We start from the raw sequence: 57,106 nt of genomic DNA, 5'->3' as shown, positions 1-57,106 counted from the left end.
CATCCGGTCACCCTTGCCCCGACTCGCCGGACCCGCTCCAGACTTTCGACGGATCGATGCCGGATGATTGGTGGACCCCGTTCCGGTGTCTCACGCCGTACCGTCCGCCGTAGGATCACCCGCGTCGCCAGGATCTTCCGACGGGGGTCGCTGGTCCGGCGCCGCGGGCGTCCCCGTCGCGGTGGACTGTGGATCGGCCGAGTTGAGCGCGGCCCGGGCGCCGGCGACCACAAGTTCGACGCTTCTCGCGGCCCGGGAGAGTCCTCGGAGGAAGCGTCCCGCTTCCGGGTAGGTGCTCCAGAACGATCCGACGACGAGAACCAGAGCGCAGAAGGTCGCCAGGACTCCCACCACCGCGCTCGGCATCGGAAATTCGAAGTGGAGAAGGGTCAGCAGGATCACGGTCGGCCCGATCAGACCGGCGATCTTGCGCCCTTCACGGAGAAAACGGTTTCCGCCGAGCCGCTTCTCGCGTTTCTTGGCTTCGGCCTTCACCAAGGGAGGCAACGCGTCACCAAGCTGGTCCTGGCACACTCCGACCAGGCAGGCTCCGGTCAGAGCGGCCAGTTCCTGATCCTCCTTGGCCTTCCCCAGCCGAGCGTTGAACTTGCGCAGTCGTCCAACGAGCTCCTTCTGCTGCTTGCTGAGTTCGCGGCCATGGGGGCTGAACCACTCGCGCAGGGATCGGCCACGTCCCATCACCTTCAGCGTGAACGCGGCCTTGCGCACACTACCGGCGATCTTGGAACGGCGGTCCTCCTCGATCGGACCGTCAGTCTGGTGCAGCAGCTCGATCACCCTCATGAGCTGGTCGAAGGCACGAACACGCAGCGAACCTCCGCCGGCGCGAGACCTGACGATCAACGCCAGCCCCACCCGGCTGAGCAGTGCGAAAATGATCAGTACGACGGTGAGTGCCGAACCGAGCGCGACGCCGGTCGCCAGTTGCTCGCCGCTTCCCGTGGGGAGGTGCAGCATCCATCGGGGGTCCCACCACGGAGCGCCGGCGCTGCCCCGCCACACCGCTCCGCACACCACCGCGGCGAACGCGGTCATCAGGGACGGCAAGACCAACCGGCCGCCACGCAGGGAATACGCGGCAGGCAGGGTGAGAGTGGCGACCGCCATGCCATAGCCGACCAAGGCGGCCGGGCGAGACCAGACGGTCGTGGCCACCAGCCATGCGCTCAAGGTGGCGACCAGCGCGCCTACGACGATCTGGACGATCCAGAAGATCCACCGTTCGCGCACCCGCCGCCTCGCCGCTGCTTCGCAGAAGCCGTCGAATTGCCGCCGGTCGTCGGGCTTCATCGGAGGCAGCTTGGCGTCCAGCGCACGCAGCCGTTCACACTCGTTCTCCCGCGCGTGCCTGATCGCGTCGATCGTCGACAGGGGTTTGCGGACCATCGCACGGCCGAGGCGGGTGATGAGCACCCGCAGGCGGACGCCGGCCGAGGGGTTCTCAGCCGGGCGCGCGTCCGCTGCCTCCTTGATCGCCGGCTTCATCGGACTCCGATCGTCGCTGCTCGCCGTCGTGGCGGTACTGACGGACGGAAGACGGCCAGAAGCTGTCCGTCAGGACTGGGCATGACCCTTCAAGAGGAGCCGAGCGAGGCGGCCGCGGCGGACGACGGCGACGTCCCGGGGCCCGACCTCGACGGTCGGCTGACTGAGCTCACCGAGGCCGTCGACGCGCTGCGACGGGAACTCAAGGCGGCCGACGAGCGGTCGGCCGGGCGGGATCGGATGATCGAGCGGCTGCACGACGACAACCAGAAGTTGCGGGCCGGGGAGCGCCGGCTCGTCCTCATGCCCGTGCTGACCGATCTGCAAAGGCTGCGCAACGACCTGATCCGGCAGGCCGCGGTGGGCGGGCAGGAGGTGGCCGGCCTGCTGACCTCGTACGCCCACTCGGTGGAACTGACCCTGGAGCGCGGGGGCGTCGCCGTGATCCGGCCCGCGCCCGGTGACGAGTTCGACGGCGGGCGGCACCGGCCGGACGGGGTGCTCGACGCCGAACGACCCGAGGACGACGGCCGGGTCGCGGTGGCGCTGAGCGACGGCTACCTCGACACGATCTCGGGCCGGGTGCTCACGCCGGCCACCGTCCGCGTCCACCGATGGACCGCACCTCTGAAGGAGGAAGAGCATGTCTGACTCGTTCTTCGGGATCGACCTCGGCACCACCTACTCGGTGATCTCCTACATCGACGAGTACGGCAAGCCGTCGGTGATCCGCAACGCGTCCACCGGCAAGGAGACGCTGGCCTCGGTCGTCTACTTCGAGGCGCCGGGCAATGTCGTGGTCGGCGAGCAGGCGAAGAACCTGGCCGTCGTCTACCCGGACAAGGTGGTGGCCCGGGTCAAGCGCAACATGGGCAAGGAAAGCAACTGGGAGTTCGACGGCGTCGCGTACACCCCGGAGTCGATCTCCGCCTTGATCCTCAAGCGGCTGGCCGAGGACGCCGCCGAGGAGACCGGCCGTACGGTCAAGGATGTCGTGATCACGGTGCCGGCCTACTTCGGCATGCTGGAGCGGGAGGCGACCAAGCAGGCGGGCACGATCGCCGGGCTCAACGTCATCGGCATCGTCCCCGAGCCGGTCGCCGCGGCCATGCAGTACGACGTCGCGGCCGGCGACTCGGAGCGGACGATCCTGGTGTACGACCTGGGCGGCGGCACCTTCGACACCACCGTCATCCGGGTTTCGGCCGACCGGATCGACGTGTTGTGCACCGACGGCGATCAGGAGCTGGGCGGCGTCGACTGGGACGACCGGCTGGTCGGCCACCTGGTCGACGAGTTCGTCGCGCAGACCTCGATCGAGGAGGATCCGGCCGACGACCGGGAGTTCATGCAGGAGCTGCGGGAGAAGGCCGAGGACGTCAAGCGGCAGCTGTCCAGCGTGAACTCGCGCAGTGTGCCGCTGCGTTTCGGCGGCAAGCAGGCCACCATCGAGATCACCCGGGACATGTTCGAGCAGATGACCGGCGACCTGCTGGACCGGACGATGGGCTACACGGACCGTACGCTCGAGAAGCTCGCCGCCAAGATCGGCGCCGACGACCCGGCCGGGCGGATCGACGAGGTGCTGCTGGTCGGCGGGTCGAGCCGGATGCCCGCGGTGAAGGCCGCGCTGGAGAAGAAGTTCCCGGGCTGGAAGCCACGCCTGCACGACCCGGACCTGGCCGTGGCCAAGGGCGCCGCCCGGTACGCGCTGAGCAGCGCCATCTGGGACTGGGGCACCGCCGACGGCGACTCGCCGAGCGCGCAGGAGCGCAAGGAGCGCGTCGCCGCGATCGCCCAGTCGGCCAACCTCGACCCGGAGAAGCTGGCCGCCTTCGCCCGCAAGCAGATCACCACCGTCCTGCCCAAGGCGTTCGGGGTGCGCCTGGTCAACACCGAGGTGCCGGGCTGGGAGCACGACGTCGACGGCAGCAGCTACATCCAGCACCTGGTGCACGCCGACCAGACGTTGCCGAGCCGGCAGGAGCTGACCGCCGGCACCGTGGTCGCCGATCAGCGCGAGGTGAAGGTCGAGATCTACGAGCAGGCCGGCGGCGAGGAGAGCAGCGACATGTCGGCCAACAAGGCGGTCGACCACGGCAGCGGCCTGATCACCGGGTTGCCGGCCGGGTTGCCGGCCGACTCGCCGATCGAGGTGCTGATGACGGTCAGCCGGGAGGGCCTGCTCCGGGTCGAGGCCCACGAGCCCCGCAGCGGGCGCGACCTGGTCATCGAGGTGCAGGTCAGCGTGCTCTCGGACGAGGAGGTGTCGACGGCCCGCCGGACCGTCTCCGCCATCACGGTGAGGTCCTGACCGCATGGTTTTCCAGCCCGATCGCTACGAGCGGGACGTCATCCGGAAGCTGCGCGGCCGGAACACCCCGCTCACCGACGACGATCTGCTGCGCCGGTACGCCATCGAGCCGGGAATGACCGACGCCGCCACGCTCGCCGCCCATCTGCGCAAACTGCGGACGTACTGGAATCAGACGGCGAGCGGGCCGGACAGCCGGGCCCAGGTCTGCAAGCGGCTGCTGGCCGCCGACGCCGAGCTGCAGAAGCGGCCCGGCGTCGACCTGGCCGATCCCCGCTGGTGGCAGAAGTTCGCCCAGGACCGGGCGGCCTGGGCCGAGAACGTGGTCAAGCAGCTGGCCGAGGATCTGCGCCAGGCGTTCGGCGCGGTCGGCAAGGCGACCGCGGCCCAGGTGGCGGCGGTGGCCAAGCAGTACCCGGGTCTGGAGCAGGCCGATCTGGACGCCGCCGTTGCTCTGGCCCGGGTCCAGATCGTCGAGGTGGTGAAGCTGCCCGAGGAGAGCGGCCTCGACCGCACGGTCTACCGGGATCTGCGCCAGCGTCTGGGCGACGTGGGCGTGCCGACCCTGGTCCAGTTGATGCACCCGGACCTGAGCCAGCCGTTCTCGCTCGTGTCGCAGTTCGCGGTGGCCGGCGAGCGGGCCCGGCGGCTGGACGGGCCGACCCTGGACGCCCGGATCCGCGACGCCGACAAGGCGGCCGACTCGCCGGTGCTGCGGGCGCGGCGGGCCGCGCTGCGGATCCTGGCCACCGCGGTCAAGAACGGCGCCGACCTGCGCGAGCTGGCGCTGTTCCAGATCGTCGAGCAGCTGGCCGCGGGCCGGGCCGACAACCTGGTCGACGCGCTGCTGGTGCGGCAGGCGACCCGGCTCGGCCTGACCCAGGAGGACGCCGAGCTGGTGGTGGCCAGCCTGCCGAGCGGGGTGGCCACCGGGTCGCCGGTGGCCGCCCAGATCCGCGAGATGCTCGCGGCCGGCCAGCTGCGGGCCGCGCAGGCCGCCCTGGGCACGCTGCCGGCTACCGATCCGGAGCGGGCGCAGATCGTCGCCGAGATCGACAAGCTGGTGGAGCAGCTGGCCGGGCTGCTGGCCGACGCCGACCGGGCGCTCGGGCAGCAGCGCGAGCAGGAGGCGGAGCGCCTGCTGCGGGAGGCGCTGCGGATCGCCGAGGACGACGACGGCGTACGGGTACGGCAGACCCGCCTGCCGATGGCGCCACCCCGCGATCTGCACCTGGTGGCCACCGGCTCGAGCGTGAAGCTGACCTGGCAGGCACCGGCCACCGCGGTCGACACCGTCGACTACCGCGTCGTCCGGCGGGTCGGGGCGCCCCCCGGCTCGGCCCAGGACGGCGACGTCATCGCCGAGGGCGGCCGGCTGTCGGCGGCAACCGACAGCCGGCCGCCGACCGCGCGCGACCTGCACTATGCCGTCTTCGCCCGGGCCGGGGCCGGGTCGGTGTGGTCGCGGCCGGTCACCGACCGGATCCGGCTCACCCCGGAGCCCGGCGACGTCACCCTGCGGGCCGGCGCCAACCGGATCACGCTGACCTGGCGTACCCCGGCCGACGTGGTCGAGGTACGGGCCCGGCGGGCTCCGGGACGCCCGCCCCGCGGCCCGAGCGACGGCGTGGCGGTGGCCGCGGGCAGCGGCACCCTGGTCGACCGCGAGGTCGAGGAGGGGGTGGAGTACTTCTACGCGCTGACCGCGGTCTACCACGACGAGGGCGGCCGGGAGGTGCTCTCCCGCGCGGCCGTGGTCTCCGGGGCCACCGCCGCGGAGGCGGCGCCGGTCGACGGGCTCACCGTCGAGGCGGTCCACCGGCGCGGCGGGCACGTCCTGGTCCGGCTGACCTGGCCCGCCGGGCCGGCCCCGGTCCGGGTGCGTTACGCGCCGGATCCACCCCCGTGGGAGTACGGGTCGACGATCAGCCCGGCCACGGCGGGCCGCTACGGCGCCGAGGTGCCGGGCCTGCCCGAGCTCTCCGGCGGCGCGTGCGTGCTCGAGGCGGAGATCCCCCTCGGACCCCAGATGTACGTCCCGTTGACCACCGGCCCGGGTGGGCTGGTGGCCGGGCGCCCGGTCCACCTGGGACAGACCGAGCCCGTCCGCGGGCTGCGCACCCTGCGCACCGGCGGCGAGGTCCGGGTCACCTGGGCCTGGCCGGAGGACGCGGGCCTGGTCGAGGTGCAGTGGGAGCGCCCGGGCGCCGGGACGACCCGGCGGCGGATGACCCGCGCCGCCTACACCGACGGCGAGGGCTGTGTGCTGCCGGTCGGCAACGAGGGCGGCACGGTGTCGGTCCGGGCGGTCACGATCGGGCCGGCCGGTGAGTCCCTCTCCGAGCCGGTCCAGGAGAAGGTGGCCGGCCGGGCGACCCGGATCCGTTACGCCGTACGGACCGTGCCCGGCTGGCGCAACCGCTCCCAGCGCGTCATCGAGCTGGTCAGCGACCGGCCCTGCGCCGGTCTGGACCTGGCCGTGGTGGTGGCCCCGGGCCGGGTCATGCCGCTGGCCCCCGGCCCCGAGGTCGTCGCCGAACGGTTCGAGGGCCTGGTGCTCGAGCCGGGCTCGCCGCTGCTCCTGGAGTTCACCGTGCCCCGTACGGCCAAGCCGTACTGGATCCGCTGTTTCGCCGCCCACCCGGACGGCGTCACCTTGATCGACCCGCCCGTCACCGAGCTGAAGGTGTCGTGATGAGCCGTCTGGCCTGCCCGTACTGCTACAACCGGATCGATGGCAACCGCCTGTGGTACCAGTGCACCGGCCGGGGCACCCCGGGCCGCGCCGGCTGCGCCAAGAAGACCGACGACGACCGGGCCCGCTGGGCCGGATTCCGGGAGGCGGTGCGGCCGTCGTTCCCGCCGGCGTCGCGCCTGTCGTTCGGCCCGGGCAAGGCGGACTGCCCGGACTGCGGCGCCACGAGCCGGATCCGGGTGTGCCCGAAGTGCCACACCCCGCTGTCGTCGAGCTTCGGCGACAGCACCAGCCCGCTGATCGCGATGGTGGGCGCCAAGGGCACCGGCAAGTCGGTCTATCTGACCGTGCTCGCGCACGAGCTGACCAACAGCATGCGCCGCCGGTTCGGCGCCGCCGTGCGGATGACCGGCGCGGTCAAGGAGCCCATCCGCGAGTACGTCGGGTCGGTCTACTCCGACCGGAGCCTGATGAGCCAGACCCCGCAGGCGGTCGGCGGGCGCAAGGAGCCCACCGTCTTCGAGTGGCGGCAGCAGGAGCAGGGCGGGCTGGCGGCCCGGCTGAAGGGCTACCGCACCACGTACCTGTCCTTCTACGACACCGCGGGCGAGGATCTCAACTCCAACGAGCAGACTCAGGACCTGGTCTACCTGAACGCGGCGGATGCGCTCATCCTGCTGCTCGACCCGTTCATGATTCCGGCCGCCCGCGACCAGATCCGGTTGCCACCGCAGGCCATCCGCTCGGAGCAGCCGACGATGGAGGTGCTCGGGCGGGTCACCGACCAGCTGCGGCGCGAGCACGACATCCGGTCCAGCCGCCGCATCAAGATCCCGGTGGCCGTGGCCTTCGCCAAGATCGACGCCTTCTTCGACGTGCTCGGGCCCGAGCATCCGCTGCTGCGGGCGCCGTCCGCCGCCGGGCCGTACGACGACTCCGCCGGCGAGGACACCCACGAGCAGGTCAAGGCGCTGCTGCACCAGTGGGAGGCCGACGACGTCGACGACTACCTGGAGGCGAACTACGCCAACTTCCGGTACTTCCCGGTCTCCGCGCTGGGCGCGCCGCCCGACTACGCGTCGGGTGAGGTGGACCGCAACGGCGTCCGCCCGTTCCGGGTCACCGAGCCGCTGCTGTGGCTGCTCAGCCAGTTCAACGTGGTGCCCAAGCAGAGGCAGCGATGAGCGGGCGGGCCGGCGTCGACTTCGAGACGCTCATCTACACCGACTGCGTACCCGGCCAGGGTCTGCAGCGCACCGCGGGCCTGCAGTTCCAGGCGCGCTCACCCGGCGCCGACCGGGCGGCGATGACGCTGGCCCAGAACGCGGTGCTCTACGAGCCGCCCGCGAAGTGGATGCGCGAGCGCCGGCCGGTGGCCGAGTACCCGCCGTCGTTCGCGCACGCCGTCGACGGCCTCTACGTCACCGCGGCCGGCGTCTACCTCGGCCGGGAGGCCAACGGCGGCCGCGAGGGCAACCAGCTGACCCACGCGCTGGTCACCTCGGACCCGGCGAGCTACGGGCTGATCCGCCCGGCCCAGTTGTTCGGGGCGCCGTTCTGGACCGGCCGGCCGGCCGAGAGCACCGAGTGCCCACCGCTGGCCGAGGGCTGGGAGCCGGGCCCGTTCGACATCGAGGCCGCGCAGACCTTCGTGGCCACCAGCCCGCGCGGCGACCTCTGGCTCGGACGGCTGCTCTCCGCGCTGCAGGGCCTCGAGGGCGGCGGGCCCCGGGTGCTGTTCATCGGCGAGGACCCGGCCGAGGTGCTGCGCTGGATCAGCGCCGCGACGCTGCTGCTGCCCCAGCGGCGGGCGGTGGGCATCGGCTTCAAGGTGTTCGTGACCGACCCGGCGTACGCGGTCCAGCCGGTCGTCGCCGTCCACCCGGACTGGGACAGCACGTCGGCCGGGGTGGCCAACGACAACGGCTACGCGGTCTTCGACCTGACCCGCAACGACTCCAGCGACGTGCCGGTCACCACCGACGCCGGGCGCCGGGTGCGGTTGCTGCTCGACGAGGATCCGTACGACGTGCTCGACGTGGTCGAACAGGCCGGCGCGAACGGGCTGAAGGACCCCGGTCAAGCCCTCGACCTGGCCATGACGATGGTGCTGCGCGGGCCCGGGCTGTCCGAGCCGATCGCCCGCATCGCGGTCAACTGGCTGCGGGACACCCCGGCCACGCTGCTCGCCAAGGATCGCAACGTGCTGGTGGACAAGCTGGTCGGCAACGTCAAGCAGTGGCCCGAGGACATCCTGCTCGCCCTGGACGAGGTGGCCCGGACCGGCCAGATCGACCCGGAGTGGGCCCCCGAGGTCCGCATCGCCCTGATCAGCGCCGAGCTGAACCGGGCCTCGCGGTTCGGCACCGCCGAGGATCTCAAGCTGCCGCCGCTGCCGGCCGGGATGTGGACCGAGCGGCACGCCGCCCGCTGCGCCGAGCTGGTGCCCGACGAGCTGGCCGAGTGGCGCGGCCCGCGACCGTTCGAGGCGGTGCTGCGGGTGGCCGCGCGCTTCGACCTGCAGTACGACGTCGAGGTGGTGCCCGAGGCGGTCCACGCCTTCGTCACGCACTGGGCCGACCATCCGGAGGAGGTCTACCACACCCGGTTCTGGGGGGTCGCCGCGCTACCGCTGCGCCGCCGGCTCGACGCCGAGCTGGTGACGCGAATCGAGCAGGGACGGGCGGAGGAGGTCGGCGACGCCTGGTTCGACCTGTACCGGATCGACGGCGCCCTGCGCGAGAGCCCGCTCTACGAGACCGTGCTGGCCGCCCAGATGCGCTGGGCGGACGGCGCCGGCCGGCAGACCCTGATCAAGGACAAGCTCACCGCCGCCCTCCCGCAGGGGCCGGCCCAGATGGACCGGACCGCGCGGACGCTCTGGCGGCGCACCCGGCCGACCGTCGAGGACTACAAGACGCTCCTGGAGATCCTGCCGCCGGGAACCCTGCTGCCGGAGCCGGTCTTCGAGCCGCTGTTGCGCGTGATCGCCCGGCCCGGTCAGGCCACCCACGCCAACCTCGGCCTGCTCCGCCGGCTCCACGAGCACGGCCTGGTCCGTCTCCCCCGCGACCACGAGATCCTGCTGGAGGACGACGCGGCGCTGCGGAGCTGGTGCGAGACCGTCACCCGGGCCGACCCGAAGGGCCTGGTCGAGCACCGCCGCATCCTGGCGACGGTCTCACCGATCGCCCGTCAGGTCTGGCAGCAGGAGCTCGCCGGGGCGCTGCTCGACGTCCAGGAGCCGTGGGCCTCGCACGAGCTGGCCGCCCTGCTGCCGGAGGAGATCCGGCCCGGGTACGGCCACGGGCTGTTCGAGACGCTCCGCAAGGGCGACGGGGTGGTGACCGCGGCCGTGGTCTTCAACCTGGGCGGCACCGGCCTGCTCGGCCCGGCGTTCGAGCGGGACTGGCCCGAGCACCTGCGCAAGTGGATGCACCGGGCCGGTGACAAGCGCCGCAAGAAGGCCCAGGAGCTGGTCCTGGAGCTGGCGCCGGGCCGGATGGACGAGTGGGACGCGCTGCTGCGCGAGGGCGAGAAGTCGTTCTGGAGCCGCAAGTTCGGCCGCGATCGGAAGGAGCGCTGACATGCCGATCGTCATCGGCGTCGTGGTGGCGATCGCGGCGATCGCCCTCTACCTGTGGCTGTGCGCGCTGGCTTTCGTCTACTTCACCTTCCCCGTGTCGCTGATGGCCGGCGGCGTGGGCTTGGCCGTGGGGGTGGCGGCCGGGCTGGGCCTGGCCTTCTGGCTGCTCTTCGAGGGCCAGGACGAGCGGGTGCTGACCCCGGGCGACGTCGCCGCCGGGAAGCTCAGGATGCTGCGGACACCGAAGGGTGTCACCCCCGATCTGGCCTGGCCCGGCTACTTCGTCGCGCAGGCCGGGCTCGACTGGGTGGTCGTGGTCAAGCGGGTGACCGAGCGGACCGGCGAGATGTGGGCCTGGGCGGGCGAGACCGCGGCCGGCATGAGCTGGTTCGGGCTGGTGATGTGGCCGATCCTGCTGCCGGTGGCGGTGCTGCTGATGGCCGGCACGGCCGGTGTCGCGGTCGCCGTGCTGCTGGTCGCCGTCGTGATGGCCGCCCTGGCCGTGCTCGTGTGGGCGCTCGGCCTGGTCGCGGTGGCGGTCCTGCGGGGCCTGGACCGGGCCCTGGGCCTGCTCCGGCGCTCGGCCGGGACCTGCCCGCGGTGCTACGAGACCTCGGCCCGGCCGGTCTACCGCTGCCCGGGCGCGCACGGTCCGACGGCGATGCACCGCGACATCCGGCCCGGGCTGCTCGGGGTCTTCTCCCGGCGCTGCGGCTGCGGGCGGCGGCTGCCGACGATGGTGCTGCGGGCCGGCCGGTCGATGGCGGCGTTCTGCCCGCTCTGCGACACCGGCCTGCACGAGGGCGCCGGCACGGCCACCGACCTTCGGGTGCCGGTCTTCGGCGCGCCCTCGTCGGGCAAGACCCACCTGGTGATGGTCAGCATCGTCGAGTTGTTGCGGGGCGGTGGCCCGGCCCGGGTGTCGCTGGCCGACGATCGCAGCAAGCGGATGTACGACACGTACGCCGAGATCGTCGACCGGGGTGGCTCGGCCATCAAGACCGACGCCGCCCAGCAGCCGGTCGCGGTGACCCTGCGGTTCCGGGCGGCCAAGCGCGAGGCGCTGCTGCACCTCTACGACGCGGCCGGTGAGGCGCTGTCCGACCCGGAACGCAACGCCGGCTACCAGTACCTCGACGGCGCCCGGACGCTCGTCTTCGTGCTCGACCCGTTCGCGGTGCCGGAGATCCGCCAGCGCTACGAGCGCTCCTTCGGCGCGCTGTTCGCGGCGGCCAACGTCTCGGCCGACCCGCCGGAGCCGTCGTACCAGAACGTCGCGACCCGCCTGCGGCAGTCCGGCGTCCGCACGGAGCGCAACCGCCTGGCCTTCGTGGTGTCCAAACTGGACCTGCTGCGGCGGCTGCCCGGTCTCGACGGCCTGTCCGACGAGAACGACGCGGTCCGGGCCTGGCTGGTCGATCAGGGCGTCGACAACCTGGTCCAGTCGGCCGAGACCGACTTCCGCGAGGTGCGCTACTTCGCCGTCTCGGCCACCGACCCGAAGCTGGGCCGGGGCCCGCTCGCCCCGTTGCGCTGGCTTCTGGAGGAGGAGCCGATCCCGATTGCCGGCGAGAAGGAGAGGAGCACGGCATGAGTTACGAGGTCCCGCCGGGCCACCGCGGGTTCCGGGCCCTGGTCGTCGTGGGGTCGGTGCTGCTGTCCGCCCTGCTCATCGCCGGCATAGTGCTCGATGGCGTCTGGGACCAGGTGTACGACGGCGCCGCCCACCTGATCGCGGAGTTGAAGGCGGCATGGCGGAGCTGATCCCGTTCCTCGGCATCGACCTGGGCACGTCGAATTCGGTCGCCGCGACCCTCGACCCGGACGGGATCCCGGTCGTGCTGCGCAACCCGCTCGGGGCCGAGCTGGTGCCGTCGGTGGTCTCGTTCACGCCCGGCGCCGCCGTCGTCGGGGCCGAGGCCCGGCAGCTCGCGGCGGTGGCCCCGGAGTCGACGGTCGCGCTGATCAAGCGGCACATGGGCACCGAGCGGCTGTTCGAGTTCCACGGCGTCGAGCACACCCCCGAGTCGATCTCGGCGCTGATCCTGCGGGCCGTGGTCGACGGCGTCGCGCCGGACCGGCCGGCCGCACCCCTGCCGGTGGTCGTCACCGTGCCGGCGTACTTCGGCATCCGCGAGCGCGAGGCCACCCAGCAGGCCGCCCTGCTGGCCGGGCTGAACGTGCTCGAGCTGGTCGGCGAACCGGTGGCGGCCGCCCTGCACTACGGCGTCACCACCGGGACGGTGCTGGTCTACGACCTCGGCGGCGGCACGTTCGACGCGACCGTGGTGCGGATGGAGCCGGCCGGCCCGCGGGTGGTGGCGGTCGACGGGGACATGGATCTCGGCGGCGCCGACTGGGACGAGCGGCTGCGCTCGCATCTGGCCGACCGGTTCGCCGAGCTCACCGGCGTCGAGGACGCCGCCGACGACGTCGCCTTCATGACCGAGCTGACCGATCGGGCCGAGCGGGTCAAGCGCGCCCTGACCAGCACCCGCTCCCACGAGGTGGCGCTCCGGCACGCCGGGCGGACGGCCCGGGTCACGGTGACCCGGGACGACTTCGAGGCGATGACCCGCGACCTGACCGACAGCACGCTCGCCTGTCTGCGCCGCCTGCTGGCCAAGGCCGCCCTCACCCCGGGCGACGTCACCGACTGCTTGCTGGTCGGCGGGTCGACCCGGATGCCGATGATCGCCGAGGCGGTCGGGGCCGAGCTGGGCCGCCGGCCGCACCGGCACGACCCGGAGCTGGCCGTGGCCAAGGGCGCGGCGCTGCGGGCCGGGCAGCTGACCGGGGTGGTTCCGGGCTGGGTCCGGCCGGGGTGGGCGTTCGAGGCGGCCCGGCCCGAGGCCGCGACGCCGGTCGCCGGGCAGCCCGGCGGCGCGTTCCTCAGCTCGGTCGTGCCGCGCAGCTTCGGACTGCTGGTCCACGACAGCGCCGACCCGGACGGGCAGCGGCGCTTCGTCGAGCACGTCATCCACCAGAACGACGCCCTGCCGGCCGCGGGCGCGCCGCTCACCGTGGCCACCGTCCTGGACGACCAGGCGACCGTCCGCATGGAGGTCTACGAGCAGGCCGGTTTCGTCGAATCACCCGAGCCGGCCGACAACCGCCGGGTCCTCGACGGCGAGCTGACCGGGCTGCCGGCCGGGCTGCCGGCGGGGTCGCCGCTGGAGGTCCGCCTGCGGCTCGGCCTGGACGGGCGGCTCGGCCTGACCGCCCGGGAGCCCCGTAGCGGGACGGAGCTGCGACTCGCCGCCTACGTGGACGGGGTGCTGGACACGGCGGCCCGGCAGCAACAGGCGAAAAACCTGGCCAACCTGACGGTACGGCAGTGAGGAGCCACCCGTGACCGACTGGATCCGCCGCCCGTACGACTCGGTCGGGGTCACCCAGTTCCCGGTGGGCCGTCACCTCGGCGCGCTGCAGGAGCCGTACCTCGGCAAGGTCGTTCTCTGCATCGACGTCAGCCCGTCCATGTACGGGCAGCCGATCCGGGAAGCCAACCGGGGGGCCGAGCAGTTCGTGCGGGAGGCGGTGGCCGCGCGCTACCGGGTCGGCCTGATCCTGTGGGACAGCGGCGTGGTGGCCACGGTGCCGCTCTCGGCCGACCCGCAGCCGGTCCTGCGGGGACTGCGGGAAGACCTGAGGACCAGCGGTACGAACGTCGAGCCGACCGTCCGCGCCGGCATCACGATGCTCGGGCACCTGCGCGGCGACCGGGTCCTGGCCGTCTTCGGCGACGGCGACATCGGCCCCGAGAAACCGGCTGTGGCCGCCGCCCGCGAGGCCGCGGCCCTGGGCATCCGGATCATCGTGCGCGGCCTGGGTGCATACGCCGCCTCGTCGCTCTCCAAGATCGCCACCGAGGGCGCCGAGGAGGCCGAGATCGCCGACCAGGCCGGGATCGCCGGCGGCATAGCCGCCATGGCCGCCTCCATCGGTAGACGAGCGGAAGGGCGACGGTAGACATGCGCGACAGGGTCGTTCCCAGAAACCGCGGACGGGGGAAACCGCGGCCCGGGCCGACACGAGGAGCAGACCATGGAGAGCCACGTCGCCTAGCGATGCCCGCGGGCCGGAGCGACTCATGAGAGCGGCCGAGGTCCGCACGTACTTCAAGCCCCGCAGCGTGCGGGGCTACACCGACCGGATGCGGGCCGACGTCGGCGCGGTCCGCTTCGGCGGCTGGCAGATCCACCCGCTCGACTCGGCCGCCTTCACCGAGGACGCCTACCTCGTCCGGGCCGGGATCGACATCGTCACCGATCCGGGCGTCACCCCGCCCGAGTGGGTCGAGGCCGGCTTCGACCTGGTCACACCCGGCGCCGCGATCCTCGACGCGGTGCCCCACACCGTCCGGGCCGCCGAACCGGCCCGCGTCCACCGGCTCGGCCCGACCCTCAACTTCGTGCCGGCCGGTCCCGGCGAGCCGGTGGAGCTGCCGATCCCGGTGGCCGCACAGGAGCCGGCGCTCGACGTCTACGGCGCCGGCGGCCCCCACTTCCGCTGGCGCTGGCACTCGGCGGACGGAGTCGCCCCCGGCCACCGCGGCGGCTGGCTGGTGCTGCTGGCCCCGGCGGGCGCCCGGGAGCTCGAGGTGCGCCCGTGGGCGGCCTTCGCCCCACCACGCGGACATTATTGGGAGCCCGCCTGCGACCCGGTCGACCGAAGCGTCCCGCTGCCCGGCCCGCCCACCCGGCGCCGCGCCCGCGCCGGCTTCACCGGTCGCGCGGCCCTCGCATTCACCCGGCGGCTCGGCGACTCCTGGCCCGACCTGGCCATGGTGCTGGCCGTCCCCGGCCCCGACCAGGCCCGCTTCGAGCCCGGCCGGCAGGCGCAGGCCCTCTGGCACTGGCTCGAGGCCCGCGACGAGCTGCCCACGCTGCCCGCCGCCCTCGACGACATCGACCGCCCCGACCTGGCCAAGCTCCTCCGCGAGTTCACCTGAGGAGCCCGCCACCGCTGGGAGCGCTCCAAAAGATGTTTGAACCGAGCGCGCGTGGATCTCGTACTGACGGGCGTCGACATGCATCGCCCGATCAGTTGCTGCACCACGACGAAAGGTCAAGCATGAGCCGCTCTCGCTACCGCGCCCCGGGACACCAGTGGCTGTCCCGCCGCCGGGTCCTCGCCCTCGCCGCGACCGGCGTCGGTGTCTCGGCGGTCTCGGTCGCCGGGCTGAGCCTCGCCGGTGAGAACGAGCCGGAGAGTGACGGCTCCGCGCTCGTCATCTCGATCCGGGACGCGAAGAAGGGCACGATCGACGTCTTCTCCGGCGACCAGCTGAAGACGATCACGGACAAGAAGCTCGTCAACAGCCTGCTCAAGGCCGCTTCCGGTAAGGGAGACCGCTGATGTCCTCACACCGCGAAGCGCCGGAGATCAGCAAGGACCCGGTCGCCGACAGCTCCGACCTGTACGCCTTCGTCAGCCCCGACGATCCCGACACGGTCACCTTGATCGCGAACTACGTGCCGCTGCAGCTGCCGGCCAGCGGCCCCAACTTCTTCGAGTTCGGCGACGACGTCGTCTACGCGATCCACATCGACACCGACGGCGACGCCCGGGCCGAGATCACCTACGAGTTCCGGTTCGAGACTGAGCTGCGCAACAACAAGACGTTCCTCTACAACACCGGCCCGATCGAGTCGCTGGACAGCGAGAACTGGAACCGCCGCCAGTTCTACTCGGTGACCAAGGTCGACAAGCACGGCAAGCGCACCAAGCTGGCCGACAAGCTGCCGAGCCCGCCCTGCAACGTCGGCAAGGTCTCGATCGCCGACTACGACAAGCTCGCCGAGGACGCGGTGCACCAGCTGAAGACCGGTGAGAAGGTTTTCGCCGGGCAGCGGGCCGACGCGTTCTTCGTCGACCTGGGCGCCATCTTCGACCTGGGCACGCTGCGCCCGTTCCAGGACAAGCACCTGGTCGGGCAGAACCTGTTCAACTACGCCGGCAAGGCGGTCAACGCGACCAACAAGACCAATGTGCACAGCATCGCCCTGCAGATCCCGGTGCACCAGGTCCGCCGGGACGGCAAGAAGAAGGTCCGCGGCCGCGACGCCGGCGCCGTGATCGGCGTGTGGACGTCGGCCAGCCGCCGGCAGGTCCAGGTCCGTGACGGCAACTCCTCGGGCGACGTCGCGGTCGGCCCGCAGGTGCAGGTCTCCCGGCTCGGCAACCCGCTGTTCAACGAGGTCATCGTGCCGATGGCCGAGAAGGACAAGTGGAACAGCCTGCCGCCGAGCGAGGACAAGCGCTTCGCCGAGTTCGTGGCCACGCCCGAGCTGGGCGCGCTGCTGCCGGTGCTCTACCCGGGCCTGTTCGACAACCTGGCCGAGCTCAACAAGAAGAAGCAGCCGCGGGCCGATCTGCTGGCGATCCTGCTCACCGGCATCCCGGACGGCCTGATCGAGGGCTTCCAGAACAACACCGGCGAGCTGCAGGCCGACATGCTGCGGCTGAACACGGCCATCCCGCCGGCCAAGAAGGAGAGCAAGTTCGGCGTCCTCGGTGGCGACGTGGCCGGCTTCCCCAACGGCCGCCGCATCGCCGACGACGTGGTCTCGATCTCGTTGCGGGCCATCGCCGGCGCCACCGTCCCGTTGGTGGACAAGGACTTCAAGGCGGACGCGGCGGCCGGTCTGGTCGAGCAGGGCCTGAGCGTGAAGAACTCGAACGCCAAGCTGCTGGCCAAGTTCCCGTACCTGGGCACGCCCTTCGACGGCTTCACCAACCCGTCGTGAGCCACCAGCACCATCACCATCACACCCTGGCTCCCTCCGGCCAGGGCACGGTGATGCTCGACATCGGCGGCACGATCGGCGCCCTGATCATCCACACCGACGCCCGATGGCTGGGCCACGAGATCGAGGTGAGCCCGGCCGCCGACCCGTCGAAGCGCACCCACGCCGCCGTCCGGGCCCGCCACACCACCGGCGGCACCGTCCACTGCGTGGTCATCGACGCCCTGCCCGCCGGCACGTACCTGGTCTGGCAGAACGCCCTCAACCCCTTGACCCACCTGGAGGTACGCGGCGGCGCGGTCACCGAGTACGAGTGGCCCGCCACCGCCGTGCCCGGAAGAGGCCTGGTCTCCCTCTGACGGCGCCACCCGGGCGCGGCGGACCTCAGGCCGCCGCGCCCGCCATGCGCGCCCGGATCGCCCGCAGCTCCTCACCGGTCAGCCCGGCCGCCGTCAGCCGCTGCTCGATGTCGAGCTCGGTGAGCAGCTTGTGCACCACTTCGGCGATGGTGGTGCCGCGGGCGGCCAGCCGCTCGACGACCGGGTCGTCGCGGTCGAAGTGGCGCCGCAGACGGTCGCCGCTGAGGGCGTAGTCGGCCGCGATGGCGGCCGGCTCGACGCCGGCCAGGGTCAGCAGGAGCAGGGAGATCAGGCCGGTCCGGTCGCGGCCGATGCCGCAGTGCACGACCACGCCGCCCGGCTCGGCGCGGGCCACCGCGGCGAGGGCCTGCGCGCAGCGGTCCGCCTTGCGGTCCAGGAAAGGCCGGTAGTAGAGCGGCGTCCCGTCCGTCTCGTCGTCGATGCACCGGTACCAGAAGTCGGTGTCCGCGTTGTCGTCCAGCGGCACGTGCACCACCGCGATCCCGGCCGGGCGGGCCACGGTCGCCGATCGCTCGTCGCTCTCGCGTAGATCAACTACAGTTCTGACGCCGTACGCCTGCAGGTCCGCCCATCCCCGTGGGGTGAGCCGGTCCAGGCTGTCGGCCCGGACGACCGCGCCCCGCCGGGTGACCCGCCCCTCGCGTGTGGACAGGCCGCCCAGGTCGCGCACGTTGAGGCAGCCCGCCCAGTCCAGATGCCGTTCCATGCTGGCGACCCTCTCATAGGATCCGGGGATGCGGATGCCACCCTCCGGCCGCTGGGCGCTCACGGCCGCCGTGCTCGGGCTGCTCGCGCTCGGCTGTGCCCGGCCCGGCGCGGGCGATGGGGACTCCTCGCCGCTGCCGTCGGCATCGGCTTCCCTGCCTGCTTCTCCTTCCGTGCCTGCTTCTCCTTCCGTGCCGCCGGACGACGCCGGGGCCCAAGCCCAGCCGCCGGGTGACGGGGCGCCGCATCAGGCCGAGAACAACGGGTGGAAGCAGCGGCACGGGCTGACCGCCGAGGAGCAGCGCGTGGGGGACGCGCTGGCCGCCCGGATCCGCCCGAAGCTCACCGCGCTGAGAGAGGCCGGCGACTTCACGCCGGCCTCGACCCGGCTGGCCCTGGTCGATCTGGGCCTGGCCCCGGATCGCGTTCAGGTCAGCGGCATGCGGACGCCGCTGGACGCGAGCGCTCCCCCGCCGGGCGCGGTCTTCGCGGTCACCTTCCCCGAGGCCGGGTGTGTCATCGGGGATGTCCGGCCCGAGCGGGTGCTGGTCGAGGTGACCGGCGCCGGCGCGGAGTTCGGCTGTCTCGAGCCGTACACCCATTGAGCCCGGCATTGTCGATCTTTCCTAGGCATGCGACTATGGGCGGGTGCCCCGAAATCCCGCCCCGGCCGGCTTGTGGTTAGGTAACCTCGACACAGCGGGGCCGGGTCAGTGACCCGGCCTTCTTTCGGAGGGCGGATGGACGGCGCCGAGCAGGGCGAACCGGGCGCGGCGCGGTTGATCGACGTCACGCGGATCCCGTTGGATCGTCTTCTCTCCGACGACGACACCGTTCTGGTGAATTCGTTGCGCCGGCTGCTGGCCGGGATCGACCGGCCGCAGGAGATCCTCTCCGCTTTCGAGAACTACGCCGGCGAGCCCCCGGAGCCCGACCCGTTCCGGTGATCGGGGGGCTTGCGGGCCCGGCGGCTCGGCCGGGCCGGGCGCCACGCCCCGGCCGCCCCGGCCAGGATGGCCACCCCCTGCAGGACGGCCTCCCCGGTTATCCGCTTTTCCAATATCAACACCACGATGGTCACCAGGACCGTCAGAAAAGCAATCTTGGCGATCATTCGATCATTCGGCACCCACCGGCGGCCGTCCATTTCCATCCCTCCCGAATTACTGCTCGATACCTCCATGGTCGAGCGGCGGAAGGGTTCGGGAACGAAACCTGGCAATCATGACCGTTAGTTGACGGCTAGCGTCCCCTGCGCATTCATGAAATCCTGTCTGACACAACTTGACGTTTGTTGGCGGCAGCTGGAGGAGCGTGGCTGTGCCGGTTAATCTGCCCGGACCAGATCAATTATCCCCCGGCCCGCTGCGTGAACTGGTCACCACCCTGCACGACCTCTACGGCAACGCCGGCCGGCCGGGCGTCCGGGTGATCAGCTCCGAGATCAGACATCGTCAGGATCTCCGCGACACCGTCAGTCACGAGACCGTCAGCCTGATGCTGCGCGGCGAGGGCCTGCCCCGCTGGGACAAGGTCGAGTGTGTCGTCCGGGTGCTGGCCGCCCGCTCGGTGAGCCGCCAGGACGAGGACGCCGAGGTCCGCCGCTTCCACTCGCTGTGGCTGGCCGCGTCGGACGCGCCGCCGTCACCGCCGGCCGAGGCCCGGCCCGCGGCCCGGGCGGCCGACTTCATGCAGCCGGCCCCGATCCAGGAACCGTCAGAATCAGCCAGAGTTCCACAACTTCCGCGCATGTCCGGCCATCTCCCGGTTCGCAACGCCAACTTCACCGGCCGGGATCTCGTCCTCGACGAGGTGCGCCGCCACTTCACCTCCCAGTCGGGTTTCCCGGCCGTGCTGCACGGCCTCGGTGGCACCGGCAAGACCCAGATCGCGGTCGAATACCTCTACCGCTGGGCCGCGCCGGAGATGGACGTGCTCTGGTGGGTTCCGGCCGAGGACCCGATGGTGGCCCGGGCCTCGCTGGCCACGCTGGCCGAGCGCCTGGGCCTGCCCACCCACCGCGATCTCCAGCAGACCGTCCGAGCGGTGATCAGCGAACTGGAGCGCGGGCGCACGCGCTGGCTGCTCGTGTTCGACAACGCCGAGATGTCCGATGACCTGATCGCCCTGCTGCCCGCGGTCGGCGGCCAGGTGCTGCTCACCTCGCGCGACCCGGGCTGGGCCAGCGTCGGCGCGGCGATCGAGGTGGGCACCTTCGACCGGGCCGAGAGCATCCAGTTCCTGCGCCGCCGCGGGCGCGACATCTCCGGCGCCGAGGCCGACCTGCTGGCCGACCGGCTCGGTGATCTGCCGCTGGCCCTGGAACAGGTGGCGGCGGCCCAGAGCGCGACCGCGATGCCGGTCAGTGAATACCTCGCCCTGTTCGACGAGCACCTGCAGGAGCTGATCGCGGCCGGGCGGCCCGACCACTACCCGGCCACGGTCGTCGCCTTCGTCCGGATAGCGGTCGACCGGCTGCGGCCGGAGTCGCCCTCGGCGGCCCATCTGATCGAGCTGTTCGCCCATCTCGGGGCCGAGCCCGTCTCGGTGACGCTGCTGCGCAGCGGGCAGGACGCGCCGGTGTCGGCGCCCCTGGCCCGGGCCCTGCGTGATCCCATCCAGATGGGCCGGGCCATCCGCGATCTCAACCGCTTCGGCCTGGCCCGGGTCGACCAGGGCACGCAGCGCATCGAGGTGCATCGGCTGGTCCAGCTGGCCCTGCGCGAGGCCCTGGATCCGGCCGCCCTCGAGCGCGGCCGGGACAACGTGGTGCTGCTGCTCGCCGCGGCCAACCCGGAGGCGCCGGACGACGTACGGACCTGGGCCCTGCACGCCGACATCGCGCCGCACGTGCTGCCGGCCGGCCTGATCGACTCCGGCCACCTGCCGGCCTGGCGGGTGGTGGTCGATCAGGTGCGCTACCTGAGCCGTACCGGTGACTACGAAGGCAGCCGGCGGCTGGCCGACCTGGCCGTGGCCCGGTGGAGCGCGGCCGGGGAGGCCGCCCGCACCCAGCCGGCGGAAGAGCTGATCATGCGGGCGACCTTCGAACTGGCCGAGTCGTTGCGCGCGCTCGGCAGCTACGAGCGGTCACGGGCCCTCAGCATCGAGGCCTGGGACCGGCTGCGGGCGCACCCCGGCTACGGGCCCGGCCACGAGTTCACCCTGCGCGTCGCCGGCACGGTGAGCGCCCACCACCGGGTCAACGGCGACTACCGCGCGGCGCTCGACATCGACCGCGACATCCTGGCCCGCTACCAGGCGGGCTCGCCGCCGGACGATCCGCAGACGCTGTCGATGATGAACAACCTCGCCGTCACCATGCGGCTGCTCGGCGACTACTGGGGCGCCTACCAGGTGGACGAGGAAGTGTGGCGCAAGTGGCTGGAGCTGTTCGGCCCGGCGGACAGCCGGACGCTGGTGTCGGTCAGCAATCTGGCCCGCGACCATCTCGGCCTCGGGCAGTTCGAGCGGGCCCTCGAGCTGCAGCAGGAGGCCCAGCCCCGGTTCCAGGCCCAGGGCGGCGCCCGCCACCATCACGTGCTGCTAGGTGACCGGACCATCGCCGTCGCGCTGCGCAAGTGTGGCCGGTTCGCCGAGGCGCTGCGGGCGGCGCGGGCCAACCACGACGCCTGCCACAGCCACTTCGGCTCCGACCACGAGAACACGCTGGCCGCCACCATGACGCTGGCCAACGCGAGTCACGCCGACGCGGTGGCCGGGGGCCGGCCGCCGACCGAGGCCAAGGAGCTGGCGACGCTGGCCGCCGCCCGTTACCGGCGCATCTTCGGCGAGCGCAACCCGCTCTCGCTGGCGGCCGAGATCAACCACGCGATCATCCTGCGGGCTCTGGGCGACCGCCTGGCCCGCGAGATCGACCGCATGACGCTCGGCGAGCTGCGGCAGACGCTGGGCGACGAACACCCGTACACCCTCTCCGCCGCGACCAATTACGCCACCGACCTATCGCTCGATCGGGAATTCGACGCCGCGCGGGAGCTGCTGGAGCGTACGCTGGCGGCATCCGTACGTGTGCGTGGAGTGGACCATCCGGACACCCTGGCCTGCGCGTTGAATCTCGCTTTGGCAACACGCCGGTCGCCGGATGCTCTTGAGGTTGCTCAACAGCTCTATGACAATACAATTGGCAGGCTCCGGAGGGTCCTAGGGCCCCATCACCCGGCGACGCTTGATGCCGCTCGCGGCAATCAAGCGGAATGTGACATCGAACCGCCGCCGACATAGAAGCCGGCGTCCGGAGGAGGCAGCTATGGACGCGGATCGCGCCACCGGACCCGAAACGGCTTCGCCTCTCATCGACGTCACCGGCATTCCCCTCGATCAACTCCTGCCGTCCGACGATTCCGCCCTCGCGGTCTCGTTACGCGATCTCGTCACCATGACGAGCCGGCCCCAGGAGATCGTCGCCGCCTTCGGGAACTTCGCGCCCGATGATCCGCTCCCGACCTGAGCCGACGGTCAGCGAGCCCCTCTGGCCCCATCGCGCGCTGGACGTCGCCGAGCTGCGTACCGCCGGCTGGTCTCCCACCCCGTTCCGGGACTTCGTCCTCAAGGTCCATCAGCGCTGCAACCTGGCCTGCGACTACTGCTACATCTACGAGATGTCCGATCAGAGCTGGCGCAGCCGGCCCGCGGTCATGCCGGCCGAGGTGGTCGAGGCCACCGCCCGCCGGATCGGTGAGCACGCCCGCCGGCACGATCTCGACCACGTCCGCCTGATCCTGCACGGGGGCGAGCCGTTGCTGGCCGGCCGGCGCCTGCCGGCCATGGTGACGGCGATCCGGGCCGCGCTGCCCGAGGGCTGCCGCGGCGACGTCGGCCTGCAGACCAACGGGGTGCTGCTGCGCGAGCCGATGCTGGACACCCTGCAGGAGCTCGGGGTCGCGATCGGGGTCAGCCTGGACGGCCCGCCGGAGGCGAACGACCAGCACCGCAAGCTGCGCAACGGCCGGGGCAGCTCGGGCGCGGTGCACGCGGCGCTGACGCTCCTGTCGCGGCCGGAGCGCCGCTCGGCCTACGCCGGGCTGCTGTGCACCATCGATCCGTCCACCGACCCCGGCACGTGTTTCGACGCGCTGCTGGCCTACGACCCGCCGGCCATCGACTTCCTGTTCCCGCACGCCAATCACGCGACGCCGCCCCGGCGGCCCGAGCCGGGCGGCACACCGTACGCGGACTGGCTGATCACCATCTTCGACCGCTGGTACGGCGCCGAACGCCAGCCGGCCCGCGTGCGGCTGTTCGAGTCGATCATCAGCCTGCTCCTGGGTGGACACAGCCGCAGCGAACAGGTCGGCCTCAGCCCGGTGGCGGTCGCGGTGATCGAGACGGACGGCGCCATCGAGCAGGTCGACTCGCTCAAGTCGGCCTACGACGGGGCCTGCGCCACCGGGCTGAGCGTGCTGACCGACCCGCTGGACGCGGCGCTCGGCCATCCCGGCGTGGTGGCCCGGCAGATCGGCACCCGGGCGCTGGCCGGCGACTGCCTGGCCTGCCCGCTGCACACGGTGTGCGGGGCCGGCCATTACGCCCACCGCTACGATCCGGCCAACGGCTTCCGCAACCCGTCCGTCTACTGTGCCGACCTGGAACGGCTCATCACCCACATCCGCCGCCGGGTCACCTCCGATCTGGCCCGACTCGCCGAGGACAGCTCCCCATGATGCGTCGGCACCACCTGTCCCCGACCGAACTGGCCGTGCTGGCGCGCGGTGACGGCGGCCCCGGCACCGTACGGGAACTGGCCCGCGCGCAACTGAGCAAGCACCTGATGCTGATCAAGTTCGTGGCCGGCAGCTGGGCCGGCGATCCGGCGCACCGCGACGCCGCCGTCGACGCGCTGACCCGGGCCCAGGCGGCCCGGCCGGAGGCGGTGGCCGACCTGCTCACCGATCCGCTGATCGGGGCGTGGGCGGCCTGCGCCACCCGCCGGCTGCGCGGGCTCGAGGCGGACACGCCGATCGAGGTCGAGTGCAATCACCTGTCGGCCATCGCCGCCACGGCCGCCGCGATCACCGGGGTTCCGGCCCGGCTGACCGTGTACGCGAGGCCCGGCGGGGTGGCGCTGCCCCGCCTCGGCGTCGCGCGCCCGGCCGCGGCCGCGTGGGAGCCGGTGACCGCGGAGGTGCAGGACGGCCGCGTGGTGGTGGGCGGGGTGGGCGACTGGGCCGCGCCCTGGCCGCTGACCGCCGGCGACGCGCGGCTGGCGCTCGACGACGTCGACCCGTACCGCGGTGGCCACCACGCGCCGGCCGCTCCCCGCCTGTCCGAGGCCGAGGTGGCGCGGTGGCGGGCGGTCTTCGCCGACGGGTGGGAGCTGATCGACACGTACGCCCCCGAGCGGGCCGCCGAGCTGGCCGCCGGTCTGCGGACCCTGGTCCCGCTGAGCCGCACGGACGCCCACTCGGCACGCAGCGCGACCATCAGCGACGCGTACGGCGCCTTCGGTCTGACCTTGCCGTCCGACGGCGCCGAGTTCGCGGTGATGCTGGTCCACGAGTTCCAGCACTCGAAGCTCAGCGGGGTCCTGGCCGTGGTGCCCATGGTGGCGCCCGACTCGGCCGAGCTGCACTTCGCGCCCTGGCGCACCGACCCGCGGCCGGTCGGCGGCCTCTTCCAGGGCGTGTACGCGTTCCTGGGGATCGCCGATCTGTGGCGCCGGTTGCGCGCCCATCCCACGCTGGCCGAGACGGCCGAGCGCGAGTTCGCGACCGTACGCGAGCAGGTGCGCTGGGGTCTGGACAGCCTGGCCGGGTCCCGGGCGCTCAACCCGGCCGGTCGCCGCTTCACCGACGGCATGCGGGCCGCCTTCGACGATCTCGACGCGGTGGCCCTGCCCCCGGCCGTGGTCGAGCAGGCCAGCCGCCAGCTGCGGGAGACCCACAGCGGCTGGCAGAGCCGCAATGCGGCGGTGTTGACCTCAGGTCGGTGACGGCTCGAGGTCGCACTCGGCGCGCCGCCCCCGGGCCCGGTCGACGGTGTCCGGGTGGTCGGGGCCGAGGATGGCGGTCATCGAGGCCAGGGTCCGCTCGAGCAGCTGACGGCCCGAGTCGACCTCGCCCACGGCCATCCGGTCGAACGCCACGTTGCCCGCGATAGCCAGCGTGTGCGGGTGCTCCTCGCCGCGCTGCTCGACCATGACCGCGTACGTCCGCTCGGAGATCTCGTGGGCCGCCCGGGCGGCCCCGGCCATGGCCAGGTCGTTGGCCAGGTTGCTCTGCGTGCGCAGGGTGTACGTGTGGTCGGGGCTGAACGCCGTGCTGAAGCCCTCCACGGCCCGCTCGTCGAGGGCCCGGGCCTTGTCGCTCTCGCCCAGCAGCCGCAGGATCAGGCCCAGGTTGACCTCGGCGGCCAGGGTGAACGGGTGGCCGGGCCCGAAGTCGCGGTGGTACCGGGCGATCGCGTCCTCGGCCAGCTCGCGCGCCTCGGCCGCCTCGCCCACCGTCCGCAGCGCGTTGGCCAGCGTCATCGCGGCGGCCAGGGTCTGCTCATGGTTGGGGCCGAACCGGTTGCGCGTGCTGTTGTAGGTCTCGCGGGCCGACGCCACCGCCCGTTCGAACTCACCCAGCCGCAGCAGGGCGATGGCCTGGGTCCGCGACGCCAGCAGCACCTCGGCGTGGCCGGGCCCGAACTCGCGGCGCAGACCGGGCACCACCCTGGCCAGCAGGTCGAGGGCGGCGCCGTGCTGGCCCATGGCGAGCAGGTCGCGGGCGACGTTGGCCTCGCACTGCATCGCCTGGTAGCTGTTCGGGCTCAGCGTGCGGCTCCACTGGCGGACCAGGTCGGCGTCGATCTCGTGGGCCCGCTCCACCTCGCCCAGCATGCGCAGGTTGACGGCCACGTTGCGCCGCACGCGCAGCGTGTAGAGGTCCTCCTCGCCGAAGACGCGCTCGTGGCGGCGCAGGTTCTCCAGGTCGACCTCGAGCGCGGCCCGGTAGTCGCCCTGGATCCGCAGGTCCAGCCCGAGGCTGTTGGCGGTGATCAGGGTGTACTCGTGTTCCTCGCCGAACTGCTCGTTGCGCCGCAGCCCCTCGTAAGCGCTGCGGGTGAGCTCGCGGGCCCGGGCGCTCTCGCCCAGCGACCGCACCGCGCCGGCCAGGTGACGGGTGGCGAGCAGGGTGAACAACCCGTCCGGGCCGACCCCCTCGCCCTCGGCGGTGCGCCACACCGACAGGGCCGACTCGGCCAGCCGCCGGCTGTTCTCGTAGTCGCCGACCAGGTAGAGGTAGCGCATCTGGTCGATGACGACCTGCCGGGACTCGGCGAACTCGGCGTTGATCAGGTCGGCCGTCACGATGTGCGGGCCGATCTCGGCGTGCATGGCCCAGGCCTGCTGCTCGTCCGGGTCGCCGGGGTTGGCGAAGGCCAGCATCCGCTGCACGTTGGCCAGGCTGCGGGTCCTGTTCTCCTCCTCCAGGCCGTCGCGCAGCACGAGCTGCATCAGGCGGTGGACCTGGATCAGCTGGCCGCTGGGCTCGCGCCGGTCGGGCTCGCCGCCGGCGTTGACGGCCGCCGGCTCGGCCACCCGGGCCAGGCCGACCCGGCGCAGCTCGCGGATGGCCCGGTTCATCCGGATCGGCTCGCGCAGGGTGGCCCGCAGCGGCTCGGAGAGCTGGGCCCCGCGACCGGCCCGCAGCATGGCGGCCGAGACCGGCTCGGCTCCGAGGTAGGCGAACATCTCGAAGAGCTGGGCGGCGGCCGGGGCGTCGCGCCACAGCCGCTCGACGGCCAGCGCGAGGAACGCGGCCACGGTCATCGGGTAGGACGGCGGCTTGCCCTCGGACAACAGCTCCCGCACATGCTCGTCGAAGAGCAGGAGGTACTCCGCGACCGGCATCCCGGTCGCCGACTGCCAGGTGGCCGCCTGCTCCAGGGCCAGCGGCAGGTCGCCCAGCTTCTCGGCCAGCCGGTCGGCGTCCTCCTCGGAGATGCCGGTGCCGCGCTTGCGGATCAGCTCGATGCTCTCCGGCCGGTCGAAGACGTCGACCTCGAGCGCGTCGCCGATGCGGCCCCACTCCTGGTTGCGGGAGGTGATGATGACGTGGCCGCCGGCCGTGGGCACGAAGCGGACCAGCTCGTCGGGCTGGTCGGCGTTGTCGTAGACGAGCAGCCAGCGCAGCGGCGTGGCGGCCAGCGCGTCGAGCACCGAGGCCACCGTCTGCTGCAGGTCGTCGCTCTCGGGCACGTCGAGCCGGGCGCCGAGCCGGGCCAGCGAGGAGAGCACCGCCGGTGGCTGCTCGGCCGGAATCCACCAGACCAGGTCGTATTGGTCGACGAACCGGTACACGTACTCCACGGCGAGCTGGGTCTTGCCGACGCCGCCGAGGCCGTGCAGCGTCTGCGGCAGCACCGAGACCTGGCTCTTGCCGATCAGCGCGCCGTTCAGGTCGACCAGCATGGTCTCTCGGCCGGTGAAGTCGGGGTTGCGGATGGGCACGCCGCCCCAGATCGGCCGGCGCTCGGCCCGCTCCGTCTCGTCCCCGGACTCGGCCCGGGGCGGCAGGATCGGGCCGGCGACCAACGGCTCCGCGGCCTCCCGGGCTCCGGTGGCGGGCGCTTTCTCGACCGGTTCCTCCTCGGCGCCGCTGAGCACGCGGCGACTGGTGATGCAGAGATTCCGTACGGCCGCCTGGCTCAGACCGAGACCGCCGGAGACGAGGTCGACCCAGCGGTGCAGACTCAGCGCCCGCTCGCCGTCGACCACGTGGGCCAGCCGGTCGACGAAGGCCAGCAGGGCGGGCACGCCGTCACGCCCCATCGGGGTCGCCTCGAGCCGGCGCAGCAGCTCGGCCGGATCCTGGCCTTTCTCCCCCGCGCGGGCCCCGGTCGCGGTGGCCAGGTCGGCCGGGTCGACCGCGGACAGCAGCCGCAGCAGCTCGGCCCGGTCGGCCACCACCAGGACATGGCGCTCCACCTGCTCGACGAGGCGCTCGACGTCACGCACGGCCGGATCGTCGCCGCCGAGGTCGTAGACCACCCGGACCAGGGTCCGCAGACCGCCGGAGCGACTCAGCGCGCCGCCGAGCACCGACCACAGATCGTGCCGGGCCTCGGCATAACGCGGGACCTCGAGCAGCCGCCCCAGCCGGCTCTCCAGCTCGGCCACATAATGATTGCGGATGCTGGTGTCGCGCAATGATCGAATCGCAAGCATCGCCTCGAGCAGGCGCTGCTTGTCCTCCAGCGAGATCTGCTGATCAGGCACCGGCCACCCTCATTTCGGCGACGGAGATTTCATCCTACGGGACCGATCGCCGACACGAAACGGACGGAAATCCGTCAGCAAATGGGCTTGATGCATTCACGATCATCATTTCGCTCCTGCTCCGGGGTGATCGACACCCGCCACCTCGCGGCGAAGTTGCTGCCCTGCGTGCCGAAGGTCCACTCCCCCGGCCGGCCGGTCGGCTGGGCCTTCTGCACCAGGGCGGTGGCCGACGTCCCGGCGACGCCCTCGAGCTCGGCCGCGCTCGCCGGTTCGACGTCCAGGAACGCGGTGCCCCGCGGGTCGAAGGACGCGAGCTCGTCGGACGCGTCGCGGGCCCCCGGCACGCGAGCACCGCGTAGTTGTGGCGGATCGACTCCCACGGCCCCGCGGCAGCTGCAGAGAGAAAGGACAGGACGACCGTCAGCAGGAGCCGATAGAGGATGACCAGGCCGACCGCGAACCCGACGAGGGACAAAATCGGTCTAAAACGCCCTAACATTGCAAGGCACTTAGTTAACTATAAATCTGACGATTTCCCCGAGGCTCGTCACTCAGGTTAGCCTTACTTGATCTTTAAGTGAGGAGCTCGGCGGTTGTCCCGAAACGCGAAGCCCGGCACCGCGATCCTGCGCAGGGCGGTCGCCCGCAACGGCAAGCACCTCTGGAGCGGCACCGCGCTGGCCGGCGTCTACCAACTGTGCGCGGCGCTGGTGCCGGTCCTCATCGGCGTGATCATCGACCGGGCCGTCGGCCGCGGGGACCTGACCGCGCTGCTGGTCTGGATCGGCGTGCTGATCCTGACCTACCTGGTGCTGGCGATGACCTACCGCTTCGGGGCCCGCCACCTGATGCGGGCCATCGCCGAGGAGAGTCACGCGCTCCGGGTCGAGGTGGCGGCCCGGATCCTGCACCCGCGCGGCCTGCGCACCGAGATGCGGCCCGGTGACCTGCTCACGGTCTCGACCACCGACGCCGAGTACACGTCGTACTTCCTCGACCACATCCCGCGGATCAGCAGCGCCGCGGTCGCGGCCGCGGTCAGCGCCGTCACGCTGCTGGTGATCTCGTTGCCGCTCGGCCTGATCGTGCTGATCGCGACGCCGATCGTGCTGGCCGTCCTGAACCTCACCGCCCCGCTGATCGCGCGCCGGGTCGGCGACCAGCAGCGGCAGGCCGGCAAGGCCACCTCCGTCGCCACCGACCTGGTCACCGGTCTGCGCCCGCTGCGCGGCATCGGGGCCGAGGACGCCGCGGCCGAGCGCTACCGGACGGTCAGCCGCCTCTCGCTGGCCGCCACCGTGCGGGCCGCCCGTACCCAGAACGCCTACCAGGGCGTCTCCACGCTGCTGAGCATGCTGCTGGCCGGCGGCATCGCGATCACCGCCGGCTGGTTCGCGCTGACCGGCCGGATCACGATCGGCCAGTTCATCACCGTGATCGGCTCGGCCCAGTTCCTCATCGAGCCGTTCGGCGTGCTCGCCGTCGTCCCGAGCTGGGTCGCCACCGCCCGGGCCTCGGCCGATCGGGTCGCCTCGGTCACCCGGGCCGGGCTGGTCCTGCCCCCAGGAGACAAGATCATTGGCGGTACGGAGCACGACCTGCGCCTGGCCGGTGTGTCCCACGGGCCGCTCAACGGTCTCGACCTGCACGTGAAGCCGGGTGAGTTCGTCGGGGTGGTCGCGCACCGGCCGGCCGATGCGGAGGCGCTGGTGCGACTGCTGGCGGTTCCCGACGCGTACGGCGGGAAGGTCTTGCTCTCCGGAGAGCCGCTGGAAGAGGTGGAGCGCGCCGAGGCCCGCCGCCTGCTGCACGTCGAGCCGCATCAGACCGACCTTTTCACCGGCACCCTGGCCGGCAACATCGACCTGTACGGCGGCGACCGCCTCGACGACGCGCTGCGGGCGGCCGCGGTCGACTTCCATGACGACCTCGGCGCGCCGGTCACCGAACGCGGCACGAACCTCTCCGGCGGGCAGCGCCAGCGGCTGGCCCTGGCCCGTGCGCTGCTGACCGGGCCGCCGTTGCTGGTCCTGCACCACCCGACGACCGCGGTCGACGCGGTGACCGAGCAGGCCATCGCCGACGGGATCCGGACGATGCGGCACGGTCCCGGCTCGTCGTTCGCGACCGTGGTCATCACCAGCAGCCCGGCCCTGCTCGCCGCGGCCGACCGGGTCGTGGTCATCGGCGACGGTGCGGTCACCGCCGAGGGCCGGCACGCTTCGCTGAGCGTCCACGACGAGACCTACCGCCGGACGGTGCTGCGATGACCGACATTTCGGACGCCGGCGCGGGCGCTGCCGGCGCGGGCCCTGCCGGCGCGGGCGCTGCCGGCGCGGGCGCTGCCGGCGCGGGCGCTGCTTCGGCCGGTCTGATCCTGCCGGTGGCGACGCCGCTGGTGACCCGGGCCTGGCTCGGCGCCGACCTGCGGACCCGGAAGGCGGAGAGCGCGTTCGCCCTGCTCGCCGGGTTGCTGGCCGCGGCCGCTTCGATCGCGCCCGCGTACGCCCTGGGTCTGCTGGTCGACCGCATCCAAGCCGGCGGCGACGCCGGCGCCGTCATCCCCGTGGCCGTGGTCATCGTGGTCTCGGCCGTGGTGGGCGGCGCGGCCACCGGCGTGGCGGGCTTCCTGATCGGCCGACTGGGCTCGGGCATCCTGGCCGACCTGCGCGAGCGCACGGTCGCCACCGCGCTGCGGCTGCCCGCGCTCGTGCTCGACCGGGCCGGCCGCGGCGACCTCCTGTCCCGGGTCAGCGCGGACATCGCCGCCATCGACCGGGCCGTCAAGGAGGTCCTGCCCGGCATGATCTCGGCGCTGCTGCTGGCCACGCTGAGCCTGATCGCCATGCTCGGCATCGACTGGCGGCTCGGCCTGGCCGGCGCGGTCGCCGGGCCGCTCTACGTGATCGCGCTGCGCTGGTATCTCCCCCGCGCCGCCCCGTCCTACGCCGAGGAGCGGGTCGCCATCGCCGCCCGCTCGCAGCTCTTCGTCGAGAACATGCAGGGCCTGGCGACCGTGCACGCGTACCGCCTGGAAGATCGTCAACTCGGCGACATCGCGCTGGCCTCGGCCCGGGCCCGCGACATCTCGATCAACGTCTTCGGCTTCTACACCCGGTTCGTGGGCCGCATCAACCGGGCCGAACTGACCGGGCTCGGCGCCGTGCTGGTGACCGGGTTCCTGCTCGTCCGGGGCGGCTTCGTGACCGTCGGCGAGGTCTCGGCCGCCGCCCTGCTCTTCCACCGCCTGTTCGGCCCGATCACCCTGCTGATGGCCACCTTCGACCGGGCCCAGGACGCGGGCGCCAGCCTGGCCCGCCTCGTCGGCGTGCTCGGCCTGCAGGTGGAACGCCGCGAGGTCGTATGCCGGCCGGCCGGCCGGGATCTCGCGCTCGACCGGGTCACCTTCGGCTACGGCGGCGCACCCGTGCTGCGCGAGGTCACCCTGCGGGTCGGGCCGGGCGAACGGGTCGCGCTGGTCGGCGCCACAGGCGCGGGCAAAACCACTGCGGCGTCGCTCGCCGCGGGCATCCTCCGGCCCGACCAGGGGTACGCCACGGTGGGCGGCGTTCCCGTCAACGAGCTGCCGGCCCGGACGATCGCGATCGTGAGCCAGGAGACCCACGTCTTCGCCGGCCCGCTGGCCGAGGATCTGCGGCTGGCCCGGCCGTCCGCATCGGACGAGGAGATCAGCGCGGCGCTGGACCGCGTCGGCGCCCTGGGTTGGGCTGAGGCGCTACCCGACGGCATCAACACGGTCGTCGGCGACGGCGGCCACCAGCTGACCGCCGCCCGGGCCCAGCAGCTGGCCCTGGCCCGGGTGGTCCTGCAGGATCCACCGGTCGTCGTGCTGGACGAGGCGACGGCCGAGGCCGGCAGCGAGGGCGCCCGCGATCTGGAACAGGCCGCCACCGCGGCCCTGGAAGGCCGCACCGCGCTGCTGGTAGCCCACCGCCTCACCCAGGCCGCCGCGGCCGACCGCATCGTCGTCATGGAACACGGCCGAATCATCGAGGTCGGCCCGCACGCCGACCTGGTCACCGCGGGCGGTCGCTACGCCCAGCTGTGGGCCGCTTGGTCGGCCCGCACCTGACCCGCCAACCTTTGTCCAGCAGACGCACAGCGGTTCCATAGATTTCCGCACTACACCGGGAGACGGACGCGGTTGCGGCCGTGACAGAAGGAGACCCCGGTGAGCATTCCCGACCAGCACACGCCAACCCCGGGCCAGGGCGCCTGGCCCCCTCCCAGCGCCCCCGAGCCGAGCGGCGCACCCCAAAATGGCAGCGCGCCCTACAGCGGCGGCGCGCCGCACACCGGCGACACAGCTCAGTTCGGCGCCGCACCCCAGCTCGGCAACCCAGCCCACCCCGGCGCCGCACCCCAGCTCGGCAACCCAGCCCACCCCGGCGGCGCACCCCAGCTCGGTGGCGCTCCCCACGCCGGCGGGCCCTATTCCGGTGGCTGGGCACCGTCCGGCGGGTGGCCGCCGCCCGGTGGGTGGCCTCCGCATGGTGGGTGGCAGCAGCCGGCCGACCCGCATGGGCGTCCGCGGCGGACGCGGCGGATCGCGGTGGCTGTCGGGGCCGGTGTGGCCGCGCTTGTGATTGCCGCCGGGGGCGGATTTGCGGCCGGCTGGTCGCTGCACCCGGACACCGGCAGCGCTGCGTCGCCCGTGCTTCCGCTGGCCCCGGCGACCGGCTCGCAGTCCGGCGGCGGCCTTGGTTCCGGGTCGGGCGACGGCTCGGGCGGCGGATTCGGTTCAGGGTCGGGTGGCGGGTTCGGCTCGGGGTCGAGCGGCGGCTTCGGCAGCGGATCGAACGGGGGATCGGGCGCCTCGGGGACGACGGCGGCCGGTGGGGCCACCGATGCTCAAGTGGCTGCGGTCGCCGCCAAGGTGGACCCGGCACTGGTCGACATCACCACGGTCCTGGGCGCCCAGAACGAGGAGGCGGCCGGCACCGGCATCGTGCTCACCGCGGACGGCGTGATTCTGACCAACAACCACGTCGTCGCCGGGGCCACCAGCATCACGGTCACCGACATCGGGAACGGCAGGAACTACCAGGCCGCCGTCGTCGGCTACGACCGGAGCGCCGACATCGCCGTGCTCAAGCTTTCCGGCGCGTCCGGCCTGACCACCGCCAGCCTCGCGACGACGACCGTGAAGACCGGCGACCCGGTCGTGGCCATCGGCAACGCCGGCGGGACCGGGGGCACGCCCAGCGCGGTCGGCGGGGCGGTCACCGCGCTCGGGCAGTCGATCACCGCTTCGGACGAGTCGAGCGGCTCGTCGGAGCAGCTGACCGGCCTGATCGAGGTGAACGCCGACATCGAGGCCGGCGATTCCGGAGGCCCGCTGCTCACCACCGGCGGCCAGGTCATCGGCGTCGACACCGCCGCCTCGGCCGGTTTCCGCTATCAGGCGTCCGGCGGCGACGGGTACGCCATCCCGATCGCCACCGCCACCAAGCTGGCCACCCAGATCCGGGCCGGCCAGTCGTCCTCGGCGGTCCACATCGGCGCCACGGCCTACCTGGGCATCGAGACCACGGACAGCAGCGGCACGACCGGCCCCGCCATCCTCGGCGTGGTCGCCGACTCCCCCGCCGCCAAGGCCGGCCTCACCCGCGGCGACGTGATCACCTCGGTCGCCGGCACCCAGGTCGGCTCGGCCACGGCCCTGACCACTTTGCTCGACCGCTACCACCCCGGCAACAAGGTGAAGATCGCCTGGACCGATGTCTCCGGCCAGTCCCACACCGCCACCGCCACCCTGGCCACCGGCCCGGTCGGCTAACCAGCGGACAGGTGAATCAGCTCGACGGGGCCCTCCACGCGGAGCGGCCCCGCCGCGTACGGCACCAGGAGAGTGTCTCCGCGCCGTACCGGCAGATCGTCGTTCTCGCCGCGCAGGCGGCCCTCGCCGGACACCGCGACCAGTACGCCGAAGCCACGGGCCACCTCGTCGCCGCCGTAAAGACGGCGGGCCGCGAAGAACTCGTCGGCGGCCGCGGGCAGCAGCCGGTCGGCCGTGCCGCGGAGCCCCTCGAGCCGCGACGGGCTCCAGGCGCCGCGGTCGACGCAGGACAGGGCCAGGTCGTAGCCGAGCCCGAGATGCCCGTCGGCCAGGCCGAACTCCTGGTATTCGAGCAGCACCGAGAAGTCGGTCGGCTCCTGGATCTCGACCAGCAGGATCCCGTCGCCGATCGCGTGTGGCAGCCCGGCCGGGCACAGGATCGCGTCGCCCGCCGCCACCGGGATCTTGTTGGTGGCCCCGAGCATCCCCGCCGAGTCCTGGCCCTTCACCCACCCGGCCAGTTCCTCGCTCGTGACGTCACGAGCAAAACCCAGATGGACGTACGCGTCGGGGCGCGCCGAGACGATCACCCACGCCTCGGTCTTGCCGTACGGCGAGGCGAGATGCGCAGAAGCAAACGAGCGATCCGGATGGACGTGCAGCGGAAGCCGCTGGCCCGCGTCGAGAAGCTTCACCAGAATACCAGTGTCGGCCCGGTCCGGCCCGAGCCAATACCGCGGCTCGGACGAGATCGCGTCGGCCAGCACCCGCCCGTCGGCCAGGCTGGACAGCCCCGACGGCGCCAGCCCGAACCGGCTGGTCACCGACCCCACCCAGTCCTCGGGCCGATCGGCCAGCGCCGCCCCGTTGCGGAACTCGGCGATCCGCCCGGCACCCCGGTAGAACGTCTCCGGCTGGTTGGCGGCCAATAGCTCAACGGTCATGGTGCTCAGCCTTCAGGTCAGGTGTGCGCCGGCGCACGCGGGGAAAACGCCAAGCCCGACAGTAGTGGCATCGGACGCCGGCCGCCCTCAGCCGGCGAGGTCGATGACGAACCGGCTCGGGCCCTGTTTGCCCACGGTGACAGGCGCCGCAGACCCGGCGCCGCGGCGCAGGACGACGTTCTCCGGGTAGATCTTGCCGAGGAGAGCCAGCAGAACGAGGCCGTCGACCGCTCCCGCCTCCACCGCGACGTCCCCTTCCCTCGTCCAGAGCAGGCCGTCCGCGGCCAGAGCGGCTCCCGCGCTCACCTTGCTTCGACTCGGCCACTCCCCATCCGCCGGCCGTCCGCGATCCGCCTCGGGTCCGTCGGTTGCCGGCCGCAGGCTGACCTCCGTCGGCTGGTGGTAGGCGTAGCGGTGGCCCCGCAGAGCCTGGCCGAGGTCGACGGAGACCGTGCCCCTACCCTCCATACCGATTTCGATGCGGGCGGTCCGCACTCCGCCCCGAGCCGGTCCCGGAACGACACGGGCGGCGCCGGGCGGCGGCATCTTCCCAGCCGGGGCGGGGAGTTCCTCGACAAGCGTGCGCGGCGCCGCGAAGTAGTCCGCGGTCTCGGTGACGTAGGCGGTCGGGACAGCCCCTGGCGACGCGGGATGCCAGGTCAACAGATAGGCGGGCGCCGTCACCGGCGAGGCGCCGACAACCGCCGGGAGCACCGTGCCGCCATCGTGATCAAATCCGTACGCCGCCGTCCTGCTGTGCCCCGCCGGCTCTGCGTCGAGGCCGGCCGGCGTTTCGGTGTCGGCGGGAGCGCCGGTGATCGCCTGGTGGGCGAAGGCGACGACGCTGCCGTGCCGGATCTGGCGGAACAAAGCCTCGGCCAGGAAACGCTCGCGGGCCGGTTCGATGTGGCGCAGGCCGGCGGGCGTCACATGCAGCGGCACCTCCGCAGCGTTGGTGAAGGGCAGCAGCGCGTCCCGGAGCAGGACCATCTGGTGCAGCCACTCGTTGTAGAGCTGCATGCCGACCGGTCCGCCGCGCCGCCCGAGCAGCATGTCGGCCGCCTCGTGAGTGAGCAGGTGCCCGTCGCAGTTGCTGCGGATCGCGAGGGGTCCGCCCGGCAGCGCCATCGGCTTGTCGAGCAGCTCGTCCAGCGCCTCGGCCGCCCACCCGGCGATCAGGTCGCCGACCACGCGGGCCTGGGCCACGAGTTCGCCGTTGGCCCGTGAGCCCTCCGTCAGCGGCAGACTGCTCTCCCGCGTACCCGGGCTGAGCGTGGCCCGGATCTGGTCGTCGAGCACGCCGCGGTCGAACTCCAGGCTGGCGTCGATGACGCCTTGCAGCAACGGCGTACATCCGGCGAAGAACTCCCGGGCCGTCATCGAGCCCGCCGGCGGGAAGGTGTTCCAGGTGGCGCCTCCGAGCGGCATGGCCGCCTCCCTTTCTGGATCGTTCGTTACAGATAGCGGGCACAAAAAACTCAGTCGAGGACGTCCAGCGCAACCTCCACGAGCGGCTCGAGGGCCCGCCGGTCCGGCGTCGCCTTGGCCGCCACCAGCAGCCCGTTGAGAAAGGTGACCAGGAACTCCGCGAGCCGCCGGGGCGGCCGAGCCGAGGTGATCTCCCCCCGCTCGGCGGCCGCGGTCAGCACGTCGGTGAGCGCGTCCTGGCTGGCGGTCAGCGCCGCCCGGACCATGGCCCGGGTGGCGGCGTCGGCCGGCAGCCGCTCGGTCGCGGCGTTGACGAACAGGCAGCCCCGCCCGTCCTCGGTCGCGATCCGGATCCGCTCGACCAGCATGGCCCGGACCGCCGACCGCGCGTCCGTGCCGGCGTCGAGGCTGCGCAGCGCCTCGGCGGCCAGCGTCGACCGGTAGTGCCGCAGGGCCGCCTGGTAGAGCCCGTCCTTGCTCCCGAAGGCCGCATACAACGAGCCCTGCCCGACGCCGAGATGGTCGGTGAGATCCCGGATCGACGTGGCCTCGTACCCCCGCCGCCAGAACAGCTCCATCGCCCGCGCGACCGCCGCCTCGGTGTCAAACTCCCGCGTCCTGGCCATGCCAGGACGCTAGCAAATCTGTAACGCCCGTTCAAGAAAGGCCTTGGCGCAGCTCCTGAACCAGGGAGGCGACGACGGCCTTGAGGCTGCCGTCGTTGGCGTCGGCCACCCGGAGCTGGCGCTGGTAGCTCGCGCCGCCGGCGACGATGTCGCGGAGTTTCTCCAGCTCGGGCGTGCAGTCGAACGCCTCGGCAACCGGCGCCAGCGTGGGCAGCAGCTCCTCGAGGTCCTTGGTGACGAGCAGTTCGTCGCCGGCCGCGTTCTGGATGATGATGGCCTCCATGCCGTAGCGGGCGGCCCGCCACTTGTTCTCCCGGACGAACCAGGGCTGCAGCGCCGGCACCTCACGCCCGGCGTCGAGCTCGCGGGAGAAGTGCTCGACCAGGCACTGGGTCAGGGCCGCGATGGCGGCTATCTCGGCGGCGGTGGAGATGCCGTCGAAGGTACGGACCTCGATCGTGCCCCACTTCGGCGAGGGCCGGATGTCCCAGCGCAGCTCGTTCAGGTCCTCGATCACTCCGGTGTGGCTCAGGTCGGCCACCAGCGCCTCGTACTGCTCCCACTCGGTGAGCTGCGGCGGCAACCCGGCCGTCGGGAGCTGCTGGAACATCAGCGCGCGATTCGAGGCGTACCCGGTCCGCTCCCCCGCCCAGAAGGGGCTGGAGGCGCTGAGCGCCTGGAAGTGCGGCAGGTAGGTGAGCAACCCGTCGATGATCGGCAGCACCTTGCGGCGGTCGTCGACCGCGACGTGCACGTGCACGCCCCAGATCATCATCTGCCGCCCCCACCACCGGGTCCGGTCGATCAGGGTGTCGTAGCGCGGCTTGCCCGGCGTCACCTGCTGCTGGAACCACTGGCTGAACGGGTGGGTGCCGGACGAGATGAGGTCGACCCCCTTCGGCTCGGCCACCTCGCCGACCCGCTCGACCAGGCGCATCAGGTCGGCCACGGCGTCCCGCGCCCGCCGGTGCGGCGCGCTGACGATCTCGACCGTGTTGGTCAGCAGCTCGCTGGTGACATGCGGAAAGCCGTCGGCGGTCCCGATCTCGGCGAGCAGCTCGGGCGCGGCCGGGGCGAGTTCACCGCTGCGCCGGTCGACGCACGCGATCTCCCACTCGATCCCCAAACGCGATCTGTCCGACCGGGCGAAGTCGATTCCCATAACCACACTCTACGTAGTCAAAGTTGCTCGGAGCGTCATAGCAGCGTAGACGCAGATCTATGCGAGTCCGGTCGCTCGTCCTCGCCGCCACGCTGATCGGCCCGGCTCCGTCGGCGCCGGCCGAGATGACCAGCCTGCCCCCTTTCCCCAGTGATCATTTCACGGTGGCGGATCGCAGCAGCCCGGCCGAAGGCGACGTTCCTGTTGACCGGCAAGGTCATCGATGTCTGCCACAGCCGGGCCGGCCCGCGCATCTGACTTTCGGCCGAGGGCCGCCTTCGGCCATTAGGCAGAGATAGTCACCAATTTGTGCCACGTCCTGGGAACCTCACAGGTTCCTCACAGCCGTCCTCTTTGGATGTTCCGGCAGCGGTCACTTCACCGGTGGCCGCCCGACCGGAAGGACCCCATGACCACTCGTTCGCGCCTCCTCAGGTACGGCGCCGTCACGGCGACGCTGGCGCTGACCGCCGCCGGCGTGGGTGTGGCCCAGGCCGCGGCCACACCTCCCCCGCTGTCGTTCGTCGCCGCCACCCCGCAGGTGACCGCCGAGCGCTACAACTACGACGGCGACATCTACTTCTCGTTCGACCTCGGCCTGCACGTGATCGCCGGCAAGGACCCGTTCGAGATCTGGGCCAAGCGCAGCGGCTACGACAAGCCGATCGTGGCCGAGCGGACCGTCGTCCAGAACGGCAAGAAGAAGAAGGTGGCGCTGCCGGCCGGGCTGGTCACCGACTTCACCGGCCTCAAGGACTTCACCTCGATCTCGATCGCCGACGAGAGCGGCAAGGTGGTCACCGAGTACAAGACGTCGTTCTGCGGCAACTCGTGGTCGGCCCGGACCCGGCCCGATGCTCCCGCCACCAACCCGTACCCGGAGGGCTGCGGCGGCTACAACCCGTTCACCCTCGGCGCGGTCTGGGGCGTCCAGGCCGGCTGGGACGCCACGATCGCCGACCGGCCCGAGACCGAGGACTTCCTCCTGCCGGTCGGCAAGTACACCGCCACCGCGACGGTGAACCCGGCCTACCGTTCGCTGCTGGGCATCCCGGCCGAGCAGGGTACGGCCAAGGTCGAGGTCGAGGTGGTCGACGCCGAGATCGACAAGGGCGGGCTGGCCCGGGTCAAGGCCGCCTCCGCCAAGAAGGCCGTGCAGGCCCACGAGGAGCACACCGAGGACGGCGCGGCCCAGGTCTCCACGTACGTGCCCGAGCTGCGCGCCCCCGCCAAGCGCCCCACCCCGCTGAAGGCCGCCCCGGCCGCCGGCCCCCGGCCCGACCTGCGCTCCCTGCCAGCCTGGGACATCGCGCTGTCCGAGGAGGACGGCAAGTCGTACGTCAACTTCGGCGCCACCGTCTGGAACGCCGGCACGTCCCCGCTGCTGGTCGACGGCTTCCGCCGCTCCGGCACCGAGCTGATGGACGCCTACCAGTACTTCTTCGACGCCAAGGGCAACCAGGTGGGCAGCCGCGAGGCCGGCACCATGGAATGGGACCCGCGCGAGGGCCACAAGCACTGGCACTTCACCGACTTCGCCCAGTACAACCTGCTCGACTCGACCCAGAAGCTCGCCGTCCGCAGCGGCAAGGAAGCCTTCTGCCTGGCCAACACCGACGCGGTCGACTACACCATCGCCAACGCGAAGTGGCGCCCCGACAACACCGACCTCTCCACCTCCTGCGGCGCCAACACCGTGGTCGCCGTCCGTGAGGTCCTCGACATCGGCAACGGCGACACCTACAGCCAGTACCGCCCCGGCCAGTCGTTCGAGATCACCGACCTGCCCAACGGCACCTACTACATCCAGGTGCTGGCCAACCCCGAGAAGAAGCTGGCCGAGCTCGACACCACCAACAACTCGGCCCTCCGCCAGATCATCCTGGGCGGCACCCCCGGCGCCCGCACCCTGACCGTCCCCCCGGTCCACGGCATCAAGGGCTGACCTCCGCTGTACGCGCCCCGGTCCCTTCCCGGACCGGGGCGTCAGGCCACTTGCCGCCCGGACGCGTCCAGCTTGTGCCCGTTCCAGTACAGATCCCACTCGTCATCGACGTGCTGCGGCACCTTGCCCTCCGGGAACCGCACATACCCGGCTGGTGGTTGCTCGCTGTCCTTGACGCACGCCCGCCCGGTGTAGCTGTCCACCGCCGCGACGGGGGACTCGCCGTCGCTGCAGATCGCTTCCCGGTAGGAGCATCCGGCGGTGAGCCCAGCCACGAGAACGGCGGCGGCGAGCAGAAACGGCGTACGGCCCCGATGAGTCATGCCGAGAAGTCTTGTCGACTCCGCCGGGGCGGGCATGCGTACGCGTACTCAGGGATGCAGCGGCGTGCGCCGGGGGATCACCTTGCGATACGCGATACGCCATCCAGCCGCTTCCCGGCGCACGACGTCCTCGTAGACGACGCTGCCCACGCTGCCAGTGGTGGAGACCCCGATCCCCTTCGAACGCACCCGCACCGTGCCGTCCGGGTCCTCGGTCACGCAGACGTTCGTGACGTGATGACCGACGGGGTTCGCCTCGCCCACGGCCTGGCTGGCCTCGCTGATCGCCTCGTACCCGTGCAGCTCACCCAACCCGAACGCGGAGACGTCATAGACGACGTCGCTGCAGAACAGCTCGCCCATCCGGTCGAACTCGCCGTTGTCCATCAGGTGGCCGTGCAACGAGACCAGCTCATGCACGGCAAGCCTGTCTTCAACCGACAGCGTCATCGGCGGCTCTCCTCAACCCTCAGGCCGACAAACTTCAGCGAGCACGTCGCGTCGATCTTAAGAATCCTTGGTCAGGGGGCGATCGGCGGCTTCCGGCTGATCCGCCTCCCGCCCCGGCTGGGCCGGGGGGTGGTCACGATCGAGTTGAGGACCGCGTAGACGACGATTACCAGGAGCAGCAAGCGGAATGTGCGCAACACAACCGGCCAAAACGCCGAGGTCGCCTTCGCCCGGAGGAGCGGTCCGCGCCCGGTTGGTCGTCGCCAACGATCAGCGCGCCGCGCTCAGTGCCTGATCAACGGCGTCAGGTCTACTTCGATGTCGTGTCCGGCGATGGTGACGACTACGCGTGGGCGGTCACCGGCGGCCGCCAGATAGCTGGCGAGTGTTGACAGCAGCATGTCAGGGCGACTTTCGATGCGGCTGATCTCCGATTGCGCAACGCCCATGGCTTTGGCCAGCTCGACCTGCGTGAGATCTGCGGCCTTGCGTACTGCCGCGAGGTTCTCGGCGTAGATCCGGTCGGCCTCGGCCATCTCGGCGTGGATGCTGTCGATGCGCTCGGCGGCGCCGCGCCGTGACCGTAGGCGGGCGATGCGTGCCTGGGCAGCGTCGGTGCCGACAAAATCGATGGGCTGCTCGGCAGGCTGGTCAGTCATCGTCGCCTCCATCGGTCAGTCTCAGATAAGCCGCGATCACTTGGTCGGCGCGGCTGCCGACGCTGTTGTCGAACACATCGCCCATCTGAGCTTTGTCGTTGCCGAACAACACGATCACCGGTGGCGCGTCAGGCGGGAACCAGACGATGAGACGGATCGCGATGCCTTCTCGGAAGGGGTGCGAGACCCCCCAGACTTGATAGTTGCGGGATTGCCGAACACGCTTCAGAGTCGGTGTCTCGTCCGTCGGTGGGTCTTTGAGGTCCTGCAGGTACTCCAACATCGCATTGACATGAGGGCACGCCTCTTTGTCGCGGGGCCGACCGCCGGGCACCGTAGTGACAAGTCGGCAGTTCGTCACCGTCCTGCGCCGCATTCGCACAGCCCGGCGTAGGCCGTCGGCGGCGAGGTGATGTCACGCCGCAGGTCGAAGGACTTCCGCGCCGTTAATCCACCTTTAGGGCCGGTGATTCGTGGCGGCGTCGGTGAAGCCGGCCAGCCAGCGGGCGGACGGGACGGCGTCGATGAAGATGGCCTTGGCCAGGAGGCTGAGCGGGATGGCGAGGACCGCGCCGGCCGGGCCGAGGGTCCAGGCCCAGAAGGCGACGGAGGCCATGGTCACCGTCATCGACATGCCGACGGCGTCGCCGACGACCTTGGCCGGGACGATCGTGGTCACGATCGAGTTCAGGACGGTGTAGACGACGATCACCAGGAGCATGCTCGGCCAGCCCTGGGTGAGCAGGGCCAGCAGGGCCGGCGGGGCCAGGCCGATCAGGAAGCCGACGTACGGGATGAAGTTGCACACGGCCGCCAGCAGGCCCCACAGGAACGGCAGCGGGATACCGAGCAGGAGCAGGAAGACCGTGTCGAGGATGCCGACCGCGATCGCGAACGCCCCGGTGATGGCCACGTACCGCCGGGTGTTGGCCACGAAGCCCGTCAGGGCGCGGGCCAGCCGGGGATGGTCCTCGCGCAGCGGCGTGAAACGCCGGCCGATCTGGGACGACTCGACACCGATGAACAGCAGCAGGCTGTACGCGAGGATCAGGCTCGCGACGACACCGGCCACCGAGGGCAGGTGGGTGGTGAGCCAGCCCGCCGCCGTGGGGAGGTCGATGTCGCGGATGAGTTCGCGGATCTGCTCGCGGCCGATCCCGAGCTCGGCCAGGTGGTCGCTCAGCCGGCGGGTTGCCGTGGCCGCCTCGTCGAAGTACTGCGGCAGCGTCGTGGCCAGCCGGGCCATCGCGTACACCACGACCGCGACCAGGCCGAGAATCACCCCGAAGATCGTCAAGATGAGCGCGGCCAGGGCCACCGCCGCCGGTACGCCCCGTCGCCTCAGGCCGGTGTGGACCGGATGGACCAGGATCACGATGGCGAGCGCGAACGCGGCCGGGGTGACCAGCCAGGCCAGCTCCCGCAGGCCGAGCACGGCGACCACGATGCCGATGATCACCACGAAGACCGTGACCGTGCGCGGGAATCTCATCGCGGTCAGCATGGACCACCGGATCACCCGGGCACGTCACCCGGAACGGATGATCGGGTCGCTCTGACGACGAAGGTGCCGCGCGCGGAGGCCCCGCCGTACGTCACGGTCGCCGTGATGGTGGCGACGCCGGGCGCCCGCACCCGTAGATCGTGGGTGACCACCGAGGGGCGGTTGCTTTCGTAGCGTACGGAGAAGCCCGAACGCAGCAGGGTCTGGTCGGTCAGGGCGACCGTCAGGTGCGGCTCGATCCGGCGGCCGACGGGGAACTGGAGCCGCTGGGTGATGCCCCGGGCCGGGTCGTCCGGGGTGACGGGCTTGGCCGTGACCACGGCCGGGGTGGCCGGCGGCGGAGCGCTGACGGAGGCGTACAGCTGGTGTTTGACGTCGGCGCTGGAGGCGGAGAGCTGCAGCCCGTAGCGTCCGGGGTCGACCCGGAACGCCGTGCCGTCGAAGAATGCGAGGTCGGCCACCGCCACCGGCAGAGTGAGCCGGGCACTCTGCCCCGGCGCCAGCGAGACCTTCCGGAAGGCGACGAGCCGTTTGCGGGGCCGCTCGGCCGCGGCCGGGGCGTCGGGGGTGGTCGCGTAGAGCTGGGCGACCTCGGCGGCGGCCGGTGACCCGGTGTTGGTGACGGTGGCGGTGACGGTGACGGTGACGGTCAGCGTGGTCGGCGACTGTTCGAGGCGGACGCCGTCGTAACGGAACGTGCTGTAGCTGAGGCCGAAGCCGAACGGGTAGGCGATGTGGCCGGTGAAGTATTGATACGTACGGCCGGGTGTGCCGCGGATCGCGTACGACTCGATGGGTGGCAACTCGTTCTCGTCGGCGTACCAGGTGAACGGCAGCCGGCCGCTCGGCGTGACTTCGCCCGTGATGACATCGGCCAGGGCCTCGCCTTTGCGCTGGCCGTTGTACGAGCTCCAGAGGATCGCGCCGACTTGCCCGGCGAACGGCGTCACGTCGACCTGGCCGACCGTTTCGAGATAGACGACGGTGCGGGGGTTGATCCGGGCGACCTGCCGGATGAGATCGGCCTGCCCGGCCGGTAAGGCGAGCGTTTCCCGGTCGTTGTCCTCGCTCGCCGTGTCCCGGTCGGTGCCGGCGTAGACGATGACCGCGTCATATCCCGCCAGGGCGCGCAGGGCCGCCGGCTCAACGGCGTTGACCTCGCCGGGTGCGGCCCCCGGCACATATGCAGCGCCGGGAAGACCCTGCCGGCCGTTGACCGCGTTGGCCGTGCCCGAACGGGTCTGGTCGCTGGAATACCCGCCCAGATACATGTCGACCGGGTCGGCGTAAGAGCCGACGATCGCGACCTTCGCGCCGCGGCGCAGGGGCAGCAGATTTCCCCGGTTCTGCAGCAGCACAATGCTCTCGTCGGCCACCGCGCGCGCCATTCGCAAGCGCTCCGGGGTCTGCGTGACCGCGTGGTTGGCCTCCGAGTTGACCCACGTGCCCGGGTCAAGTCGAGCCCGCGCCGCCGCCACCCACGGCACCCGGTCCTCGGCGTCGAACTCGCCGAGCGCCATCCGCGCGGTGAATAACCGGACCACCGACACGTCCACGTCATTCTCGTTGTAGACGCCGTTGTCCGTACGCACCCCCGCGGGCCACCGCCGTTGGAATCGTGTTCCCGTAATGCCATTCGTCGTGGTAGCCCATGTTGCAATTGAGGTCCTCGCCGGCCGACTGGGCCCACGCCGTCCGCCCGTACTGGTCGAGCGGGGGCCGCCAGTTCTGCCCGGCCATGATTTCGTACACCGCGTCGCAATCGGACGTGAAATAGCCGTCGAAGCCGTACGTCTGCCGGGCCAGCGTCTCCATAAGGTGGGTGTTGGCGGCGGACGGGACCCCGTTGACGGCGTTGTAGGCGCTCATCATCGACCCCGGCCGGCTCCATCGGATGATGTCGCGGAATTGCGCGGTGTAATACTCCCGCAGCGTCCGCTCATCCATGTCGGACGATCCGTTGAGGCGATTCGACTCGCTGTTGTTGGCCGCGTAGTGCTTCAGCGTGGCCACCGTCTTGAGATAGGCGCCGTCGCCCTGCATCCCGTTCACGAAGGCGGCGGCCAGCTTCGCGGTCAGCCGCGGATCCTCGCCGAACGTCTCGTCGTTGCGCCGCCACCGCGGGTCCCGGGCCAGATTCACCGTGGGCGTGTAGAAGTCCAGGTCGAGCCGGTTGTCCCGGACCACCTCGCGGGCCTCGTCCGAGATCATCGAGGCTTCGCGGCGGACGAGCTCCGGGTTCCAGGTCGCCCCGAGCGACAGTGACACCGGGTACGAGGTCGTGTTGACCAGATCGGACGGCTGGTCGCCGTCGTTCACCTGCTCCCGGGCGACCCCGTGCGCGGCTTCGTTCCACCAGCCGTACGCGGCGACGCCGAGCCGCGGAACGGCCGGCGCCATGCTGCTGATCATCTGCGACGACTTCTCGGCCAGCGTCATCCGCCCGACGAGATCGGCCGCGCGTTCCGCCGGCGAGTACCGCGGATCGAGATAGATCACCTGATCGGCCGCCGCCCTGACGGCATCGCCCCCGACCACGCCCGACAACACCACGACCAGGACCACTGCGACCGTACGCCTCATGGCGACCCCTCCCCCGGGAGCGTTCCCAGCGTAGAACCCCCGGCCCGGGCCGTCGAGCACCCATTGATTGACATCGATCGATGCATGCCGGAGCATGGGAGCGCTCCCGAGAGGAGGGATCGTGCTCATGCGACGTCTGTGCACGGCTCTGGTGGCCGCCGGGGTCCTGCTGATCGGCTGGTCCGCGCCGGCTCAGGCCGCCATCGACGCCAACATCAGCTTCGTCGGGCGGTGGAACACCACCAACGCCTCGGCCTACGTGCCCTACTGGGCCGGGGCCTATCTCCGGGTCGGCTTCACCGGCACGACGGTCAAGCTCAAGCAGCGCAACACGATTCAGCTGTGGGCCAGCATCGACGGCAAGGCGTTCACGTCGTTCACCGGGAGCGGCACGATCAACCTGACCCCCACCCCGCTGGCCGCCGGCAACCACACGCTGATCGTCAGCTACCGGCAGGTGGCCGGCTCCTACACCGGCGACGCCGTCTTCCAGGGCCTGATCCTCGACGCGGGCGCCACCACGTTCAAGGCGCCGGCCCGGAGCGGGCTGATCGAGTTCATCGGCGACTCGATCACCGCCGGCACGACCAGCAGCCGGCTCGCGGTGACCGGCTACGGCTTCAAGACCGGCGAGCTGCTCGGCCGCGACCACACCCAGATCGCCATCGGCGGCATGTGCCTCTCCGAGACCACGGACGGCTGCTGGGCCCACGAGACCCGCTACTGGATGTCCAGCGGCGGCCAGGCCGGCGCGGACCAGTGGAACTTCGCCCGCTACACGCCGACCACGGTCGTGATCAACCTCGGCACCAACGACAAGAGCCACGGCGTCAGCGCTCCCGACTTCCAGGCGAAGTACACCAGTTTCCTGGCGAAGATCCGGGCCAGATTCCCGAGCGCCCGGCTTTTCGCCCTGCGCACCTTCATCGGCCGCTACGCGGCAGAGACCCAGGCGGCCGTACGGGCCCGAGCCGCGGCCGGCGACTTGAACGTGTTCTACGTCGATACCACGGGCTGGCTCCCGGCCGACGGCCTCAGCGACTCCGTGCACCCGAACGACAAGGGCCACCAGGCCATCACCGACCGACTAGCGCAGGTGATCCGATGAAGACGCTTCTGGCCGCCGCCATGATCGTCGCCACCACCGGCTTCGGCGGCGTCGCCACCGCCCAGGCCCCCACCCCCGCCTGCGCCGCACCCCCAGCGGCAATGACGTCGACGGCCGGGGCGGCGGAAAGGATGGCGGCGGCAAAGGTCGCGGTGGGCGCGGAAAGGGCCGTCGCGCCCACCAAGGTGTGGATGGCCGGCGACTCCACGATGATGAACGCGAGCGCGTGCCCGATCGGCTGGGGCAGCCAGTTCGCCTCGTACCTCACCGCCGACGCCACCGTGCAGAACAGCGCCGTCGGTGGCCGCAGCATCCAGACCTGGCTCTACGAGGGCAACGTGACCTCGACCAAGAACGCGGCCGGCGAGTGCACCCTGAGCTCCACCTCGTACAGCTCCCGCTGGACCACCATGCTGAACGGTTTCCGCAGCGGCGACCACCTCATCGTCCAGTTCGGCATCAACGACGGTGACTCGGCCTGCCCGCGGCACGTCGGCCCCGCCCGCTTCAAGGAGCTGCTGGGCGTGATGGCCACGGCGGCCAGGGCCCGGGGCGTACAGCCGATCTTCGTCACCCCGGTCGCCGCGATCACCTGCAGCGGCGGCACGGCCGTCGGCAACCGCGGTTTCGTCGCCGAGACCAAAGCGGCCGCCACCGCCAACGGCGTACCCGTCATCGACCTGCACGCGCGCAGCGTGGCCCTCTACAACTCGCTCAAGCTCTGCCCCAACAACGGCGACTACACGACCGGCGCGGTCGGCGCCTTCTTCTGCAACGACCACACCCATTTCGAGGCGGCCGGCGCCCGCCAAATCGCCGCCCTGATCGCCACCGCCCTGCGCGAGCAGAACATTGCCCTCGTCGCCTACCTCCGGTAAAGCCCCCACAGTGGGATAATTCGGACATGATTCTCGTCGACTGGTCCCGCCTTCTCACCGAGGCCGACGGCTATGAGACCCGGCCGCCGGTCGAGGAGGACGAGCTGGCCGCCTACCCGGAGCTGCCGCCCCAGCTGCGCAAGCTCTACCTGGTCAGCGACGGCGTCTTCAACCGGTACGGCCAATGGTTCCTGGTCTGGCCCCTGGCCGAGCTGGCCGCCCGCAACGAACTGAGCCGCGCCGAGCCGGCCGCCGGGGAGGAGCCGAGCCGCGCCGAGCCGGCCGCCGGGGAGGAGCCGAGCCGCGCCGAGCCGGCCGCCGGGGAGGAGCCGGCCGCGCGCAAAAAAGCCACGAAGCTGCTGGCGTTCGGTGACGACGGCACCGGGGGCCGGTTCTGCGTGTTGCGGGACGCCGCGCCCGGCGTGTTCCTGTGGGACCCGTTCCTCGCCACCCCCCGCTGGCTGGCCAACGACCTCGGCGACTTCTGGCTCGGCTGGACGACCGGCACGATCACGACGTTCGACCAGGCCGCCTGACCCCGGCCTAGACGACCAGCGCCTTGATGCTCACGGTGGCCGCGCCGCGGGCCCACTCCTCGAACGGCAGCGGGCGGATCGACAGTGGGCAGTCGGCGGCGGCCCCGAAGGCCTGGCGCTGGAAGCCGGCCCGGATGTGCGGCTCGAACAGGTCGTAGGCCGACAGGCCCTCGCCGGAGACGACGATCCGGGCCGGGCCGACCAGGTTGGCCACGGCCGCGATGGCCGAGCCGATCGCGTCGCCGGCCCGGGCGAAGGCCTCGCACGCCGCCACGTCGCCCCGGCGGGCTCGCGCCACGGCGTCGTCGAAGGTGAGCGCCCCCGGGACCTGCCGGACGATCGCGTCGGCGCCGGCGATCGCCTCCACGCAGCCGCGGCTGCCGCAGTGGCAGGCCGGGCCGTCCGCGTCGATGCCGATGTGCCCGATCTCGCCGGCCACGCCGTGCGCGCCGGAGATCAGCCGGCCGCCCACGACCAGGCCGCAGCCGATCCCGGCGCCCACGGTGACCAGGGCGAACGACTCGGCGCCGACGCCCTCGCCGAACCAGTGCTCGGCGATGGTCAGCGCCTTCACGTCGTTCTCGACCGTGACGGTGAGGCCGGTGATCTTCTCCGCCCGTTCCCGCAGCGGCACGTCGTGCCAGCGCAGGAAGGGCGAATAGCGGACGAGGCCGGTGAGGTGGTCGACGTCGCCGGAGACGGCCAGCCCGAGGCGGCGGGTGCGTGCGCGGTAGTCGCCGGGACCGTCGAGCAGCTCGTCGACGAGTTCGCCAAGCTGGGTGAGCACGCTGTCGACGTCGGCGCCGGACAGCCGCCGGTGGGCCGACGTGCGTACCGCCGCCTTGAGATCGCAGACGACGCCGATGAGCTCGTCGCCGGTGATCTTCACGCCGACGAAGAACTCGCAATCGGCCCGGATCGCGAGAGGACTGGCCGGGCGACCGGCGCCGGGGCCGGTGCGCTCGGTGGCGGCCAGCTCCTCGAGGTAGCCCATCTCGATCAGCGGCCGGGCCGCCTTGGTGACGGCGCCGGAGGACAGGTCGAGGCGGCGGGCGAGGGCGACGCGGCTGAGCGGGCCTTCGGTCAACACGGCCGTGAAAACCGCTGTAACTGCGGGCGCGAGCGCGTCAGCCTCGGGAAACATGGCAGAAATCTAAGCTCAATAATTTCCTTCGTCAAGTATTGATTTGGCCGTATACGCCGACCTACGCTCGCCGCACTCACGAGCGCAATGAAGGGCTGACGCATGGCCATGTTCGACCTCCCCCTTTCCGCACTTCAGGACTATCGCCCGGCGCTCACCGAGCCGGACGACTTCGACGGCTTCTGGCGGCGCACCCTCGCCGAGGCCCGCGAGCACGACCTGGCCGCGGAAGTAAACCCATTCGACGCCCTGCTGCCCGGTGTGCGCGTGTTCGACGTGCGCTACAGCGGATACGACGGCCAGCGGGTGGCCGCCTGGCTGCTGATCCCGGCCACTGCCCTCCAAAAGGTGCCCTGTGTCGTCCAGTTCATCGGCTACGGCGGCGGCCGCGGCCGCCCGCACGAGTGGCTGCTCTGGCCGGCCGCCGGCTACGCCGTGCTCGTGGTCGACTCCCGCGGTCAGGGCGACGGCGACACGCCCGACCTGGCCGGCAACACCACCCCGCACCACAACGGCCTGATGACCCGCGGCGTGCTCGACCCGGAGCAGTACTACTACCGCCGCCTGTTCACCGACGCCGTCCGCGCGGTCGACCTCGCGGCCACCCTGGCCGAGGTCGACCCCACCCGGATCGTGGTGGCCGGGGCCAGCCAGGGCGGCGGCATCGCCCAGGCGGTGGCCGGCCTGCACGACGGCGTCCGGGCGGCGCTGATCGACGTGCCGTTCCTGACCCACTTCCGGCGGGCCACCGAGCTCACCGACTCGTACCCGTACCGTGAGCTGTCGGCCTTCTGCGCCGAGAACCGCGACCGGGTCGAGCAGGTCTTCCACACCCTGGGCTACTTCGACGGCGTGCACTTCGCGGCCCGGGCCACCGCGCCCGCCCTCTACTCGGTCGGCCTGATGGACGACGTGTGCCCGCCCTCGACGGTCTACGCCGCCTACAACCACTACGCCGGGCCCAAGCAGATCCAGGTCTGGCCGTACAACCGGCACGAGGGCGGCGGCTCGTTCCAGGCGCCGGTCCAGCTGCCCTGGCTCCGCGACCAGCTGGCCTGAGGAGACGAGTCACATGCCTTCCACGGCCTTGTGGTACGACCGTCCGGGCGAGCGCTGGTTCGAGGCGCTGCCGATCGGCAACGGCCGCCTCGGCGGCATGGTGTACGGCGGCGTGCCCACCGAGACCATCCGGCTCTCCGAGTCCACCGCGTGGTCCGGCGCGCCCTCGGGCACCGACGTGAGCCCGACCGCGCGGGCGCAGCTGCCGGCCATCCGCCAGTTGCTGTTCGACGGCCAGTACGCCGAGGCGCAGCGGCTGGCCGAGGAGCATCTGCCCGGTCATCCCACCTCGTTCGGCACCAACGTGCCCCTCCCCCGCCTGCGCCTCGACTTCCCCGGCGGTTCCTTCGAGAACTACCGTCGCTCCCTCGACCTGGATACCGGCCTGGTCCGGGTCGAGTTCGATCAAGAGCAGAACCATGCCGTACGCGAAGTGTTCGCCTCCCATCCGCATGGCGTCATCGCGATGCGCCTCGCCGGGCCCGTCACCCTCTCGGCCACCCTGGACGACACCTCGCTGCCCGGCACCACCACGGCCACCGAGGCCGGGCTCGCGTTCAGCGGCCGGGCCGTCGAAACGCTGCACAGCAACGGGAAGGACGGCGCCGCGCTGGAGATCCGCGTCCGGTTCATCACCGAGGGCGGCACCCAGCGGTACGCGGATGACACGTTCACGATCACCGGCGCCGACTCGGTCGTCGTGCTGATCGCCGTCGGCACCGACTTCAACGGCGACGACCCGGTCGCGCGGGCCGAGAAGTTGTTGGCCGACGCCCCCGGCTACGACGATCTGCGCGCCGCGCACGTCGCGGACCACCGGCGTCTCATGACGCGGGTGTCGCTCGATCTGGGTGAGCCGGTCGCGCTTCCCACGGACGTACGCCGGGAGCGGCTGGCCCGCGGCGAGCGGGACGACGACCTGATCGCGCTGTACTACCAGTACGGCCGCTATCTCACCGTGGCCGGTTCGCGGGCGGACTCACCGCTGCCGCTGGCCCTGCAGGGCGTGTGGAACGACGGCTTCGCCAGCAGCATGGGCTGGAGCAACGACTTCCACCTGGACATCAACACCCAGCAGAACTACTGGGCGGCCGAGTCCGGCCACCTCGCCGAGTGCCAGACCCCGCTGTTCGGCTTCCTGCGGCGACTCGCCGACGCGGGGCAGAGCACCGCCCGGGAGATGTACGGCGCGGGCGGCTGGGTCGCGCACACGGTCACCAACGCCTGGGGTTACAGCGCGCCCGGGGCCGGCATCGGCTGGGGCCTGAACGTCACCGGCGGCGCCTGGATGGCCCTGCAGCTGTGGGAGCACTACGAGTACCAGCCCGACGAGGAGTACCTGCGCGAGCACGCCTACCCGGTGCTCCGGGGCGCGGCCGAGTTCCTGCTGGACTATCTGGTGCCCGAGCCCACCCACGGCTGGCTGGTGGCCGGCCCGGCCGAGTCGCCGGAGAACGCCTATCTGGCCCCCGACGGCACCCGATGCTCGGTCGCCATGGGCACCACCGCCGACCGCGCCTTCGCCGAGGCGATCCTGCGCATCTGCGGCCAGGCCGCCGCGATCCTCGGCGTCGACCCTGAGCTTCGGTCTCGGGCCGAGGCGGCCCGCGCACGACTGTCGCCGTTCCGGATCGGGCGGCACGGTCAGCTGCAGGAATGGCTCGACGACTTCAACGAGGCCGATCCGGCCCACCGGCACACGGCCCACCTCGTCGCGCTCTTCCCGGAGCGGCAGGTCTCGCCGCGGCGTACGCCCGAACTGGCCCGCGCGGCGGCGGTGACCATCGAACGCCGGCAGGCCGCGCCGGGCTGGGAGCAGACCGAGTGGGTGGAGGCCAACTTCGCGGCGTTCTACGCCCGCCTGCTCGACGGGGACCGGGCCCTGGCCCACGTGACCCGGCTGATCGGCGACGCCAGCGAGGCCAATCTGCTCAGCTACTCGGCCGGCGGCATCGCCGGGGCCGAGCAGAACATCTACTCGTTCGACGGCAACTCCGGCGGCAGCGGCGCCATCGCCGAGATGCTGCTGCAGTCCGACGGCGAGGAGATCGAGCTGCTGCCCGCCCTGCCCTCCACGTGGCGCGACGGCTCGGTCCGCGGCCTGCGCGCCCGCGGCGGCTTCACCGTCGACCTGTCCTGGAGTGACGGCCGGCTGGCCGAGGCACGCCTGCGCTCCGACGGCCCGGCCACCGCCCGCGTCCGCTACCGGGAGACGACCAACGATTTCGTCTGGGAGCAGGCGAAGGAGATTCAGGTCAGGATCTGACCGGACCCCGGTTTAGCCTTCTTCCATGGCTGAACCGGGGTCCGTTGCGCTGCCCGAGCTGATCGTCGCCGACGCCGAGGAGTTACGGGCGTGGCTGGCGGAGAACCACGCCACCTCGGCCGGCGTGTGGCTCGCCCTGACCAAGAAAGGTGGCACGGTCACCACGCTGACCTGGCAGCAGGCGGTCGACCAGGGCCTCTGCTTCGGCTGGATCGACGGACAGGCCCGCAAGCGCGACGAGGGGTCGTCGTGGATCCGCTTCACCCCGCGCCGGGCCCGCAGCTCGTGGTCGCGGCGCAACGTCGGGCACGTGGCCCGGCTGGAGGAGCAGGGGCTGATGCACCCCGCGGGCCGGGCCGCGGTCGAGGCGGCCAAGGCGGACGGGCGGTGGGACGCCGCGTACGCCCCGCCCTCGGAGGCCGAGCCGCCGGCCGACCTGCTGGCCGCGATCGCCGCCGAGCCGGCCGCCCAGGCCATGTTCGACGTGCTGACCAGCGCCAACCGGTTCGCCCTGATCTACCGTCTCAACGCCGTCAAGCGCGCCGAGACCCGCGAGCGGAAGATCGCCGAGTTCGTCGCCATGCTGGCCCGCCACGAGACCCCCCACCCGCAGAAAGCCCGGCCCTCGGCCTGAATCAACTCCAGATGTGGAGATTGGCGCCGGGGCAGCCGGTTTCGCACCAGATCTGCGCCTCGTAGCTGGACCAGACGTTGCCCAGGGTCTTCTCGAGCGGCGCGTTGACAGTGACTCGGTGAATGGTCTTGCCGTTGTTCACGTCGATCACGGTGAGGGTGTAGTTCCCCCGGGTGCCGGCGGTGGAGACGAAGATCTGGTGCGACGAGTTGGCCGGCGTGTTGCCGGCGCTGCAGTAGTTGGTGGTCACCGAGCACCAGTGGTCGTTCGCCGCGAGCGCCGCCCCCGGCGTGGCCACCAGCATCGTGCCGGCGATGGCCGTGCCGGCCACCGCTGCCTTGATCGCGTTCCGCATGGGTCCTCCTCGGTTGTGTCGGAGCCGGTCCGGCACTTCCGCGTCCCTCGCACGCGGCGCGCGCCGCGACCGGCCCGCCCAGCTTCCGGGACGCCGATTGTCGGTCAGTTGCTTTTGGATTGCATCGGCCATATCCACGTGCTTCGCTCGACAGCGTGGACAGACCCGCGGAGAACGGGGCTCCGTGGTGTCTGCTCGGTCCACCGCGCTGGCGGGTGGACGGTGTGGACGTCGATCTGGGTCCCGCCAAACAGTGCTGTGTGATGGCCGTGCTCCTGTTGACGCCGGGGCACAGTGTCCCGGTCGCGACGCTGGTCGACCGGGTGTGGGGCGACGATCCGCCGCGGGCCGGCAACGCCGTCGCGCCGTACGTGGCGCGGCTGCGCCGGATCATCGAGCGGGCCGGCGGCGACCCGGGGATGCTGCGGTTCGTCGCGGGCGGGTACCGCGCCGACGTGGCCGCCGAGGACGTCGACCTGCACCGGGCGCGGCGGCTGGCCGCGGCGGCCCGCGAGGCCGGCGACGACGACCGCACCGCCGTCCTGCTCGGCCGGGCCCTGTCCGGCTGGGAACCGGTCGCGCTGGCCGGCCTGCCCGGGGACTGGGCGGCCCGGGTGCGCGAGGCCCTGCACCGCGAACGGCTCGACCTGCTGGCCGAGCTGGCCGAGACGCAGCTGCGGCGGCATCGGGCGGACGACGTGGTCGAGCGGCTCCGGCCGGTCGCCGCCGAGCACCCGACGGCCGAGCGCGTGGTCGCCGCGCTGATGCGGGCGCTGGCCGGCAGCGGGCGGGTGGCCGAGGCCCTGGAGTGCTACGCCCGGCTGCGGGCCGCGGTCGCCGGCGAGTTCGGCAGCGAACCCGGCCCGGCGGTCCAGGAGCTGCACGTCGAGCTGCTGCGCCGCGAGGCCCCGGCCCCGGGCCCGGACCCGGGCGGCCCGGCCCAGCTGCCGGCCGACGTGGCCGGCTTCACCGCCCGCGACGCCGAGCTGCGCCGGCTCGACGAGGCGCTCGGCGACGACCGCCCGGTGGTGCTCTCCGGCACCGCCGGCGTCGGCAAGACGACCCTGGCCGTGCACTGGGCGCATCGGGTCCGGCACCGGTTCCGCGGGGGTCAGCTGTTCGTCAACCTCGGCGGCTTCGGCCCGGCCCCGTCGGTGGTGCCGCCGGACGAGGCGCTGCGCGGCTTCCTCGAGGCGCTCGGCGTGCCGGCCGGGCGGATCCCCCGCGACCTGACGGCCCGCTCGGCCCTGTTCCGGACCCGGGTGGCCGGGCACCGCCTGCTGATCGTCCTGGACAACGCCCGCGACGCCGACCAGGTGCGGCCGCTGCTGCCCGGCGCGCCGGACTGCGCCGTCGTCGTCACCAGCCGGGACCGGCTGCTGAGCCTGGTCGCCATCGAGGCGGCCCGGCCGGTCGAGGTCGGCCTGCTCACCCGGGCCCAGGCGCGCACGATGCTGGCCCGCCGGCTCGGCGAGCGGCGCGTGGACGCCGAGCCGGCGGCCGTGCGGCGGCTCGGCGACGCCTGCGCCCACCTGCCGATCGCCCTGGCCATCGTGGCCGCGCACGCGGCCGGCCGGCCTGATCTCCCGCTGGCCGAGCTGGCCGGCCAGCTCACCACCGGCGACGGGCTCGACCTGCTCGACGGCCACGACGCCAGCAGCAACGTCCGGGTCGTCTTCTCGTGGTCGTACCAGGGCCTGACCCCCGCCGCGGCGCGGCTGTTCCGGCTGCTCGGGCTTCATCCCGGCCCGTCGTTCACCGCCACCGCGGCGGTGAGCCTGGCCGGTCAGCCGGCCGGCCAGATGCTCGACGAGCTCGTGCGGGCCCACCTCGTGGCGCCCGCCGCGGGCGGCCGCTACGAGCTGCACGACCTGCTGCGCGCGTACGCCGGGGAACTGGCCGGCGCCGGCGAGCGGGACGCGATGCACCGGCTGCTCGATCACTACCTGCACGGCGCCTGCACGGCCATGCGGCTCAACCACACCCCGTCCACGCTGACCCCGCCACCGGCCCGCCGCGGGACGGTCGTCGACGAGATCGCCGACGACGGCGCCGCGCTGGCCTGGCTGATCGCCAACGACCCGGTGCTGATCGGGCTCATCCGGCGGGCCGGGCCGGCCGGCTTCGACGGGCACGCGTGGCGGCTGACCCGGGCCCGGGACCACTTCGCCGTGCGGCAGGGCCGCTGGAGCGACCTGATCGAGCTGGGCGAGATCGGGCTCGGCGCGGCCCGGCGGACCGGGGACCGGGCGGCGGAGGCGCAACTGCTGCGGAGCCTGGCCCGGGCCCATCTGATGCGCGGCGACCACGACGAGGCCCGGCGGCGCGCGCTGACCGCGGCCGGGCGCTTCCGCGAGCTGGGCGAGCGCACCAGCGAGGCGCAGACGCACCACTTCCTGGCCGACGTCTTCGACCGGATGGGCGAGCCGCGTACGGCGCTGCGGCACGCCCGTACCGCGCTGAGCCTCTACGAGTCCACCGGCGACCGGGCCGGCACGGCCCGGGCCCTCAACGCGGCCGGGTGGTGCCACGCCGTCCTGGGCGAGCACCGCCTCGCCGTCGAGAACTGCGAGCGCGCGCTGACGCTGTTCCGCGAGGCCGGCGACCGTGACGGCGAGGCGGCCACCCAGGGCAGCCTCGGGTACGCCCGCGAGCAGTCGGGCGAGCGCGACCACGCTATCGGGCACTACGAGCAGGCGGCCCGCCTGTGCCGGGAGATCGGCGAGCGCTTCTACCTGGCCGACACCCTGAGCCACCTGGGTGACTGCCGCCGGGCCGCGGGCGACCGCCGGGCCGCCCGCAGCGCCTGGGCCGAGGCCCTGGACATCTTCGACGAGCTGGATCACCCGGCCCAGGACCTGCGGGCCAAGCTGGCCGAGATCCCCGCCGGCTGACGGACGGCCGGCGGGGATCCCGCGTCACTTGTTGGTGGACTTGTACCGGTCGTACGCCTTCTGGTTGAGCTCCAGGTAGCGCTTCAGGCCGATCCCGTCCAGGCCCTTGACCCAGGTGTCCCAGTCGGTGTCGATGTTCTTGGAGCCGGTGATGAAGGCCAGCTCGCCCTGGCTGACATAGCTGTCCAGGTTGGTCTTCAGGGTGGCCAGCTCGGAGACGTCACCCGGGTCGACCCAGATCTGCGCCTCGGGGAAGACCTTGGCCTTGTCCACGTGCGGCTCGTACAGCTTGGACGCCTCGAACAGCCGGCGCTCCAGGCCCTGCTCGGAGTAGATGTCCTTCGGCACGGCCTGCTCGTTGCGCAGCTTGGTCGTGACGTTGTACTGCGACATGGACGACCAGGCGACGTTCTTCGGGACTTCGGCCGAGTCCTTCGCCTTCCAGGTGGGCTTCACGCTCTCGTCGAGCGCGATGTCGCCGGCGGCGGGCTTGACCCAGGCGACGTTCTCCGGGCCGGCGTTGACGGTGAGCTGCCCCTCGTCGGTGTAGATGTAGTCGAGCATCTTCAGGGCCGCGATCCGGGCCTGTTTGCTCGACTTGTTGGTCAGCATGAAGGTGTAGCCGGTCGAGGTCGGGTTGTT

48 protein-coding genes (1 of these 48 cut by a window edge) are annotated in these 57,106 nt (G+C 72.0%); 30 read left to right on the top strand and 18 right to left on the bottom strand.

Going from position 1 to position 57,106, the window contains the following annotated elements; all coding sequences use genetic code 11:
* Positions 1-90 precede the first annotated feature (90 nt).
* On the bottom strand, positions 91-1,506 hold the full coding sequence (locus AB0J66_RS13030) for a hypothetical protein (RefSeq protein ID WP_364659314.1): 1,416 nt from the start codon (positions 1,504-1,506) through the stop codon (positions 91-93).
* A gap of 81 nt (positions 1,507-1,587) precedes the next feature.
* On the opposite strand from AB0J66_RS13030, the gene grpE reads away from it, so the two are divergent.
* The 13 genes from grpE (at position 1,588) to AB0J66_RS12965 (ending at position 17,212) form a co-directional block, all read left to right on the top strand.
* Entirely contained in the window at positions 1,588-2,157 is a 570-nt protein-coding gene (gene grpE, locus AB0J66_RS13025; protein WP_364659312.1) for a nucleotide exchange factor GrpE, read from the top strand.
* Positions 2,150-3,820, top strand: coding sequence for an Hsp70 family protein (locus AB0J66_RS13020; protein WP_364659310.1), 1,671 nt, complete (start codon positions 2,150-2,152; stop codon positions 3,818-3,820). The genes grpE and AB0J66_RS13020 overlap by 8 nt, the downstream gene beginning before the upstream one ends.
* A gap of 4 nt (positions 3,821-3,824) precedes the next feature.
* Entirely contained in the window at positions 3,825-6,515 is a 2,691-nt protein-coding gene (locus AB0J66_RS13015) for a hypothetical protein (RefSeq protein ID WP_364659308.1), read from the top strand.
* Positions 6,515-7,699 (top strand): zinc ribbon domain-containing protein, encoded by a 1,185-nt coding sequence (locus tag AB0J66_RS13010; protein WP_364659306.1) that lies wholly within the window; start codon positions 6,515-6,517, stop codon positions 7,697-7,699. Before AB0J66_RS13015 ends, AB0J66_RS13010 begins: the two co-directional genes overlap by 1 nt.
* Entirely contained in the window at positions 7,696-10,101 is a 2,406-nt protein-coding gene (locus AB0J66_RS13005) for a GTPase-associated protein 1-related protein (protein WP_364659304.1), read from the top strand. The genes AB0J66_RS13010 and AB0J66_RS13005 overlap by 4 nt, the downstream gene beginning before the upstream one ends.
* A 1-nt stretch (position 10,102) precedes the next feature.
* Positions 10,103-11,695 (top strand): hypothetical protein, encoded by a 1,593-nt coding sequence (locus AB0J66_RS13000; RefSeq protein ID WP_364659302.1) that lies wholly within the window; start codon positions 10,103-10,105, stop codon positions 11,693-11,695.
* Positions 11,692-11,865, top strand: a complete 174-nt coding sequence (locus tag AB0J66_RS12995) for a hypothetical protein (protein WP_364659300.1) — start codon at positions 11,692-11,694, stop codon at positions 11,863-11,865. Before AB0J66_RS13000 ends, AB0J66_RS12995 begins: the two co-directional genes overlap by 4 nt.
* Complete coding sequence (locus AB0J66_RS12990; RefSeq protein WP_364659298.1) at positions 11,853-13,442, top strand: Hsp70 family protein; 1,590 nt, start codon at positions 11,853-11,855, stop codon at positions 13,440-13,442. The genes AB0J66_RS12995 and AB0J66_RS12990 overlap by 13 nt, the downstream gene beginning before the upstream one ends.
* Before the next feature lie 10 nt (positions 13,443-13,452).
* Positions 13,453-14,073: a vWA domain-containing protein gene (locus AB0J66_RS12985; protein ID WP_364659296.1), complete on the top strand. Its 621-nt coding sequence runs from the start codon at positions 13,453-13,455 to the stop codon at positions 14,071-14,073.
* A 121-nt stretch (positions 14,074-14,194) separates the two neighbouring features.
* Entirely contained in the window at positions 14,195-15,055 is an 861-nt protein-coding gene (locus AB0J66_RS12980) for a death domain-containing protein (protein ID WP_364659294.1), read from the top strand.
* Between the two features lie 122 nt (positions 15,056-15,177).
* The gene (locus tag AB0J66_RS12975) at positions 15,178-15,462 is read left to right on the top strand and encodes a hypothetical protein (RefSeq protein WP_364659292.1); all 285 of its coding nucleotides are present in this window, start codon (positions 15,178-15,180) and stop codon (positions 15,460-15,462) included.
* Positions 15,462-16,853: a DUF4331 domain-containing protein gene (locus tag AB0J66_RS12970; protein WP_364659290.1), complete on the top strand. Its 1,392-nt coding sequence runs from the start codon at positions 15,462-15,464 to the stop codon at positions 16,851-16,853. The genes AB0J66_RS12975 and AB0J66_RS12970 overlap by 1 nt, the downstream gene beginning before the upstream one ends.
* Entirely contained in the window at positions 16,850-17,212 is a 363-nt protein-coding gene (locus AB0J66_RS12965) for a phospholipase (RefSeq protein ID WP_364659288.1), read from the top strand. The genes AB0J66_RS12970 and AB0J66_RS12965 overlap by 4 nt, the downstream gene beginning before the upstream one ends.
* Positions 17,213-17,237: 25 nt before the next feature.
* On the opposite strand, the gene AB0J66_RS12960 is transcribed toward AB0J66_RS12965, so the two are convergent.
* Positions 17,238-17,939 carry a tyrosine-protein phosphatase gene (locus tag AB0J66_RS12960; protein ID WP_364659286.1) on the bottom strand — a complete coding sequence of 234 codons (702 nt, stop codon included), beginning with the start codon at positions 17,937-17,939 and terminating at the stop codon, positions 17,238-17,240.
* A 28-nt stretch (positions 17,940-17,967) separates the two neighbouring features.
* Between AB0J66_RS12960 and AB0J66_RS12955 the strand changes: the two genes are divergently transcribed.
* The 6 genes from AB0J66_RS12955 to AB0J66_RS12930 all read left to right on the top strand — a co-directional run bounded on the left by AB0J66_RS12955 (position 17,968) and on the right by AB0J66_RS12930 (position 24,890).
* Positions 17,968-18,543 (top strand): hypothetical protein, encoded by a 576-nt coding sequence (locus tag AB0J66_RS12955; RefSeq protein WP_364659284.1) that lies wholly within the window; start codon positions 17,968-17,970, stop codon positions 18,541-18,543.
* Positions 18,544-18,678: 135 nt separating this feature from the next.
* Positions 18,679-18,885: an FXSXX-COOH protein gene (locus tag AB0J66_RS12950; RefSeq protein ID WP_364659282.1), complete on the top strand. Its 207-nt coding sequence runs from the start codon at positions 18,679-18,681 to the stop codon at positions 18,883-18,885.
* Positions 18,886-19,258: 373 nt separating this feature from the next.
* Positions 19,259-22,183, top strand: a complete 2,925-nt coding sequence (gene fxsT / locus AB0J66_RS12945; protein ID WP_364659280.1) for an FxSxx-COOH system tetratricopeptide repeat protein — start codon at positions 19,259-19,261, stop codon at positions 22,181-22,183.
* 25 nt (positions 22,184-22,208) lie between these two features.
* Entirely contained in the window at positions 22,209-22,409 is a 201-nt protein-coding gene (locus tag AB0J66_RS12940) for a hypothetical protein (protein ID WP_364659278.1), read from the top strand.
* The gene (locus AB0J66_RS12935) at positions 22,390-23,622 is read left to right on the top strand and encodes an FxsB family cyclophane-forming radical SAM/SPASM peptide maturase (RefSeq protein ID WP_364659276.1); all 1,233 of its coding nucleotides are present in this window, start codon (positions 22,390-22,392) and stop codon (positions 23,620-23,622) included. The genes AB0J66_RS12940 and AB0J66_RS12935 overlap by 20 nt, the downstream gene beginning before the upstream one ends.
* Entirely contained in the window at positions 23,619-24,890 is a 1,272-nt protein-coding gene (locus tag AB0J66_RS12930) for an HEXXH motif domain-containing protein (protein WP_364659274.1), read from the top strand. Before AB0J66_RS12935 ends, AB0J66_RS12930 begins: the two co-directional genes overlap by 4 nt.
* On the opposite strand, the gene fxsT (AB0J66_RS12925) is transcribed toward AB0J66_RS12930, so the two are convergent.
* Together fxsT (AB0J66_RS12925) and AB0J66_RS12920 are read right to left on the bottom strand one after the other, a co-directional pair.
* Positions 24,879-28,163 carry an FxSxx-COOH system tetratricopeptide repeat protein gene (fxsT, locus tag AB0J66_RS12925; protein ID WP_364659272.1) on the bottom strand — a complete coding sequence of 1,095 codons (3,285 nt, stop codon included), beginning with the start codon at positions 28,161-28,163 and terminating at the stop codon, positions 24,879-24,881. The two genes, AB0J66_RS12930 and fxsT (AB0J66_RS12925), sit on opposite strands and share 12 nt — an antisense overlap.
* A gap of 74 nt (positions 28,164-28,237) precedes the next feature.
* Positions 28,238-28,510: a hypothetical protein gene (locus AB0J66_RS12920; protein WP_364659270.1), complete on the bottom strand. Its 273-nt coding sequence runs from the start codon at positions 28,508-28,510 to the stop codon at positions 28,238-28,240.
* Between the two features lie 249 nt (positions 28,511-28,759).
* On the opposite strand from AB0J66_RS12920, the gene AB0J66_RS12915 reads away from it, so the two are divergent.
* The 3 genes from AB0J66_RS12915 to AB0J66_RS12905 all read left to right on the top strand — a co-directional run bounded on the left by AB0J66_RS12915 (position 28,760) and on the right by AB0J66_RS12905 (position 33,966).
* On the top strand, positions 28,760-30,436 hold the full coding sequence (locus AB0J66_RS12915; protein WP_364659268.1) for an ABC transporter ATP-binding protein: 1,677 nt from the start codon (positions 28,760-28,762) through the stop codon (positions 30,434-30,436).
* On the top strand, positions 30,433-32,259 hold the full coding sequence (locus AB0J66_RS12910; RefSeq protein WP_364659266.1) for an ABC transporter ATP-binding protein: 1,827 nt from the start codon (positions 30,433-30,435) through the stop codon (positions 32,257-32,259). Before AB0J66_RS12915 ends, AB0J66_RS12910 begins: the two co-directional genes overlap by 4 nt.
* A 99-nt stretch (positions 32,260-32,358) precedes the next feature.
* On the top strand, positions 32,359-33,966 hold the full coding sequence (locus AB0J66_RS12905; RefSeq protein WP_364659264.1) for a trypsin-like peptidase domain-containing protein: 1,608 nt from the start codon (positions 32,359-32,361) through the stop codon (positions 33,964-33,966).
* Here AB0J66_RS12905 and AB0J66_RS12900 read toward each other — a convergent pair.
* The 4 genes from AB0J66_RS12900 to AB0J66_RS12885 all read right to left on the bottom strand — a co-directional run bounded on the left by AB0J66_RS12900 (position 33,963) and on the right by AB0J66_RS12885 (position 38,126).
* A complete protein-coding gene (locus tag AB0J66_RS12900) occupies positions 33,963-34,910 on the bottom strand; it encodes a carbohydrate kinase (RefSeq protein ID WP_364659262.1) in 948 nt (315 codons plus the stop codon). The genes AB0J66_RS12905 and AB0J66_RS12900 overlap by 4 nt on opposite strands.
* A gap of 87 nt (positions 34,911-34,997) precedes the next feature.
* Positions 34,998-36,338 carry a hypothetical protein gene (locus AB0J66_RS12895; protein WP_364659260.1) on the bottom strand — a complete coding sequence of 447 codons (1,341 nt, stop codon included), beginning with the start codon at positions 36,336-36,338 and terminating at the stop codon, positions 34,998-35,000.
* 50 nt (positions 36,339-36,388) lie between these two features.
* Positions 36,389-36,964: a TetR family transcriptional regulator gene (locus tag AB0J66_RS12890; protein ID WP_364659258.1), complete on the bottom strand. Its 576-nt coding sequence runs from the start codon at positions 36,962-36,964 to the stop codon at positions 36,389-36,391.
* A 31-nt stretch (positions 36,965-36,995) separates the two neighbouring features.
* On the bottom strand, positions 36,996-38,126 hold the full coding sequence (locus AB0J66_RS12885; RefSeq protein WP_364659256.1) for a glutamate--cysteine ligase: 1,131 nt from the start codon (positions 38,124-38,126) through the stop codon (positions 36,996-36,998).
* Positions 38,127-38,535: 409 nt separating this feature from the next.
* Between AB0J66_RS12885 and AB0J66_RS12880 the strand changes: the two genes are divergently transcribed.
* Positions 38,536-40,071, top strand: a complete 1,536-nt coding sequence (locus tag AB0J66_RS12880; RefSeq protein WP_364659254.1) for a lysyl oxidase family protein — start codon at positions 38,536-38,538, stop codon at positions 40,069-40,071.
* A 41-nt stretch (positions 40,072-40,112) separates the two neighbouring features.
* On the opposite strand, the gene AB0J66_RS12875 is transcribed toward AB0J66_RS12880, so the two are convergent.
* From AB0J66_RS12875 to AB0J66_RS12845, 7 genes are all read right to left on the bottom strand, one after another.
* Positions 40,113-40,394 (bottom strand): hypothetical protein, encoded by a 282-nt coding sequence (locus AB0J66_RS12875; protein ID WP_364659252.1) that lies wholly within the window; start codon positions 40,392-40,394, stop codon positions 40,113-40,115.
* 48 nt (positions 40,395-40,442) lie between these two features.
* A complete protein-coding gene (locus AB0J66_RS12870) occupies positions 40,443-40,844 on the bottom strand; it encodes a nuclear transport factor 2 family protein (RefSeq protein ID WP_364659250.1) in 402 nt (133 codons plus the stop codon).
* Between the two features lie 284 nt (positions 40,845-41,128).
* The gene (locus AB0J66_RS12865) at positions 41,129-41,503 is read right to left on the bottom strand and encodes a helix-turn-helix transcriptional regulator (protein ID WP_364659248.1); all 375 of its coding nucleotides are present in this window, start codon (positions 41,501-41,503) and stop codon (positions 41,129-41,131) included.
* Entirely contained in the window at positions 41,496-41,786 is a 291-nt protein-coding gene (locus tag AB0J66_RS12860; protein ID WP_364659246.1) for a hypothetical protein, read from the bottom strand. The genes AB0J66_RS12865 and AB0J66_RS12860 overlap by 8 nt, the downstream gene beginning before the upstream one ends.
* Before the next feature lie 174 nt (positions 41,787-41,960).
* A complete protein-coding gene (locus tag AB0J66_RS12855) occupies positions 41,961-42,995 on the bottom strand; it encodes an AI-2E family transporter (RefSeq protein ID WP_364659244.1) in 1,035 nt (344 codons plus the stop codon).
* A 23-nt stretch (positions 42,996-43,018) separates the two neighbouring features.
* Positions 43,019-44,599: a glycoside hydrolase family 3 C-terminal domain-containing protein gene (locus tag AB0J66_RS12850; RefSeq protein WP_364659242.1), complete on the bottom strand. Its 1,581-nt coding sequence runs from the start codon at positions 44,597-44,599 to the stop codon at positions 43,019-43,021.
* Positions 44,565-45,590 (bottom strand): glycoside hydrolase family 3 N-terminal domain-containing protein, encoded by a 1,026-nt coding sequence (locus AB0J66_RS12845; RefSeq protein ID WP_364659240.1) that lies wholly within the window; start codon positions 45,588-45,590, stop codon positions 44,565-44,567. Before AB0J66_RS12845 ends, AB0J66_RS12850 begins: the two co-directional genes overlap by 35 nt.
* A gap of 127 nt (positions 45,591-45,717) precedes the next feature.
* On the opposite strand from AB0J66_RS12845, the gene AB0J66_RS12840 reads away from it, so the two are divergent.
* The 3 genes from AB0J66_RS12840 to AB0J66_RS12830 are packed head-to-tail and all read left to right on the top strand — an operon-like array spanning position 45,718 to position 48,112.
* On the top strand, positions 45,718-46,698 hold the full coding sequence (locus tag AB0J66_RS12840; protein WP_364659480.1) for a GDSL-type esterase/lipase family protein: 981 nt from the start codon (positions 45,718-45,720) through the stop codon (positions 46,696-46,698).
* Positions 46,695-47,576, top strand: coding sequence for a GDSL-type esterase/lipase family protein (locus AB0J66_RS12835; RefSeq protein WP_364659238.1), 882 nt, complete (start codon positions 46,695-46,697; stop codon positions 47,574-47,576). Before AB0J66_RS12840 ends, AB0J66_RS12835 begins: the two co-directional genes overlap by 4 nt.
* A gap of 26 nt (positions 47,577-47,602) precedes the next feature.
* A complete protein-coding gene (locus AB0J66_RS12830; RefSeq protein WP_364659236.1) occupies positions 47,603-48,112 on the top strand; it encodes an SMI1/KNR4 family protein in 510 nt (169 codons plus the stop codon).
* Between the two features lie 7 nt (positions 48,113-48,119).
* Here AB0J66_RS12830 and AB0J66_RS12825 read toward each other — a convergent pair whose 3' ends face one another.
* A complete protein-coding gene (locus AB0J66_RS12825) occupies positions 48,120-49,256 on the bottom strand; it encodes an ROK family transcriptional regulator (protein WP_364659234.1) in 1,137 nt (378 codons plus the stop codon).
* A 102-nt stretch (positions 49,257-49,358) separates the two neighbouring features.
* Here AB0J66_RS12825 and AB0J66_RS12820 point away from each other — a divergent pair, with 102 nt between their 5' ends.
* The 3 genes from AB0J66_RS12820 to AB0J66_RS12810 are packed head-to-tail and all read left to right on the top strand — an operon-like array spanning position 49,359 to position 53,215.
* Positions 49,359-50,315: an acetylxylan esterase gene (locus AB0J66_RS12820; RefSeq protein WP_364659232.1), complete on the top strand. Its 957-nt coding sequence runs from the start codon at positions 49,359-49,361 to the stop codon at positions 50,313-50,315.
* A gap of 13 nt (positions 50,316-50,328) precedes the next feature.
* Positions 50,329-52,581: a glycoside hydrolase family 95 protein gene (locus AB0J66_RS12815; protein WP_364659230.1), complete on the top strand. Its 2,253-nt coding sequence runs from the start codon at positions 50,329-50,331 to the stop codon at positions 52,579-52,581.
* 25 nt (positions 52,582-52,606) lie between these two features.
* Entirely contained in the window at positions 52,607-53,215 is a 609-nt protein-coding gene (locus tag AB0J66_RS12810) for a YdeI/OmpD-associated family protein (RefSeq protein ID WP_364659229.1), read from the top strand.
* A 1-nt stretch (position 53,216) separates the two neighbouring features.
* Here AB0J66_RS12810 and AB0J66_RS12805 read toward each other — a convergent pair whose 3' ends face one another.
* Positions 53,217-53,570: a hypothetical protein gene (locus AB0J66_RS12805; RefSeq protein WP_364659227.1), complete on the bottom strand. Its 354-nt coding sequence runs from the start codon at positions 53,568-53,570 to the stop codon at positions 53,217-53,219.
* 224 nt (positions 53,571-53,794) lie between these two features.
* Here AB0J66_RS12805 and AB0J66_RS12800 point away from each other — a divergent pair, with 224 nt between their 5' ends.
* The gene (locus AB0J66_RS12800) at positions 53,795-56,464 is read left to right on the top strand and encodes a tetratricopeptide repeat protein (RefSeq protein WP_364659225.1); all 2,670 of its coding nucleotides are present in this window, start codon (positions 53,795-53,797) and stop codon (positions 56,462-56,464) included.
* Positions 56,465-56,488: 24 nt separating this feature from the next.
* Here the strand turns inward: AB0J66_RS12800 and AB0J66_RS12795 are convergent, their stop codons facing one another.
* Positions 56,489-57,106, bottom strand: the 3' end of a protein-coding gene (locus AB0J66_RS12795) for an extracellular solute-binding protein (protein ID WP_364659223.1). 1,038 nt of this gene lie beyond the right edge of the window; the window shows 618 of its 1,656 coding nt (coding positions 1,039-1,656); its start codon lies beyond the right edge, outside the window; the stop codon is at positions 56,489-56,491.

The sequence above is a fragment of the Actinoplanes sp. NPDC049598 genome (assembly GCF_040675435.1).
Taxonomy (GTDB): Bacteria; Actinomycetota; Actinomycetes; order Mycobacteriales; family Micromonosporaceae; genus Actinoplanes.
Note: the sequence above shows the minus strand (reverse complement) of the source record. Positions and strands in the feature narration are given on the sequence as shown.

Coding starts and splice junctions, on each gene's coding strand:
- AB0J66_RS13030 (WP_364659314.1), bottom strand. CDS start 1,506: ATGAAGCCGGCGATCAAGGAGGCAGCGGACGCGCGCCCGGCTGAGAAC.
- grpE (WP_364659312.1), top strand. CDS start 1,588: ATGACCCTTCAAGAGGAGCCGAGCGAGGCGGCCGCGGCGGACGACGGC.
- AB0J66_RS13020 (WP_364659310.1), top strand. CDS start 2,150: ATGTCTGACTCGTTCTTCGGGATCGACCTCGGCACCACCTACTCGGTG.
- AB0J66_RS13015 (WP_364659308.1), top strand. CDS start 3,825: ATGGTTTTCCAGCCCGATCGCTACGAGCGGGACGTCATCCGGAAGCTG.
- AB0J66_RS13010 (WP_364659306.1), top strand. CDS start 6,515: ATGAGCCGTCTGGCCTGCCCGTACTGCTACAACCGGATCGATGGCAAC.
- AB0J66_RS13005 (WP_364659304.1), top strand. CDS start 7,696: ATGAGCGGGCGGGCCGGCGTCGACTTCGAGACGCTCATCTACACCGAC.
- AB0J66_RS13000 (WP_364659302.1), top strand. CDS start 10,103: ATGCCGATCGTCATCGGCGTCGTGGTGGCGATCGCGGCGATCGCCCTC.
- AB0J66_RS12995 (WP_364659300.1), top strand. CDS start 11,692: ATGAGTTACGAGGTCCCGCCGGGCCACCGCGGGTTCCGGGCCCTGGTC.
- AB0J66_RS12990 (WP_364659298.1), top strand. CDS start 11,853: ATGGCGGAGCTGATCCCGTTCCTCGGCATCGACCTGGGCACGTCGAAT.
- AB0J66_RS12980 (WP_364659294.1), top strand. CDS start 14,195: ATGAGAGCGGCCGAGGTCCGCACGTACTTCAAGCCCCGCAGCGTGCGG.
- AB0J66_RS12975 (WP_364659292.1), top strand. CDS start 15,178: ATGAGCCGCTCTCGCTACCGCGCCCCGGGACACCAGTGGCTGTCCCGC.
- AB0J66_RS12970 (WP_364659290.1), top strand. CDS start 15,462: ATGTCCTCACACCGCGAAGCGCCGGAGATCAGCAAGGACCCGGTCGCC.
- AB0J66_RS12960 (WP_364659286.1), bottom strand. CDS start 17,939: ATGGAACGGCATCTGGACTGGGCGGGCTGCCTCAACGTGCGCGACCTG.
- AB0J66_RS12955 (WP_364659284.1), top strand. CDS start 17,968: ATGCGGATGCCACCCTCCGGCCGCTGGGCGCTCACGGCCGCCGTGCTC.
- AB0J66_RS12950 (WP_364659282.1), top strand. CDS start 18,679: ATGGACGGCGCCGAGCAGGGCGAACCGGGCGCGGCGCGGTTGATCGAC.
- AB0J66_RS12940 (WP_364659278.1), top strand. CDS start 22,209: ATGGACGCGGATCGCGCCACCGGACCCGAAACGGCTTCGCCTCTCATC.
- AB0J66_RS12935 (WP_364659276.1), top strand. CDS start 22,390: ATGATCCGCTCCCGACCTGAGCCGACGGTCAGCGAGCCCCTCTGGCCC.
- AB0J66_RS12930 (WP_364659274.1), top strand. CDS start 23,619: ATGATGCGTCGGCACCACCTGTCCCCGACCGAACTGGCCGTGCTGGCG.
- AB0J66_RS12910 (WP_364659266.1), top strand. CDS start 30,433: ATGACCGACATTTCGGACGCCGGCGCGGGCGCTGCCGGCGCGGGCCCT.
- AB0J66_RS12900 (WP_364659262.1), bottom strand. CDS start 34,910: ATGACCGTTGAGCTATTGGCCGCCAACCAGCCGGAGACGTTCTACCGG.
- AB0J66_RS12895 (WP_364659260.1), bottom strand. CDS start 36,338: ATGCCGCTCGGAGGCGCCACCTGGAACACCTTCCCGCCGGCGGGCTCG.
- AB0J66_RS12890 (WP_364659258.1), bottom strand. CDS start 36,964: ATGGCCAGGACGCGGGAGTTTGACACCGAGGCGGCGGTCGCGCGGGCG.
- AB0J66_RS12885 (WP_364659256.1), bottom strand. CDS start 38,126: ATGGGAATCGACTTCGCCCGGTCGGACAGATCGCGTTTGGGGATCGAG.
- AB0J66_RS12880 (WP_364659254.1), top strand. CDS start 38,536: ATGACCACTCGTTCGCGCCTCCTCAGGTACGGCGCCGTCACGGCGACG.
- AB0J66_RS12875 (WP_364659252.1), bottom strand. CDS start 40,394: ATGACTCATCGGGGCCGTACGCCGTTTCTGCTCGCCGCCGCCGTTCTC.
- AB0J66_RS12870 (WP_364659250.1), bottom strand. CDS start 40,844: ATGACGCTGTCGGTTGAAGACAGGCTTGCCGTGCATGAGCTGGTCTCG.
- AB0J66_RS12865 (WP_364659248.1), bottom strand. CDS start 41,503: ATGACTGACCAGCCTGCCGAGCAGCCCATCGATTTTGTCGGCACCGAC.
- AB0J66_RS12860 (WP_364659246.1), bottom strand. CDS start 41,786: ATGTTGGAGTACCTGCAGGACCTCAAAGACCCACCGACGGACGAGACA.
- AB0J66_RS12855 (WP_364659244.1), bottom strand. CDS start 42,995: ATGAGATTCCCGCGCACGGTCACGGTCTTCGTGGTGATCATCGGCATC.
- AB0J66_RS12845 (WP_364659240.1), bottom strand. CDS start 45,590: ATGAGGCGTACGGTCGCAGTGGTCCTGGTCGTGGTGTTGTCGGGCGTG.
- AB0J66_RS12840 (WP_364659480.1), top strand. CDS start 45,718: ATGCGACGTCTGTGCACGGCTCTGGTGGCCGCCGGGGTCCTGCTGATC.
- AB0J66_RS12835 (WP_364659238.1), top strand. CDS start 46,695: ATGAAGACGCTTCTGGCCGCCGCCATGATCGTCGCCACCACCGGCTTC.
- AB0J66_RS12830 (WP_364659236.1), top strand. CDS start 47,603: ATGATTCTCGTCGACTGGTCCCGCCTTCTCACCGAGGCCGACGGCTAT.
- AB0J66_RS12825 (WP_364659234.1), bottom strand. CDS start 49,256: ATGTTTCCCGAGGCTGACGCGCTCGCGCCCGCAGTTACAGCGGTTTTC.
- AB0J66_RS12820 (WP_364659232.1), top strand. CDS start 49,359: ATGGCCATGTTCGACCTCCCCCTTTCCGCACTTCAGGACTATCGCCCG.
- AB0J66_RS12815 (WP_364659230.1), top strand. CDS start 50,329: ATGCCTTCCACGGCCTTGTGGTACGACCGTCCGGGCGAGCGCTGGTTC.
- AB0J66_RS12810 (WP_364659229.1), top strand. CDS start 52,607: ATGGCTGAACCGGGGTCCGTTGCGCTGCCCGAGCTGATCGTCGCCGAC.
- AB0J66_RS12805 (WP_364659227.1), bottom strand. CDS start 53,570: ATGCGGAACGCGATCAAGGCAGCGGTGGCCGGCACGGCCATCGCCGGC.